We start from the raw sequence: 55,253 nt of genomic DNA, 5'->3' as shown, positions 1-55,253 counted from the left end.
TGCATCCGCGCACGCTATTCGAGCGGCGTCATGCACGATCTGGAATTCGAGAGAGCCGGGCAGGTGGTGAAGGTCGATCCGCCGGCGAAGCTGATCTCGACCAATATGAATCTTGCAATGCGCGCCGCGCTCGACGGCGTCGGCATCTGGGCCACGCTCGACGGCTATGTTGGCGATGCCGTGAAGTCGGGCGATCTGATCAGCCTGATGGAAGAATGGTGCGAGCCGTTTCCAGGCCCGTTCCTGTATTATCCGAGCCGGCGCCAGACGCCGCCAGCGCTGCGCGCGTTCATCGATTTCGTTGCGGATTGGCGCAAGCGCGAAGGGCGTGGGAAGTAAACCTCAAAGCATGCTCGGCAGCACGCGGTCCGGCGGCTTGTGGGCATCGAGGAAGGTGCGGATGTTGATGATCACCTTCTCGCCCATCTCGACCCGGCCCTCGATCGTGGCCGAGCCCATATGCGGCAGCAGCGTCACCTTGCCGGCCCTGGCGAGCCGCACCAGTTTCGGATTGACCGCGGGCTCGTGCTCGTAGACGTCGAGGCCGGCGCCGCCGATCTCGCCGCCTTCGATCAGCTTGATCAGCGTGTCCTCGTCGGTGACCTCGCCGCGCGCGGTGTTGACGATATAGGCGTCTTTCCGGATCAGCTTCAGCCGCCGCGCCGAGAGCAGGTGATAGGTCGCCGGCGTGTGCGGACAGTTCACCGAGATGATGTCCATCCGCGCCAGCATCTGGTCGAGGCTTTCCCAATAGGTCGCCCCCAGCTCCTCGGCGATCACGGGGGCGACGGGACGGCGGTTGTGATAATGGATCTGCAGGCCGAAGGCGCGGGCGCGGCGTGCCACCGCCTGGCCGATGCGGCCCATGCCGATGATGCCGAGGCGTTTGCCCCCGATGCGGTGGCCGAGCATCCAGGTCGGCGACCAGCCGGCCCAGGGCTTGCCTTCGGTCAGGATCGAGGCGCCTTCGATCATTCGCCGCGGCACCGCGAGGATCAGCGCCATGGTCATGTCGGCGGTGTCTTCGGTCAGCACCTTCGGCGTGTTGGTGACGGTGATGCCGCGGGCATGGGCGGCTGCGACCTCGATATTGTCGACGCCATTGCCGAAATTGGCGATCAGGCGGAGCTTGCAGTCGGGCTGGTTCACGACCTCGGCGCTGATGTGATCGGTCACGGTCGGAACCAGCACGTCGGCGGTGCGGGCGGCTTCCGCGATCTGCTCGGGCGACATCGGCGTGTCGTCGAGATTGATCCGCGCGTCGAACAGCTCGCGCATCCGCGTCTCGATCGAATCCGGCAGCTTGCGCGTCACCACGACGAGGGGCTTTTTCTTCACCGACATGTCCTGCTCTCATGAGGCATCGCAGGCCGCCTCTGTCGCCAAAGGCCGGTCGTTGAGGCCTCATTAACCCGGTTGTTCGACACTGCCCTTGCCGTGTCCGTCCCCGGCGTTTCCTCCAAGCTCACCCGACATTTCCGGCCGGAAAATCGGGGCCAATTGGTTGCTCAAGTGCCCGTTCTCTCTAGCAGAAGGCCGGGCCAAGACAAGAACCACGGCTCAAGGCTTGGAACCCGCGTGGGGCGGGGAGAAGGGGCAGGCGCGGCAGGGTTTTGGAATTTGGGGTGAGGGCCCGGTGTGCCGGGTCTTCGAAGGAGACGGGTTGATGGCGTTGGGGCGTTTTTGTTGGGTGATGGCGCTCGTTTGCACTTGGTTGAGCGCCTCGGTCGGGCCCTCGCATGCGGCGAAGGACAATACCCCGCAGACCACCAGCGGCTTGCCGGTGCCGCGCTATGTCAGCCTCAAATCGGATCACGTGAACGTCCGCGCCGGCCCGACCAAGGACAATGACGTCGCCTGGGTCTACACCCGTGCCGGCCTGCCGGTCGAAATTACCGCCGAGTTCGAGAACTGGCGCCGGGTGCGCGATTCCGAAGGCGCCGAGGGCTGGGTCTATCATTCGCTGCTGTCGGGCCGCCGCACCGCGGTCGTCACCATGAAGCACAAGGACGATCTGGCTCCGATCTATGACCGGCCCGATCCCGACAGCGCGGTTGCGGCCAAGCTCCAGGCCGGCGTCGTCACCCAGGTCAAGAAATGCGCCGCAGGCTGGTGCCGCGTCATCGGCAATGGCTTCGACGGCTGGATCCAGCAGGAGCGCCTCTGGGGCGTCTATTCGGACGAGCAGGTCAACTGACGCCGTCGGGCGGCGGAGCAATCTGCCGCCCCAACGTCATGCCCGGGCTTGTCCCGGGCATCCACGCTCTTCTGACTAGTCCCAAAACGTGGATGGCCGGGACATAGGCGAGCGCAAGCGACGCCGTCCCTTTGGACGGCTATGCCCGGCCATGACGACCAAATCAGTGATGCAGGATTAGCTCAGCGCTTCTTGCGCAGGCGCACGACCATGTCGATGCGGGAGATCTCGTAGCCCTCGGGCACCTCCGGCATCTTGGACAGCGCCAGATGCGGATCCTCGATGTCGACCAGCTCGTGGCTGTTCTCGAGATAATAGTGGTGGTGGGTGGTGACGTTGGTGTCGAAATAGGTCTTGGTGCCGTCGACGCTGACCTGGCGCAGCAGGCCGGCATCGGTGAGCTGGTTCAGCGTGTTGTAGACGGTCGCCAGCGACACCGGGACCTTGGCGAGGGTGGCTTCCTCGTAGAGCATTTCAGCCGTGAGGTGGCGTGCGCCCTTGCCGAACAGCAGCCAGCCCAGCGCCATGCGCTGGCGCGTCGGCCGCAACCCCGCGGACTGCAGCATTTCGTTGACGTCGTGCCAGGGACACCCGGTCAGGGCCGGCTGGCGGCCGGACAGGAGGGCCGCGGCATGGTCGTCGTCGTGTTGGGACGCGGTATTCTCGTTCATTTCCAAGATTTCGGGCACGCGTGAACAATATCTACTTGTAACATAAGAAGAGAAAGATGCAGATGCAAGTTTCTCGCAACTAGAGACGTTCTAATTAGGCTCGGAACCGGTTGGGGGAGCCCGTCATTTTACCTTCATCTCTGCGCTTTGCTACCCGAAATGGCCTGTGTTAGAGAGCGCGCGGTTCCGCTTAGCCGATTTTGGCGCAGCCGGGCATGGAGGCCCGGTTGGCAATCCATGCGAAGCTTGCGCAAGTCGCGGCCGGCGGTGGCGATTGGCGGTCCGATCGAGACGGGCCCATTTTCGCCAGGAACGCCGCTCAATCGGGATTTGAACAGAGGCTCGTGAATGCTGAACAGGCGCAACGGTTACGACTATGAAGATCTGCTGGCCTGTGCCCGCGGCGAGATGTTCGGCCCAGGCAACGCCCAGCTGCCGCTGCCGCCGATGCTGATGTTCGACCGCATCACCGACATCAACGACAATGGCGGTGAGTTCGGCAAGGGTCTGGTGCGCGCCGAGCTCGACGTGAAGCCCGACCTCTGGTTCTTCGGCTGCCATTTCAAGAACGATCCGGTCATGCCCGGCTGCCTCGGACTCGATGCGCTGTGGCAGATGGTCGGCTTCTACCTCGGCTGGAGCGGGGGGGAAGGCCGCGGCCGGGCGCTTGGCCTGAGCGAGCTGAAGTTCGGCGGCCAGGTGCTGACCGACGCCCGCAAGGTTGTGTACAACGTCGATATCAAGCGCGTGATGCGTTCGAAGCTCGTGCTCGGCATCGCCGACGGGTGGCTTTCGGTCGATGACCAGATTATCTATCGCGCCAAGGATCTGAAGGTCGGCCTGTTCAAGCAGGGCACGAGCCTGGGCTGAGCGCATCACTAAGAAGACAACGATTGAGGCGAGGCTGTCATGAGGCGGGTTGTGGTCACCGGGATGGGCATCGTCTCGTCGATCGGAAACAACACCCAGGAAGTGCTTGCGAGCCTTCACGAGGCGAAGTCGGGCATTTCGCGGGCTGAGAAATATGCCGAGCTGGGCTTCCGTTCGCAGGTGCAAGGCGAGCCGTCGCTCGATCCGTCGACGGTGGTCGACCGCCGCGCGATGCGCTTCCTCGGCCAGGGCGCGGCGTGGAATCACATCGCCATGGAGCAGGCGATCCAGGATTCCGGCCTGTCGCCCGACGAAGTCTCCAACATCCGCACCGGCATCATCATGGGCTCCGGCGGCCCCTCGGCGCGCACCATCGTCGAAGCCGCCGACATCACCCGCTCCAAGGGACCGAAGCGCGTCGGCCCGTTTGCGGTGCCGAAGGCGATGTCCTCCACGGCATCCGCGACGCTCGCGACCTGGTTCAAGATCAAGGGCGTGAACTATTCGATCTCATCGGCCTGCGCGACCTCGAACCATTGCGTCGGCAATGCCTATGAGACCATCCAGATCGGCAAGCAGGACGTCATCTTCGCCGGCGGCTGCGAGGAGCTGGACTGGTCACTGTCGGTGCTGTTCGACGCCATGGGCGCGATGTCCTCGAAGTACAACGACACGCCGGCCACGGCCTCGCGTCCCTACGATCTCAATCGCGACGGCTTCGTCATCGCCGGCGGCGCCGGCGTGTTGGTGCTGGAAGAGCTCGAGCATGCCAAGGCGCGCGGCGCACGCATCTATGGCGAGGTGGTCGGCTATGGCGCGACCTCTGATGGCCACGACATGGTGGCGCCGTCGGGCGAAGGCGCCGAGCGCTGCATGCGCATGGCGATGTCGACGGTGAAGACCAAGGTCGACTACATCAACCCGCACGCGACCTCGACGCCGGCCGGCGACCCGCCGGAGATAGAGGCGATCCGCAACGTATTCGGCGTCGGCGAGAAGTGCCCGCCGATCTCGGCGACCAAGGCGCTGACCGGCCATTCGCTCGGCGCCACCGGCGTGCAGGAAGCGATCTATTCGCTGCTGATGATGAACAACGGCTTCATCTGCGAGAGCGCGCACATCCAGGAGCTCGACCCCGTGTTCGCCGACATGCCGATCGTGCGCAAGCGCATCGACAACGCCAAGATCGGCACCGTGCTGTCGAACTCCTTCGGCTTCGGCGGCACCAACGCCACGCTGGTGTTCAGCCGGCTGGATGCGTGATCTCTGACTTTGTCATGCCCCGCGAAGGCGGGGCATCCAGTACGCCGCGGCTTCTCTATTTATCACGACGGTCTCTGGAATACTGGATCGCCCGCCTGCGCGGGCGATGACGTCGAAAATAGGAGCGATGGCGGCAATGGAAGGTTTGATGAAAGGCAAGCGCGGTCTGATCATGGGCATCGCCAATGATCATTCCATCGCCTGGGGCATGGCGCGGACGCTTCATGCCCATGGCGCCGAGCTTGCCTTCACCTTCCAGGGCGAGGCGCTCGGCAAGCGCGTCAAGCCGCTGGCGGAGCAGCTCGGCGTCGATCTGGTGCTGCCTTGCGACGTCGAGGACATCGCAAGCGTCGATGCCACCTTCGCGGTGCTCCGCGAAAAGTGGGGCAAGCTCGACTTCGTGATCCACGCGATCGGCTTTGCCGACAAGAACGAGCTGAAGGGCCGCTATGCCGACACCAGCCGCGAGAATTTCTCGCGCACCATGGTGATCTCCTGCTTCTCGTTCACGGAGGTCGCAAAGCGCGCCGCCGAGCTGATGACGGAGGGGGGCAGCATGATCACGCTGACCTTCGGCGCCTCAGAGCGCGCGATGCCGAACTACAACGTGATGGGCGTGGCCAAGGCGGCGCTGGAGGCCTCCGTGCGCTATCTCGCCGCCGATTTCGGACCGCGCGGCATCCGCGTCAACGCGATCTCCGCCGGCCCCATCCGCACGCTCGCCGGCTCCGGCATCGGCGAGGCGCGGGCGATGTTCGCCTTCATGCAGAAGCATTCGCCGCTGCGCCGCGGCGTCACGCTCGACGACCTCGGCGGCTCGGCGCTATATCTGTTGTCGGATCTCTCCGGCGGGGTGACCGGCGAAGTCCATTATGTGGATTCCGGCTACAACGTCATCCTGATGCCGCGGCCGGATGATCTGAAGTCATCGGAATAGCTTCGTAGCCTGGATGGAGCGCAGCGAAATCCGGGACAGGCTCATCCGCGGATGCGATTGCCCCGGATTGCGCTGCGCTCATCCGGGCTACTGCAGCTACTTCGCTTTGCCTACCCTACGAGAGCTTGCTTAACCCGCCGCGATCTTCTCCGCGCGCTGGAAGGCCGGCCGCGCCGTGCAGCGCGCGAGATAGGCGTCGAACGCCGGGCGTGACGGCACCATCTTGAACAGGCGCACCGCGAAATTCAGGCCGGAGCCGATGACGACGTCGGCCGCGGAAAATTCCTCGCCGAGAATCCACGGGCCCTTCTCGAGCGCGGCCTCCAGCACGTCGAACACCTGCGTCGCGCTGCCCCAGGCCGCGGTCGAGGTCGGGATCTCGATCTTGGTGAAGATCTGGATAATGGCGGGCTCGATGCAGCCCGGCGAGAAGAACAGCCATTGCAGGTAGCGCGCCCGGCGCGGATCGGTCACGGCTGGCGCGAGCCTGGTTTCGGGATAGCGGTCGGCGATGTAGGCGCAGATCGCGGCGGCTTCGGCGAGCGCGGCATCGCCGTCGGTCAGCGCCGGCACCTTGCCCATCGGATTGATCTTCAGATAGTCCGGCGCCTTCTGCGCGCCGGTCGAGATGTCGGTCAGCACGCGCTCATAGGGCAGGCCGCTCTCCTCCATCAGCCAGAGCGTCGTGAACGAGCGCGAGCGGGGCGACCAATAAAGCTTGATCATGGCGGGAACCTTTATTGCTGGAGCAGCTGAGGTAGCGTTTTGTCGAGACTCGTCGTCAGCAGCGTGCGGACACCATCGCGCAGCGCTTGGTTGCCCGCCACCTCGTTGGCAGACGCCGGAAAGGCCGTCTCATCCAATTCCTTGTTGGGGCCGCTGATCGGGTTGATCCCGATCAAGCGTGACATCATGGGTTCGGCATCCGTTGACGCCGCGCCCTTCTTGACGACCTCGAACGACTGTCCGTCGTACACGGTGATATAGGTCAGCGCGAACAGGAACGTGCGTCGCTTGATGGGATTGCCCCACTTCACGATGCCAAATCCTTCGACGGATTGATTCGTGTTGCTGAAGCCGTTCTGAAATCTCTCGACCAGGACATAGAGCTGACATTTGGTGCCTGCCGCGCTCTGCTGAACGAATTCCTGCCGCTCCTGGTTTCGTCTCAGCATCGGCGATCCGGATCCGCCAGCCTGCGCCCAGGCGCTCGGTGAATAAGCGAGGCGCTTGACAGATTTGCCGGCTGCGGCCGCGCGAACCCGCGACATGACGATGTCATCAAGTCCCCAGCCATCGATCGCGACGGGCACGTACTCGTTGCCAAACATGGTGAAGCCAACCTGCTGAACACCGAACCGGTTGCCGACGACGGAAATGAGACCAATCCCGCACGGTCCTGCATCCGCAGCGACAGCCTGTTTGGAGCTCGGGGCGGCTTTCGGCGTGGTGCTCTTGGCTGGCCGAGCCGGCGATGGAGCGGATTGGGCCGCCGCGCGTGCGATGAGCCCTAACAGAAAGATCGTAGTCAAGCAGATGCGAAACATAGGACGGCTGATGCAGGTTGCGGTTTCCAGGATATTCTCATCGACGAGAGACATCTACTAGTGCGCGCCGATGACAACCGCAAGGTGAAGACCCGCTCGTCCTACCCGCCGCCTGGCCGTTGCCGCTTCCACCGGTAACACTTCATCACGAACCCGTTCGACGGCTCGATCTCTTCCTTCTCGAACACAAAACCTTCGCGCTCGTACCAGCGCCAGGCCTTCTCGTTCTCGCGGACGCAGCGAAGATAGATCTCGTCGGGCATTTGCGTGCGCGTGAAAGCGAGCAATTGCCGGCCGAGCGATCGGCCCTGATGGGCAGGCGCGACGAACAGCATGTCGAGATAGAGCTTCGGCAGGTGCAGCGCGAGCATCGCTCCGATCGTGCCGCGATCGTCGGCGACGAACAGGCTCCAGCCGTTCTCGATCTCGCGCTTGATGCGCGCACGCAAATTGGCCAGCAGGAAGTCGCTGGCTTCGCCGAGCCCGGTCGAGACCCAGCTCTCCATCCAGACGCGGCCGATCTCATCGTATTCGTCGGAGCGGGCGAGGCGGATGACCGGATGCGACATGAGCCAGTCAAGCCTTCTGGCCGCGCAGGGATTGCCGCGCGCGCACCTTGCCCGCGGACAGGCACACCACCTCGGAGATCTGCAGCAGCTGCCGCGACAGCGGGCTGGTCTTGCGCCAGACCATGCCGATGGTTCGCGACGGCTCGGGGTCGCGGAAGCGCGCCAGCGAGACCGAGGCGGAGCGCGTCTCCACCGGCACCGCCATCTCCGGGATCAACGTGACGCCGATGCCGGCGCTGACCATCTGCACCAGCGTCGATAGCGAGTTCGCATCGAGCATCTCGCGCGGCGGCGCGGCCTGCATGTTGCAGAAGGAGAGCGCCTGGTCGCGGAAACAGTGCCCTTCCTCGAGCAGCAGAAGCCGCATCTCGCGCATCATCTCGCGCGACGGCACCGGCGTGCCTTCATCGGCGCCCGGCCGCACCAGCAGAAACTTCTCCTCGAACAGCGCGACCTCGGTGAGCGAGGGCTCCGACACCGGCAGCGCCACGATGGCGGTGTCGAGCCGGCCCTCCACCAGCTCCTGGATCAGCCGCGGCGTCATGGTCTCGCGCACGCGGATGTCGAGCTCCGGGTGCATGCGCGTGAGGTTCTTGGTGATCTTGGGCAGCAAATAGGGCGCGATGGTCGGGATCATGCCGATGCGCAGGCGGCCGGCGAAGCGGTCCTGCGAAGCGCGCGCGAAATCGCCGAGCTCGTCGACCGAGCGCAGGATGTCGCGGACCCGTTGCGCCAGCTCCTCGCCGAACCGGGTCAGCGCGACCTGGCGCGCGCTGCGCTCCAGCAACAGGCCGCCGAGCGTCTCCTCCAGTTCCTTGATCTGCATCGACAGCGCCGGCTGCGAGATCGAGCAGGCCTCGGCGGCACGGCCGAAATGGCCGTGGCGCGCCAGCGCATCGAAATACCGGAGCTGGCGCAGCGTCAGATTGATCATCAGAAAATCCTATCGCAGCGATCACTAAAGTCAACTTCCCCTGATAGGACGCGACGCTTAGAGTGGTTCTACCTGGCCAAGGGCGCGAGTTCGACGCCGCCAGAGGAGGTATTCATGGACGACACTTCGAAGTGCCCGTTTTCGGGCGGAAAACCCACGCGCTCAAACCGCGATTGGTGGCCGACGCAGCTCAACATCGAGGTGCTGCACAAGAATTCCGACAAGTCCGATCCGATGGACAAGGACTTCGATTACGCCAAGGAGTTCAAGTCGCTCGACCTGAACGCGGTCATCAAGGACCTGACCGCGTTGATGACGGATTCTCAGGAATGGTGGCCGGCCGACTTCGGCCACTATGGCGGCCTCATGATCCGCATGGCCTGGCACAGCGCCGGCACCTATCGCACCACCGACGGCCGCGGCGGCGCCGGCGCCGGTCAGCAGCGTTTCGCCCCGCTCAACAGCTGGCCCGACAACGCCAATCTCGACAAGGCGCGCCGTCTGCTCTGGCCGATCAAGCAGAAATACGGCCAGAAGATTTCCTGGGCCGACCTGATGGTGCTCGCCGGCAACGTCGCGCTCGAATCGATGGGCTTCAAGACCTTTGGTTTCGCCGGCGGTCGCGTCGACGTCTGGGAGCCGGAAGAGCTCTATTGGGGGCCGGAAGGCACCTGGCTCGGTGATGAGCGCTACAGCGGCGAGCGCCAGCTCGCCGAGCCGCTCGGCGCGGTGCAGATGGGCCTCATCTACGTCAATCCGGAAGGCCCGAACGGCAAGCCGGATCCGGTCGCCGCGGCCAAGGACATCCGCGAGACCTTCGCCCGCATGGCGATGAACGACGAGGAGACCGTCGCGCTGATCGCTGGCGGCCACAGCTTCGGCAAGACCCATGGCGCCGGCGATCCCTCGCTGGTCGGTCCAGAACCGGAAGCCGGTGCGCTTGAAGACCAGGGCCTCGGCTGGAAGAGCAAGCATGGGGCGGGCCACTCCGCCGACTCCATCACCAGCGGTCTGGAAGTGACCTGGACGAAGACGCCGACGAAGTGGAGCAACAACTTCTTCGAAAATCTCTTCAACTTCGAATGGGAGCTGACGAAGAGCCCGGCCGGCGCTCAGCAATGGACCGCCAAGAACGCCGAAGCGATCATTCCGGACGCGTTCGATCCGTCGAAGAAGCATCGGCCGACCATGCTGACGACCGACCTCTCGCTGCGCTTCGATCCCGCATATGAGAAGATCTCGCGTCGCTTCCTGGAGAACCCGGATCAGTTCGCGGACGCCTTCGCCCGTGCCTGGTTCAAGCTCACCCATCGCGACATGGGTCCGATCCAGCGCTATCTCGGCCCGCTGGTGCCGAAGGAGACGCTGATCTGGCAGGATCCGATCCCGGCCGTGAACCACGAGCTGGTCAGTGAGCAGGACATCGCGGCCCTCAAGTCGAAGATCCTGGCCTCGGGCCTGACGGTGCCGGAGTTGGTCTCGACGGCCTGGGCCTCGGCCTCGACGTTCCGCGGCTCGGACAAGCGCGGCGGCGCCAACGGTGCGCGCATCCGCCTTGCTCCGCAGAAGGCCTGGGAGGTCAACGAGCCGGCTCAGCTCGCCAAGGTGCTCGGCAAGCTCGAAGCGATCCAGAAGGACTTCAACGCCTCATCCGGCGCCAAGAAGGTCTCGCTCGCCGACCTGATCGTGCTCGGCGGCACCGCCGCCGTCGAGAAGGCTGCCAAGGATGCCGGCGTCGACGTCAAGGTCGGCTTCACGCCGGGCCGCATGGATGCTTCGCAGGAGCAGACCGATGCGGCCTCCTTCGCCCCGCTGGAGCCGCGAGCCGATGGCTTCCGCAACTACATCGGCAAGCGGCATCAGTTCATGCAGCCCGAAGAGGCCCTCGTCGACCGCGCCCAGCTGCTGCGGCTGACCGGTCCGGAGATGACGGTGCTGGTCGGTGGCCTGCGTGTGCTCGGCGCCAATGCCGGCGGGTTGAAGCACGGCGTCTTCACCTCGAAGGTGGGAACGCTAAGCAACGACTATTTCGTCAACCTGCTCGACATGAGCACGCAGTGGGCACCGCCCGGTGCGGACGGCGTCTACGAAGGCCGCGACCGCAAGACCAACACCGTCAAGTGGACCGCAACGCGCGTCGATCTGATCTTCGGCTCGCACTCGCAGCTTCGCGCCTTCGCCGAGGTCTATGCCACCTCGGACTCCAAGGAGAAGTTCGTGAAGGACTTTGCGAAAGCCTGGACCAAGGTGATGAACCTCGACCGCTACGACATCGCGGCGCGATCCTGATCGGGGGCCCGCAAACAAAAGGGCGGCCGAGAGGCCGCCCTTTTTTCATCATCCCGGATCGGCGTTACACGTCGAGTGTGCCGGCCTTCGCGGCAGCGTAGCGCTCGCCCACCGCCTTCCAGTTCACTGTGTTCCACCATGCCTTGAGATAATCGGCGCGCCGGTTCTGGTAGTTCAGATAGTAGGCGTGCTCCCAGACGTCATTGCCGAGCAGCGCCCGCTTGCCGTCCATCATCGGATTGTCCTGGTTGGGTCGCGTTTCGATGGCGAGCTTGCCATCCTTGCTGACAGTCACGAACACCCAGCCCGAGCCGAAGACCCGTCCGCCGGCAGCGTTGAAGTCCGTTTGCAATTTCTCCATGCCACCGAGATCGCTGTCGATCGCGGCGAGCAGGGCACCTTCCGGCTTGCCGCCGTTCGGTCCCATGATCTGCCAGAACATCGTGTGGTTGGCGTGGCCGCCCATGTTGTTGCGGACGCCAGTGCGGATCGCGTCGGGAACGGCGCCGAGATTGCCGAGCACTTCGCTGACCGGCTTTCCCGCGATCTGCGGATTGTCCTTGGCGAAATTGTTCAGGTTGGTGATGAACGCCTGATGATGGCGGCCGTGATGAATCTCCATCGTCTTGGCATCGATATGCGGTTCCAGCGCATTCGCCGGATAGGCCAAAGGATCGAGCTTGAACGGCCCTGCGGCGGCTTGCGCAAACGCCATGCGCGGGGCAGCGGCAGCCGCGACGAGGCCGGTTGCAGTGAACATGAGGCGGCGCCGGGATATGGACGTCATTTGGTTCTCCTGTCTTGGGACGATCCGCTGATGAAGCGTACGGCGGTACGATAGTTACGCAACACCAACCATTCCGGGTTTCGAACGCGGTCACTCCGACGCTGCGGCGGAAGCGCGCATGGCCTGCGATGATGCAGGCGGCACGGCAAAGAAAAAGGGCGGCCTCTCGGCCGCCCTTCGCGTTTCCGGACTGTCGCGAGGCCTTACTCGCCGGCGGCTTCGCGCGGGGCCTTCTCGCCCTCGCCGCCCTTGTCCTTGCCTTCGAGGTCTTCGCCCGTGGTCTGGTCGACCACCTTCATCGACAGGCGGGTCTTGCCGCGATCGTCGAAGCCGAGCAGCTTGACCTTGACCTTGTCGCCTTCCTTGACGACGTCGGAGGTCTTCTGCACGCGGTTGGCCGCGAGCTGGCTGATGTGGACGAGACCATCCTTGGAACCGAAGAAGTTCACGAAGGCGCCGAACTCCATCACCTTGACGACAGTGCCGTCATAGATCTGGCCGACTTCCGGATCGGACGCGATCGACTTGATCCACTTGATCGCCGCCTTCATCGCCTCGCCGTCGCTGGAGGCGACCTTCACGGTGCCGTCATCCTCGATGTTGACCTTGGCGCCGGTCTTCTCGACGATCTCGCGGATCACCTTGCCGCCGGTGCCGATCACTTCGCGAATCTTGTCGGTGGCGATCTTGAAGGTCTCGATGCGCGGCGCGTATTCGCCGAGCTCGGCGCGGGCCGCGGTGAGGGCCTTGGCCATCTCGCCGAGGATATGGATGCGGCCGTCCTTGGCCTGAGCCAGCGCGACCTTCATGATCTCTTCGGTGATGCCCTCGATCTTGATGTCCATCTGGAGCGAGGTGATGCCCGCTTCCGTGCCGGCGACCTTGAAGTCCATGTCGCCGAGATGGTCCTCGTCGCCGAGGATGTCCGAGAGAACCGCAAAGCGCTTGTCTTCGAGGATCAGGCCCATCGCGATGCCCGCGGTCGGCCGCTTCAGCGGCACGCCCGCATCCATCAGCGCCAGCGAGGCGCCGCAGACCGAAGCCATCGAGGACGAGCCGTTGGACTCGGTGATCTCCGACACCACACGCGTGGTGTAGGGGAATTCATGGTGCGGCGGCAGCACCGGACGAATCGCGCGCCAGGCCAGCTTGCCGTGGCCGATCTCGCGGCGCTTGGTGCCGCCGAGGCGGCCGGTCTCGCCGACCGAATAGGGCGGGAAGTTGTAGTGCAGCAGGAACGTTTCCTTGTACGTCCCGGACAGCGCGTCGATGTACTGCTCGTCCTCGCCGGTGCCGAGCGTGGTCACGACCATCGCCTGGGTCTCGCCGCGGGTGAACAGCGCCGAGCCGTGGGCGCGGGGCAGCACGCCGACCTCGGCGACGATGTTGCGCACCGTCTTGCTGTCGCGGCCGTCGATGCGCTTGCCGGTGTCGAGAATATTCCAGCGAACGATCTTGGCCTCGAGCTCCTTGAACACGCCGGCGACACGGAGCTTGTCGTATTTCGGCTCCTGGCCCTCCGGGAAGTAGTGGGCCATCACCTTTTCCTTGACGACGCCGACGGCGGCATAACGCTGCTGCTTGATCGGAATCGCATAGGCGGCGCGCAGCTCCTGCTCGACCAGGCCGAGCATCTCCTTCTCGAGCGCGGCGTTGTCGATGACGGTGACTTCGCGCGGCTCCTTGGCGGCCTTCTCGGCGAGCTCGATGATCGCGTTGATGACAGGCTGGAAGTGGCGGTGACCAAACATCACCGCGCCGAGCATGATGTCTTCGTTCAGTTCCTTGGCTTCCGATTCCACCATCAGCACGGCGTCGGCAGTGCCGGCGACGACGAGGTCGAGCTGGGTGTCGACCATCTCGTCGAGCGTCGGATTGAGAATGAACTCGTCGTTGGCGAAGCCGACGCGGGCCGCGCCGATCGGGCCCTTGAACGGCACGCCGGACAGCGTCAGCGCCGCGGAGGCCGCGACCATCGCCACGACGTCGGGATCGTTCTCCATGTCGTGCGACAGCACGGTGACGATCACCTGGGTCTCGTTACGCCAGCCGTCGACGAACAGCGGGCGGATCGGTCGGTCGATCAGGCGGGAGACCAGCGTCTCCTTCTCGGTCGGACGGCCCTCGCGCTTGAAATAGCCGCCGGGAATGCGGCCCGCAGCGTAGGCCTTTTCCTGGTAATCGACGGTCAGCGGCAGGAAGTCGACGCCCTCGCGCGGCGCCTTCGCCGCGACGACGGTGGCGAGCACCACGGTCTCGCCATAGGTGGCGACGACGGCGCCGTCGGCCTGGCGGGCGATCTTGCCGGTTTCGAGCTTGAGTGGGCGTCCGCCCCAGTCGATCTCGACTGAATGCTTATTGAACATAGAGGTCTTCTTTCATGGGTTCTCGAAAGAAGGGACGCTTCCAAAAACAAAAACCATGCGCAAGATTGCGGGACGCTGATCGGAGCGGATGATCAGCGTCCTGCGATCCTGCCATGGTTTTTGGATGTCGGATGGCGTCCATCCTTTCGGGTCATACGGGCGCCTTGCCCGTTGTGCCCAGCCGCCGGATTGCTGCTGGACTGTCAGTCGGCACGAATGCAAACACCGAAACTTCGATCTTCGCTCATCATGCCCGGACGCGAATCAACAATCCGCATCCGACGCGCACGCAACCTCGATCAAAAAGCTTAAAACAAGCGCTTTCGTTCGAAACCACGCGCGAAAACGCGCGCCGGTGGCGCGCGCAGGAACTCTTAACGACGAATATTGTGCTTCTCGAGCAGCGCCTTGTACCGCGCCTCGTCCTTCTTCTTGAGATAGTCGAGGAGCGAGCGGCGGGTCGAGACCAGCTTCAAGAGGCCGCGACGCGAATGGTTGTCCTTCACGTGGGTCTTGAAATGGTTGGTGAGGTTGTTGATGCGTTCCGACAGGATCGCGACCTGAACCTCGGGCGAGCCGGTGTCGCCGGCCTTGGTGGCATTCGTCTTGATGACTTCCGCTTTGCGTTCTGCGGCAATCGACATCGTCAATTTCTCTCGTTGCGACCGGGGCTGGCAGTCAGGCCGGTCAGGTTGAACACACGCTTGGGGATGATTTCGCCATTGCCAACTTCGGCAAGCGCCAAAAGACGGCCTGCCACCGTGACATAGACTGTGCCGCTACAAGTGGGCGCATCCCGTCCGCGCAACAAAACGGCCTGGCCCCGATGGAGCCTTGCCGCATCAGCCCGAGTGACGGCCAGTGCCGGGATGTCGTCCAGCGCGGTCTCAACGGGCAAAAGCGCGTCGGCGAGGCTGCCCTCGCCGGACGCGGCTCTATCGCACAAAGCCTCCAACTGATCCAGCGGAATCATGTCGTTTTCGCCAAATGGGCCGACCAGGGTCCGCCTCAGCGCGCAGATATGGCCGTAAGTGCCGAGAATCCGGCCCATATCGCGGGCGAGCGCCCGCACATAGGTGCCCTTGCCGCATTCGGCCTCGAACACGGCCCGGTCGTTATCTGGTTGATCGACAAGGGTTAAATGGTGAATCTCGACCGGGCGGGGCGCCAGTTCCACAACCTCGCCGTCGCGGGCGAGGTCATAGGCGCGCTCGCCCTGGACCTTGATCGCCGAATAGCGCGGCGGGATCTGCTCGATCACCCCGGTGAAGCGGGGCAGCAGCGCCAGGATGGCCTCCCGGCTCGGACGCTGCTCCGAGGTCGCGGTCACCCGGCCCTCGATGTCGTCGGTATCGCGCTCCTGGCCCCAGCAGACCGTGAAGCGGTAGCGCTTGCGGCCGTCCATCACGAAGGGGACGGTCTTGGTGGCTTCCCCGAGCGCGATTGGCAAGCCCCCCGAGGCGAGCGGATCGAGCGTGCCGGCGTGTCCGGCGCGCTTGGCGTTGAACAGGCGCTTGAGCACGGCGACGGCCTGCGTCGAGGTCATGCCGATCGGCTTGTCGAGCACGACCCAGCCATGGACGTCGCGGCGGTCGCGGCGGGCCTGGTTGCCCTTCTGCTGCTTGGCCCGCGGATCGTTGTTGACGCGGCGCGGCTCCTGATGCGGCTGCGAATTGCCGCCCATCTCCGCGAAATCGTTGGTCTGCGCGTCGCGCTGATCGGTGTCGTTGCCGCCGATCGTGCCGTGAGCGGGGTCCATGGTCATTGCTCTTCTTCCCGATCCGAATGCGGATCCTGTTCCAAATCCTTCTGCACCGCAGGCGTTCGCAAAAGCTTCTCGATCCGTTCCGCTTCGTCGAATCGTTCGTCGACGCGGAAGCGAATGTCAGGTGCAAATTTCAGGTTAACGCGCCGCGCGACCTCGCCGCGCAAGAACTTCTTGTTGCGCTCGAGCGCAGCGATGACGATCTCGGTGTCGCGGCCACCGAGCGGCATCACGTAGACCGTCGCGAGCTTCAGGTCGGGCGACATCCGTACCTCCGGCACGGTGATGATGTGACCTTCGAGGTCGGCATCATGCACATTGCCTTGCGCCAGAATATCGGCCATCGCGTGGCGAACCTGCTCGCCGACGCGCAACTGACGCTGCGAGCCGCCGGGCGCGGAACCCTTCTTCTGATGATGCCGTGGCATTTTTCGAAAATCACCTCGTCATGCCCGCATCTGGGACACGGGCATTGTCATTTGTCCTGTTGAAACGAAGAGGGGTGGATGGCCGGAAAAATCCGGCCATCGCACTCCCGCAATCTCAGTTCAAAAAGATCCGAACGCTTCGGTAAGACTTGGACTTACAGGGAGCGCTGGATCGTCTCCACGCGATAACATTCGATCACGTCACCGGCACGCATGTCGTGGTAGTTCTCGAAGGCCATGCCGCATTCCTGGCCGGACTGGACTTCCTTCACTTCGTCCTTGAAGCGCTTCAGCGTCGACAGCTTGCCTTCGTGCACGACGACGTTGTCGCGGATGAGGCGCACATTGGCGCCGCGTTCCACCGTGCCGTCGGTGACGCGGCAGCCGGCTACCTTGCCGACCTTGGAGATGTTGAAGATCTCCAGGATCTCGGCATTGCCCAGCATGGTTTCGCGCAAGGTCGGCGCGAGCAGACCGCTCATCGCCTTCTTCACGTCGTCCACGAGGTCGTAGATGATGTTGTAGTAGCGGATCTCGATGCCGTTGCGCTTGGCGGCCGCAGCGGCCTCCTTGTTGGCTCGAACCGAGAAGCCGATGATCGCGGCGTTGAAGCCTTCGGCCAGCGTCACGTCGGATTCCGAGATGCCGCCGACGCCGGCATGCAGGATGCGGGCGGCGACCTCGTCGGTGCCGAGCTTCTCCAGCGAGCCGAGGATGGCTTCCAGCGAGCCCTGCACGTCGGCCTTGACGATCAGCGGGAATTCCTTGCGGCCCGCCGTCTTCAATTGCGACATCATCTGCTCGAGCGAGCCGCGCATGCCGGAGATCGAGGCTGCCGCGTTCTCGCGCTTCTGGTGCGCGCGGTAGCTGGTGACCTGGCGGGCGCGGGCTTCGTTCTCGACCACCGCGAGACGATCGCCGGCCTCGGGCGGGCCGTTGAAGCCGAGCACCTCGACCGGCACCGAGGGGCCGGCCTCCTGCACGGTCTCGCCCTGATCGGAGATCAGCGCGCGGACGCGGCCCATTTCGGCACCGGCGACGATGATGTCGCCGACGCGAAGCGTTCCGCGCTGCACCAGCACGGTCGCGACCGGACCGCGGCCGCGATCGAGCTTGGCCTCGATCACGGTGCCTTCGGCCGGACGCTCCGAATTGGTCTTGAGGTCGAGGATTTCGGCCTGCAGCGCGATCATCTCGAGCAGCTTGTCGAGATTGGTCTTGTTCTTGGCGGACACCTCGACGTCGACGACTTCGCCGCCGAAAGATTCCACCTGCACCTCGTGCTGGAGCAGCTCGGTGCGCACGCGCTCGGGCTTGGCGTCGGGCTTGTCGATCTTGTTGATGGCAACGATGATCGGCACGCCGGCCGCCTTGGCGTGATTGATGGCTTCGACCGTCTGCGGCATCACGCCGTCATCGGCCGCGACCACCAGCACGACGATGTCGGTCACCTTGGCGCCGCGGGCGCGCATCGCGGTGAACGCGGCGTGGCCGGGCGTGTCGATGAAGGTGATCTTCTTGCCGGTTTCAGGCGATGTCACCTGATAGGCGCCGATGTGCTGGGTGATGCCGCCGGCTTCGCCGGAGACCACGTTGGCGTGACGGAGCGCGTCGAGCAGCGAGGTCTTGCCGTGGTCGACGTGACCCATGACGGTCACCACGGGCGAACGGGTCTCGGTGTCGGTCGAATCGTCGGTCGCGTCGAACAGACCTTCTTCAACGTCGGAGGCGGCAACGCGCTTGACGGTGTGGCCGAGCTCTTCGGCAATCAGCTGCGCGGTGTCGGCGTCGATCACGTCGGTGATCTTGTGCATCGCGCCCTGCTTCATCAGCATGCGGATGACGTCGACCGCGCGCTCGGACATGCGGTTGGCGAGTTCCTGGATGGTGATCGCTTCCGGAATGACCACTTCGCGGATGAGCTTTTCCTTGGGCTCGTTCGAGGCGTGGCCCTTCAGGCGCTGGGTGCGGCGGCGGAACGAGGCGATCGAGCGCTCGCGCACCTCGTCGGCATTGAGCGCGGTGACGACGGTCAGGCGGCCGCGCTCCTTCTGCGGGCCGGGCTTGTGGGTGGGCTTGGGGGCTACCACGGGACGCGCGGCGCCGCCGGGGCCGCGGCGGATCTGGCGCGGCGCCTCGTCGTCGTCAGCTTCGGCCGCAACGGCCGGGCCGCGGCCGGCCGGTCCACCCGGACGCTGCGCGGTCGTGGTTGCAGGGCGCGCCGTCGTGGTTCCCGGACGTGCTGTGGTGCTGGTTCCAGGCCGGGACGCAGGCGCACCGGGGCGCGGTGCGGAAGCGGCGGGTGTTGCGGTCGCGGGGCGCGCGGCGGATGTCGGCTGCTCACCTTCGCCGAAACGCTTCTTGGCCTCGGTCTCGGCCTTCCGCTTGGCTTCGTCCTCGTGACGGTGGCGCTCTTCCTCGGCCTTGCGGCGGGATTCGGCGGCTTCGCGCTCGGCGCGCTCGGCAGCCTCACGGGCGGCGCGGCGCTGGGCCTCTTCCTCGGCCTGGCGGCGTTCCTCGACCTCGCGCAGCTTGGCGTCGGCGAGCGCGCTGGCACGGGCCGAACGCTCATCCTCGGTGAGGGTGCGAAGCACCACGCCGGAACCGGCGTTGCGCGGCGGGGGCGGAGCCGGACGCGGCGGCGCGGCGGGTGCGGCCGGCGCCGGCTTTGCCGTCACCTCGGGCGCGTGCGGCTCGGGTCCATCGCCAATGCGGCGCTTGCCGCGCTTCTCGACCACGACCTGCTTGCTGCGGCCATGGCTGAAGCTCTGGCGCACGGTGCCCGTTTCGACGCGCGGCTTGAGCGATAGCGTCTTGCTCGGAACGCTCAGCTTCTTGTCGCCAGGGGTCTTGGTATCAACCATTCAGCAGTCCTAATCCTGATTTATCAGTGTTGTGCGTTGCCGCACCATCCAATCGGGTCGTCGTTGTCTCTCAGAAATCCTGGCCGGGTTTTTCGGCAGTCTTGTCGTCGTCCGCCATCCGGTATCGGACCAGGATCTGGCTACGTGACAGGAATGACTTGCTCGCCGGGCCCGCGAGCAGGGCAGCATGTATCACATTTGACCGGGTCAGTGCCAAATCCAATTCTACCGATTTCAGAGCGGTGACGACGGGAATCTGCGCCTTAGCACCGCGATTCCCGGCATTCTGACGCGCCAGCATGTCCAATTTGCGGATTCCGTCCGCGGCCCCGTCGCCGGCATGGATCAGGACCTCGACCGTTCCTTCCCGGAGGGCGCTCTCGACCTTGCCGAAGCCGGCCACGACCTGGCCCGCCTTGGCGGCGATCCCAAGGGCTTCGGTCACGCTCCGGACCAGGAGCGCCTCGATGTCGGTGGGAAGCGTCTGAGGGATGCGCAGCTCGCGCTTGAAGGCCTTGCTAAATTGGTGACGCCGCACCGCTTCCGCAACCGTCTTGCGGGAGGCGGTGAGCCACATCCCGCGTCCGGGCAGCTTGCGCTTGAGATCGGGAACTATTTGTCCGTCAGGCGATGCAACGAAGCGGATCAGCTCGTCGATCGGCCGGACCTCGCGGCTGACCGCGCACATGCGCATGGTCGCGGACCTTTCGGTCCGCGGGCCATGGTCAAGTTCGAGGTCGGAATCTGCAAGCATCCGGGCGACATTCTCCTTTGCCCTTAAGCCGGTTGATCTTCGGTCGCCTCGGCCTCCTCGGTGGGCTTGGCGAGATCGGCTTCGGTGATCCAGCCGGCCTTGACGCGGGCCTGCATGATCATCGCTTCGGCGTCGTCACGGGAGATGTCGATGCCATCCAGCGCACCGGCGTGCTTGGTCGGCTCGCTGCCTTCCTTGCGCTCGGTCCAGCCGACCAGATCGTCGGTGGCGCAGCCGGCGAGGTCCTCGACGCTCTTGATGTCGTTCTCGCCAAACTTCACCAGCATCTTCGAGGTCACGCCGGGCACGTCCTTGAGCGCGTCATCGACGCCGAGCTCCTTGCGCCTCGCCTCGAGCTCGGCTTCCTGCTGCTCCAGATATTCGCGGGCGCGGTTCTGCAGCTCCTGCGCGGTCTCCTCGTCGAAGCCCTCGATGCCGGCGAGCTCCTTGACGTCCACCATCGCGAGCTCCTCGACCGAGGTGAAGCCCTCGGACGCCAGCAGCTGGCCAACCACTTCGTCGACGTTGAGCGATTCCATGAAGACCCGGGTCGAGTTCTCGAAGTCGGCCTGGCGGCGCTCCGATTCCTCCTGCTCGGTCAGGATGTCGATATCCCAGCCGGTGAGCTGCGAGGCCAGGCGCACGTTCTGGCCGCGGCGGCCGATCGCGAGCGAGAGCTGGTTGTTGGTGTCGGGCACCACGACCTCGATGCGCTCGCGGTCCTCGTCGATCACGACCTTGGAGACTTCCGCCGGCGCCAGCGCGTTGACCACGAAGGTCGCGATGTCGGGCGACCATGGAATGATGTCGATCTTCTCGCCCTGCAGCTCGTTGACCACGGCCTGCACGCGCGAGCCGCGCATGCCGACGCAGGCGCCGACCGGATCGACCGAGGAATCGCGGGAAATCACGCCGATTTTCGCGCGCGAGCCCGGATCGCGGGCCACCGCCTTGATCTCGACGATGCCGTCATAGATCTCCGGCACTTCCTGCGCGAACAGCTTCGCCATGAACTGGGGATGGGTGCGGGAGAGGAAGATCTGCGGGCCTCTCGTCTCGCGGCGGACGTCGAAGATGTAGGCGCGAACGCGGTCGCCGTTGCGGAATACTTCGCGCGGCAGCATCTCGTCGCGGCGGATGATGGCTTCGCCGCGGCCGAGATCGACGATCACGCTGCCATATTCGACGCGCTTGACGACGCCATTGACGATGTCGCCGATGCGGTCCTTGAATTCCTGGTACTGCCGGTCGCGCTCGGCCTCGCGCACCTTCTGCACGATGACCTGCTTGGCCGATTGCGCGGCGATGCGGCCATATTCCAGCGGCGGCAGGGTGTCGGCGATGGTGTCGCCGACCTGGGCGCCGGGATTGGCGCGCTGCGCGTCCACCAGCGAGATCTGGTTGGAGTGATTCTCGACCTTGTCGACCACCAGCATGTGGCGCGACAGCCGCAGCTCGCCCTTCTTCGGGTCGATCTCGGCATGAACGTCAGTCTCGCTGCCGTAACGTGCGCGCGCCGCCTTGGCGATGGCGTCCTCCATCGCCGCGATGACGATGCCGCGGTCGATCGACTTCTCGCGTGCGACGGCGTCGGCGATCTGAAGCAATTCGAGTCGGTTGGCGCTGACTGCCATGGCTAGTCTCCTTGGTCAGGCTCGATCTCGCCGCGCCGCGCGCGTTCGGCGGCAAGGCGATGTTTCTTCGTGTTGGTCGGGGCCGGCTTCTTCTTCGGCTTGGTGTTCTTGGTAGTCTTCTCGCTGATCCTGGCGTGCGGCGCCTGCGGCGGCTCGAGACCGAGATTGCGCCGCATCTCGCGCGCCTCGGCCTTGCCGCGGCGCATGGATTCGGCGATCAACTCGTCGGTCAGCACCAGCCGGGCCTCGCCGATATCCTCCATCGTCAGGAGAACGTCGGCATCGTCGCCAGCCTTGGCATCGTCGCGATGCAGATGCACGCGGTCGCCCTCGACCGCGCCGAGCGTGCCGCGGAAGCGCTTGCGCCCCTCATGCGCGACCGCCATCTCGATCTTCACCAGGTGCCCGGAATAGCGCTCGAAATCGGAGCGGCGCACCAGCGGGCGGTCGATTCCCGGCGAAGAGATCTCGAGGCGATAGGCGCGGTCGATGGGATCGGCGACGTCGAGCACGGGCGACAGAGCCCGCGAGATCGCCTCGCAATCCTCGATCTGCATCGAGCCGTCCGGCCGCTCGGCCATGATCTGCACGGTGCAGCCGGCCTCGCCGGAAATACGGATCCGGACCAGGCGGTAGCCCATGCCCTGCAGCACGGGACCTGCCACCGCGGACACCCGTGCCGCGACGCCGGGCTCGACCACGAGCCGCGGCTCGGCCAGCAATTCGGCATCCGTGGAACCAGGGTTCGGCTCGGTCATGTCCAGGGTCAGAGCGCTCGTTGGTTAAGGCTTGGGTTAAGGCTTGGTTACGATTTCAAAGCCCGCTTCGGAACTTTCCCGACGATGCGTCGGGCACATCTCCCGCCGAGCCGCGTTCAGGTAATAAAAAAGAGCGGGTCCTTGCGGGCCCACTCTCACTACGCGGATCGTATGAGAAGATGAATTGGCGCTGATATAGCGCTTTCTCAACCCCCGGACAAGGCCCATTGCAGCGGGAACGGGGCCTTTTTGCGCCCGTCGGACTCTGCGCAACGCTTCCTTCATCAAGCAGGCCTAGATTCCCCGATTGTGGGGCGGCTTGGACCAAGGGCGCACCCGCGGCGTGCCCCGTTCGAGTTGCGTTTTCATGACCGTTGCCACGTCGCTCATTCCTGGACTGGACGATATCGTCAAGCGCGGCGATCCGCGCCGCCGCGGCGAGATCGCGCGCGCCATCTCCCAATTGTTCTTCCGGGATGCGGACAAGCTCCGCCCCGAGTTGATCGATCTGTTCGACAATCTCCTGATCGATCTCGTGCCCCATGCCGAGCTGGCATCGCGCGTCGATCTGTCCGAGCGCTTCTCGCGTCTGAACAACGCGCCGCCGCACCTCGTCAATCAGTTCGCGCGCGAAAACGAGATCGCGGTCGCCGGCCCCGTGCTGCGCCGCTCGCCAGTGCTCGACGACGCGGCACTGGTCGAGATCGCGCGCTTGAAGGGCCAGGGTCATCTGCTGGCGATGACCGAGCGTCCCGCTTTGTCGCCCGTCGTCACCGACGTGCTGGTCGAGCGCGGCGATCGCGACGTCGTGCGCCGTGCCGCAGCCAATGCCGGTGCAGTGTTCTCGCCGGGCAGCTATTCCGAGCTGATCAAGCGCGCGGCGCAGGACGGCGTGCTGACGCTGAAGATCGGCCAGCGCAACGACCTTTCCGGCGAGCACCTGAAGCAGCTGCTCGACGGCACGCTCGACGTCATCCGCCGCCGCCTCTCCACCGTGGTCAATCCCGCGCGCCAGGTCGAGATCAAGCGCGCGATGGCGGCGATCGAGGAGGCCGCGCTGCCGCCGGGTCCGCGCCGCGATTTCTCCGCGGCACAGCGCACGGTGCTGACCTTGAATCGCGAAGGCCATCTCGGCGAGAGCGCGCTGCTCGGTTTCGCCAAGGCGCACAAATACGAGGAATCGGTCGCCGCGCTGTCGGCGATGTCGGGCGTTCGCCTCCAGGTCCTCGACCGCCTGATCGCAGGCGACCGCTACGATCCGCTGCTGATCCTCGGTCGGGTGCTGAACCTCGGCTGGCCCACGGTACGCGCGCTTATCCTGCTCTGGTACGGCTCGAACCGCACGCCGGCCGACGCCGACATCGAGGCCGCCCGCATCAACTTCACGCGCCTGATGCCGACGACCGCCGAACGCGTCGTGAATTTCTGGCGCAACCGGCAGACGATTTGAAGAACAGGCTTTGTCGTCATGGCCGGGCATAGCCGTCCGAAGGACGGCGTCGCTCGCGCTCGCCTATGTCCCGGCCATCCACGTTCTTCGTCACACGGAGAGGAAGTGCGTGGATGCCCGGGGCAAGCCCGGGCATGACGACTGCAGATGGAGTGCACGCGAAATCTACACCCGCCTGAACCGCAGATAAGCCGCCTTGCGTCCCTCGCGCGCGGCCTTTCGGCCGTAGCGCGTCATGGTGTAGCCCGGCCATGGAAGCCGGAAATCGTCGGCGCATTCGGCGAGCCAGACGAAGTCCTGCGAGCGCGCAAGATGCGACAGTGTCCAGGCGCAGTAATCGTCGATGTCGCAGACGAAGCGGAATTCGCCGCCTCGCTTGAGCACGCGCGCCATCGCGGCAATGGTGCGGTCCTGGACGAAGCGCCGCTTCCAGTGTCGCCGCTTCGGCCAGGGATCGGGATGGATCAGGTCGATCCGCGACAGCGACTCCTTGGGAAGCCAAGCCAAGAGCTCGGCGGCATCGCCCGCGAACAGGCGGATGTTGCCGATGTTGGCCGCCTCGATCTGCGCGAGGATCTTGGCCATGCCGTTGACATAGGGCTCGCAGCCGATGAAGCCGGTGGCAGGAAAGTTTTGTGCCTCGGCCGCGAGATGCTCGCCGCCGCCGAAGCCGATCTCGAGCCTGACGTCGTCGGCTGCGGGATCGAAGATGTCGCGGGCGTCCGCCGGCGCCTCACCGTCGATATCGAGGGCAAGATGCGGCAGCAGCTGCTCGATCAAGACGGCCTGGTGTTGCCTCAGCTTGTGGCCCTTGCGGCGCCCGAAGAAGGCGCGCTCGCTGTCGTCGCGGTCGGGGCTTGATTTACGCTCGCTCATCGCAGCGTCTGATACAGGCGATGGAGCAGCCGCGCACGCGGTGCGAGCGAGGAGATATAGAGCTGCTCATAATGGGTGTGTGCACCCTTGCCGTCGACGCCGAGCCCGTCGAGCGTTGCGGTGAAGGGAGCGGTGAAATTGCCGTCCGAGCCGCCGCCGGTGTGGGTGTCGATCAGCTCGAAGCCGATCTCGCCCGCGAGCGTCCTGGCATGCTCGTACAGCGAGGCGCCTGCATTGCTCTTCTCGTAAGGCGGCCGGTTGAGTTCGCCGGTGACCGTGACGGTGACGCCCTCGGTCTTCGAGGTCAAAGAGAGAATCTTGCCGACGAACTCGTCCGCGTCCTTGAGGCTCACGACGCGCAGATCGACTTCCGCATAGGCCTCCTCGGGCGTGACGTTGGGGCGCGTGCCGCCGCGCACCACGCCGACATTGACGGTCACGCCGCGCGCAACATCGTTCATTCCTTCCAGCGCCAGGATGACGTTGCCGAGTTCGCGGACGGCGCTGCGGCCGTCTTCGGGCCGCGAGCCGGCATGCGCGGGCACGCCCTTGATGAATACCCGGAAGCGTCCGACGCCCTTGCGCCCGGTGACGATCTTGCCGCCGTCGCGCGCCGGCTCGGTCACCAGCACGTATTTGGCCTTGCGCCCTTCCTGCTCGATCAGCGCACGCGAGGTCGGGCTGCCGATCTCCTCGTCGGAGGTGAACAGATGCGTGATGCCGAGCGGCGAGCGATCGCCCGTCGCGCAAAGCGCGCGGAAGGCGTGGTGGGCGATGTAGGCGCCGCCTTTCATGTCGTAGATGCCCGGACCGAACGCGACGTCGCCTTCGACCTTGAACGGCAGGCGCTCGATGAAGCCGATGGGATGGACGGTATCGAGATGGCTCAGCACCAGGATGCCCGGCTGATCCTGCCCCCAATTCGTGCGCGCCACGAGATGATCGCCGCAGCCGTCCGCGCCCGCGATGCGCTCGAGCGTGACGGGCAGGTCGCCGTATTGCTCCGCGACCACGGAGACCAGCTTGTTGACCTGTTCAGGTGCTTCCGTCGGCGTCTCGATCTCCACCCAGCGGCGGATGCCATCGAGAATAGTTTGTGAATCGAACCAATTGGAGCCGGTCATGGACGCATCTGTGCCTTTGAATCGCATCATCGAAGCGGACGCGCATCAAAGCGCGGTCGTAAATGACGACATAGGCCAGATTTGATGCAGTCTCAAATCGCGGGGGACATGAGCTTCAACGCTTGTCCGGACCTTCGCGGGCCGCAATCTGCTCGACGAGATCGACGATCGAGCGGCGCATCTTCGAATCAGTGATTCGCGTGAACGCCTTGGTCAAAGCGAGCCCTTCGGAGGTGGCGAGAAAGTCCGAGACGTAAGAGGGCGAGGCGCCTTCGCTGAAGCCATCCGGACCCGGCACGCCGCTCGGGCCGCCCTCGAACAGGAAGGACACCGGCACCTGCAGAATCTCCGCGATCTGCTGGATGCGGCTTGCGCCGACCCGGTTGGTGCCCTTCTCGTACTTCTGAATCTGCTGGAAAGTCAGGCCCAAAGCTTCACCGAGCTTCTCCTGGCTCATGCCCAACATGATGCGGCGCATGCGCACGCGACTGCCGACATATTTGTCAACAGGGTTGGGCGCTTTCGACATTTCCTCAGCCCTCCAAACACCACCTTCGGCGCAATGATCAAGCATGCCTCGGGTGCAGCACCGTCAAAATCAAACCCTGTTATTGGGAAACATTGCGGAGAAATTTAGCAATGCACCGCCATCTTTCGCAGCCGGTGCAGAATGGGGAGCCCGCGTGCAGTCTGTCAACCGTGGGACTACGGTTGTCAAAGGATTCCGGCCGCTGCGGCGGCGGTGCGATCAGGGCTGGCGTTTGCCTATTCGTCGGCGGACCGCCAACAGCACGGCCACCGCGACGAGCATGATTGCGGGCACATCACCCACCCGTGCATAAACCGTCGGTGGGATCGCGGCCGGCAGGTTTGCATCCAAAATGCCTTCGAGGCCGAGACCGAGGCTCGCGACGGTGCGGCCGACCGGATCGATCACTGCGGAGATGCCGGTATTGGCCGAGCGGACCAGCGGCAATCCGAGCTCGATCGCGCGCATCCGCGACTGTTCCAGGTGCTGGTAGGGACCGGTCGAGATGCCGAACCAGCCGTCATTGGTCAGGTTCACGATCCAGCCCGGACGTTCGTTGCGTACAGCCACTTCGTCGGGAAAGATCGCCTCGTAGCAGATCAACGGCAACACGGGCGGCGCGCCGGCAACGGGGAGCGCATGCCGCACGGTGCCTGGAATGAAGCCGCCGCGCACACGCGTCAGTTGCTCGAAACCGAGCTTCTCCATCAACGACTGGTACGGAAGAAATTCTCCGAACGGTACCAGATGCAGCTTGTCGTACACGGCGAGCACGCTGCCGTCGTGATCGATCACGTAGATCGAGTTGTAAGCGCGCGTGATCGGCGTGCCCCGCGGCACATCGGGCGCGCGGACCGATCCCGTGATCAGCACCGTGCCCTTCGGCAACAGATCGGCTATTTGCGCCATCGCGTCGGCTTCGCGGGTCAGGAAGAACGGAAAGGCGGATTCCGGCCAGATCAGGATGGTGGCATCCCGCACGCCGGTCGATTGCGGGCCGGAGGCGCGGTCCGACAGCGCAAGGTACTTCTTCATCACCTCCGGCTTGGCGGCATAGTTGAATTTCTCGTCCTGCTGCAGGTTGGGCTGCATCAGGCGCAGCTTGGCGCCGGATACGATCGTGGTCGGATGCAGCGACAGGCGGATTGCGCCAAAGATGCTCATGACGAGCAGGAGCGCGACGGCCGCGGCCGGCACCCGCCATTGCAGGCGCCGATCCGGCGTGCGGTCGATCAGCGTCGCCGGGCTCGCGAAGATCGCAATCGTCAGGAACGTCACGCCCCACAGGCCGATCAGCGAGGCCGTCTGCGCCAGCGGCAATGGCTCGGACAACGCATAGCCGAACGTGTTCCAGGGAAAGCCGGTCAGCGCATGGCCGCGCAGCCATTCGCTGATGGTGAGGCTCGCTGCGAGCGCCAGCACGCGCGTGGCGTTCTTGCTCCAGAGCAGGCGCGCCAGCGCAAAGCCGATCGCCGTGAAGATCGAAAGATAGGCCGGCAGGCCCAGCACCGCGAACGGCGTCAGCCAGGCGAATGTGTCGGCTTCGACGAAGAAGGCGTAGCCGATCCAGTAGAGGCCGGGCACGAAATAGCCGAGCCCGAACCAGTAGCCGGTCAGGGCGGCGGCGGGCACGCCGCCATAGCGGCCGGCCCCGGCGCCGTCGATCAGCCAGATCAGCACCGGGAAGGTGACGAACAGCACCGGAAAGAGGTTGAACGGTGCCAGCGCCAGCACCGACAGCGCTCCGGCCGCCATGGCGACGACTGCGCGCTGCCATCCCCAGGTGAGGATGATGGCGAGCGCAATTTGCCGAAGGCGCTGCGATGGGCTCACTGCGAGGCGGCCCCGTCGCGCGGCGGCGATGTCGGCGTGTCGCTGGCCGGCGCTTGTCCGCTCTCCGGCGTGGCTTCACGCCGCCGGCTCTCGCGCTGGGTGCGGGGCGCCGGGCGTTCCTTCCGCGTCGCGATGCGCAGCCGCTTGACGCGGCGCGGATCGGCATCGAGCACCTCGACCTCGTAATTGCCGGGGCCCGAGATCACCTCGCCGCGCACCGGCAGGCGCCCGACGAAGCTGACGAGATAGCCGCCCAGCGTCTCCACCTCCTCGCCGGCCTCGCCGGTGACGAAATCCTCGCCGATCACAGAGCGGACGTCGTCGAGGCTGGCGCGGGCGTCGGCAATGAAGGCGTTGTCGGGCAGGCGCACGATCGAGGGCGGCTCGTCGCTATCGTGCTCGTCGTCGATCTCACCGACGATCTGCTCGACGATGTCCTCGATCGAGACCAGCCCGTCGCTGCCGCCATATTCGTCGACCACCAGCGCCAGATGGATGCGCGAGGCCTGCATCTGCGCGAGCAGGTCGATCGCCCGCATCGACGGCGGCACGTAGAGTAGCTTGCGGATGATGTGCGCCTCGTGAAGCGGGAGCGCGAGATCGACCGCGCGCAAATCGAGCCCGGCCGGCAGCGGCTTCTTGCGCTTGGTCTTGGTGGCTTCCGACACGCGGGCGCGCGCGGTCATGAAGGCGAGCAAATCGCGGATGTGGACGATGCCGACGGGATCGTCGAGCGTCTCGTTGAAGACGACGAGGCGCGAATGGCCGGCGCTCTCGAAGCGGTCCATCAATTCCCCGAGCGGGATGTCGCGCTTCACCGCGACGATGTCGGCGCGATGCACCATGACGTCGGCGATGCGGCGCTCGTGCAGGCCGAGGATGTTGCGCAGCATGGTGCGCTCGACCGCGGAGAAGCCGGTGTCGTCGGGCGTCGAGGCGTCGAGCACGACCTGGAGGTCGTCGCGCACCGACCCCGCCTTCCAGCCGAACAGTGTGCGGATGGCGCGCAGCAGCCAGCTTTCGGCACTCGGGCGCAGCACCTCGCCCGGCGTCACCACAACCGGCAAATTGGCCGTGGTGCGGGGATTGTCGTGGGTAGGCTCGGAATCCGGCATCTCAGTGCGTCCCCGGGCGGTCGGCATAGGGATCGGGAATGCCGAGATGGGCGAGGATTTCGGTTTCGAGCGCTTCCATCTCCTCGGCGTCGTCGTCGTTCTCGTGGTCGTAGCCGATCAGGTGCAGGAAGCCGTGCACGGCGAGGTGGCTCAGATGATGGTCGAACGGCTTGTGCTCCTCGTCCGCCTCGCGCCGCATGGTCTCATAGGCGATCGCGATATCGCCGAGCATGCGCGGGGCATCGCCCGGCTTCCACGCGCCCTCCGGCTGCAGCGCCGGGAACGACAGCACGTTGGTCGGCTTGTCGATGCCGCGCCAGTTGCTGTTGAGCGTGCGGATGCCGGCATCATCGGTCAGCATCACGGCCACTTCGGCGTCGGCAACATCCTCGTCGACGCTCTCGGCGGCCGCCGCCAGTGCGCGCTGGATCACGGCTTCGGAATCGGGCTCGCGCTGCCAGCAATCGGCGACGACGAGGACCTCGGTCATGGGAAGGTTGGAATGGGACATTGTGTTGTCTCGGACGAAGGCGCGGTGCTCGCGCCCTCTTTGGTCCGGTGTTGCCTCGTCAGGATTGACCGGTGGCCGGCCGCTGCGGCGGCCCTTCATAGGCGGCGACGATCCGCGCCACGAGCTCGTGGCGGATCACGTCCTCCGCCTTGAAATGAACCTGGGCGATGCCCTCGACGCCGCTCAGGAGGCGGGTCGCCTCGGCCAGGCCCGAGGTCTGGCCGTTCGGCAGGTCGATCTGCGAGGGATCGCCCGTCACGATCATGCGGCTGTTCTCGCCGAGACGCGTCAGGAACATCTTCATCTGCATCGACGTGGTGTTCTGGGCCTCGTCCAGGATGATGGCGGCGTTGGTCAGGGTGCGGCCGCGCATGAAGGCGAGCGGCGCGATCTCGATCTCGCCGGTCTGCAGCGCGCGCTCGACGATGCGCGCATCCATGAGGTCGTAGAGCGCATCGTAGATCGGCCGCAGATAAGGGTCGACCTTCTCGCGGAGATCGCCGGGCAGAAAGCCGAGCCGCTCGCCGGCTTCCACCGCCGGGCGCGACAGGATGATCTTGTCGACCTCCTTGCGCTCGAACAGCTGCGCGGCATGCGCGACGGCGAGCCAGGTCTTGCCGGTGCCGGCGGGGCCGATGCCGAACACCAGCTCGTGCCGCTTCAGCGCGCGGATGTAGGAATCCTGCGCCGCCGTGCGTGCCCGCACCGGACGCTTGCGCAAGTTGATGCTGTCGAAGGTCGATTTGGCCGATTTGGCGTCGAACTCGAACAGCGAGCCCTGCGCGATCACGGCGCGGATCGCGCCCTCTACCTCGCCCTGGTCGAGATCGTGCCCCTTCGCGGCCTGCGCGTAGAGCATCTCCAGCACGCGGCGCGCAGCGTCGCAGCCGTCGCGGGTGCCGCCGATTGTGATGTGGTTGCCCTTGGAATCGACGATGACGCCGAGCCGCCGCTCGATCTGCGCCAGGTGCTGGCCGTAGGGGCCGACCAGCGCGGAAGCGGCGCGGTTGTCGTCGAAGTCGATGACGACCTGGGTCTCGGGCGGAACTTGCATGTCGCGGTCAAATTTGCGGCTGGGAGCGAACGAAGACGAATCCGATGCGCTTTTGGGCAAGGGTTCAGGCTCCACTGGCTTGCGATAAAGCGGGCTCGCGCGCCTTGCGCGGCATCACGAGCTCGCCGAGAAAACTGTAGCGCTCAAGGCTGTCGATTCTGACAGGCAGGATCTGTCCAATGATGTCGGGCGCGGCCATTACGTGGGCGGGCTGGAGGTAGGCGGTGCGGCCCACGATCTGGCCCTCCTTGCGCGCCGGACGCTCGAACAGCACGTCGACCGTTGAGCCAATCGCGGCCTTGTTGAAGGCCGATTGCTGGCTGTCGATCAGTTCCTGGAGCCGCTCCAATCGCTGGTCCATCTCGGCGGGGGACACCGTCTCCTGCATGTCCGCGGCCGGCGTTCCCGGCCGGGCGGAGTATTTGAACGAATAGGCCGCAGCGTAGCCGATTTGCGTGACAAGCGCGAGGGTGGCGAGAAAATCTTGCTCGTTCTCGCCGGGGAAGCCGACGATGAAATCCGATGAAAAAGCAATGTCTTGGCGTGCGGTACGAAAACGGTCGATGACCCGCCGGTAATCATCGGCGGTATGTTTGCGGTTCATGGCCGCCAAAATGCGGTCCGAGCCCGACTGCACCGGCAGGTGCACGAACGGCATCAGGGCACCGAGATCGCGATGGGCCGCGATCAGGCTGTCATCGACGTCGCGGGGGTGGCTGGTCGAATAGCGCAGCCGCGCGATGCCGGGAATCGCCGCCAGATGTTCGAGCAGCCGGCCGAGCGGCCAGGTTTGTCCGTCCGGCCCCTCGCCGTGATAGGCGTTGACGTTCTGCCCGATCAGCGTGAGCTCGCGCACGCCGTTGTCAGCGAGCCGCTTCACGTCCTCGACGATCTTCGCCACGGGGCGCGAGACTTCGGCGCCGCGCGTGTAAGGCACGACGCAGAAGGTGCAGAACTTGTCGCAGCCTTCCTGCACCGTGACGAAGGCGGAAATGCCGCGCGCGCGGATCGCGTCCGGCTTCGGCTGGGCCAGGAAGCCGAACTTGTCGGCGGCGGGAAATTCGGTCTCGATCGCGCGGCCTTCGCCCTCGGCGCGCTTCAACAGCTCCGGCAGATGATGATAGCTCTGCGGTCCCACCACGACGTCGACGACAGGCGCGCGCCGCACGATCTCCTCGCCCTCGGCCTGCGCCACGCAGCCCGCCACCGCGATCTGCATCGCGCGGCCTGCACGCGCGGCCTCGTCCTTGGCGACGCGTAGCCGGCCGAGCTCGGAATAGACCTTCTCCGAGGCCTTCTCGCGGATATGGCAGGTGTTGAGGATGACGAGGTCGGCATCCTCCGCGCTCGCCGTCTCCACGAATCCTTCCGGGGCCAGCGTGTCCACCATGCGCTGGGCATCGTAGACGTTCATCTGGCAGCCATATGATTTGATGTGCAGCTTGCGCGGCGGCGTCATGGAACCCGAAATGGAGCTGGAGGACGGCCCTCAGATATAGGCTGGAGGGCCGAAAATCCAGCGAATGGAGCCATTTCCGCCTGTCATTCCGGGGCGCGACGCAGTTGCGAACCCGGAATCCAGAGTTTTGCTGCGAGATTCCGGGTTCACGCGCCCACGCGTGCCCCGGAATAACGGTCTGGGCGAAAATCAGCCCGCCAGAGCGTCCGCCTCAACCCGCCGGACCAGTTCCGGCAATTGCCGCATATCGTCGAATGTCAGGTTGGCGCCTGCGGCGCGCAACCGTTCGGCGTGGCCCGGCGGGCAGTGGCCGCCGCCATGAAAGCCGAGCACGGTCATCCCGGCGGCGTGCGCGCCTGTGACCCCGGGGACGCTGTCCTCGATCACGAGACACCGCTCGGGTGGGACCTTCATCTGCGCCGCGGCGAAGAGGAACAAATCGGGCGCGGGCTTGCCGCGCGCGACTTGGTTGGCGGAAAAGATGTTCGGGGCGAGCAGGTCGTAGAGCCCGGCGCAGGTCAAGCCGTGGTGGATCTTGTCCGGCGTGCCGCTCGACGCAACGCATTTGGGCAGGTCGATCGCGGCGATTGCTGCCGCGACATGGATGATCGGCTGCAGATCGCTGGCGTAGGATTGCAGCGTGGCCGCATTGATCTGCTGCTCCAGATCGTCGGGAAGACTGCGGCCGATCTCCTGTTCGACCATCCGCCGCGCGTCTTTCTCGGACACGCCGAGAAATCGGACCAGCACCTGCTCCGACGTGATCGGATAGCCGTGCTTCGTCAGCACGTCTGCATGCGCGCGACAGGAGATCACCTCGCTGTCCACTAGCACGCCGTCGCAATCGAAGATGATGAGATCGATGGGCATTAAGGCATGACCCGGAAAAGTGTGAAGCGGTTTTCCGACCAGGTCATGCCCAATCAAGACGTCGGCTTGTCGTCGTCGAGCGGGACGCAATAGAGCTCGAGCCGGTGATCGACCAGGCGATAGCCGAGCTTGCGGGCGATCTCGGCCTGCAGCTTCTCGATCTCCTCGGAGGTGAACTCGATCACCTTGCCGTCGCGCAGATTGATGAGGTGGTCGTGATGGCTGTCGCGCATCTGCTCGTAACGCGCGCGGCCCTCGCGGAAATCGTGGCGTTCGATGATGCCGGCGTCCTCGAACAGTTTCACGGTGCGATAGACCGTCGAGATCGAGATCTTGTCGTCGACCGCAACGCAGCGCCGGTACAGTTCCTCGACATCGGGATGATCGATCGCTTCGGCCAGCACGCGGGCGATGACGCGGCGCTGCTCGGTCATGCGCATGCCCGTTGCGGCGCAGCGCGCCTCGATCTCGGATGTCTTGGACGCAGAAGAATGTTTCAGTGTGGTCATAGCGTTGTCTGCCTGGGCGGGCGCTTTCTGCCACCGATGTTACGACAAGTCACGCCGCATCAGAAGGGCGTTCAATTGTTCCCCGTTGGGCTGCTTATAGTAGCGATCGCGGCGTCCGACCACCACGAATCCGGCTCGATCGTAAAGCCGCCGCGCCGGCTGGTTGTTCTCCTCCACTTCCAGAAATATGGTGCGTACGCCGCGCCCGGCGAGGTGGCCGAGATGGGTCATCAGCAGCGTGCGGGAGAGGCCGCGGCCGCGATAAGCCCCGTCCACCGCGATCGAGAGAATCTCCGCTTCGTCCGCGCCGATCCGCGACACCGCAAAGCCGATCGTCTTGCGGCCGAGCCGCAAGCGATGCACCAGCGTGTTGCGCTCGCTCATCATGCTCTCGAACTCGCCTTCGCCCCAGCCGTGCGCGAAGGAGGCGCCGTGCAGCTGCGCGAGGCGCGCGGCATCGCGCATGGTCGCGGGCTCGACGGCGGCGGTGCCGCCGCGCCACCACTCCGACAGCCATCCCATCATGAGGTCGCGGCTTGTGCTGCGAGCAGCGTCCGTGCTGCCGGCTTGGCGTCGGGCGCTTTCAGATAGAACGGCCGCGCCGGATTGGTGTCGGGATTGGCCGCCGCGCCGAGCCAGGCGACCCAGCTGATGTCGGGCGCGGGCTGCGCGTCGACCGCGACGGGTTGCGGTCCGTCCTTCGGCCAGCGACCTGCGAGGATCCCGGCGGCATTGCCGACCAGATGCGGCGCGCCGAATTGCGAGGCCGCGATCGCCGCGTCGATGGAGGCGACACAGGGGCGCACCAGCTGGCTGCCGTCGCCGGCGACGATCTGGAAATAGACGTGATCGTGCCGCGCATCGATCGCAGAGATCACCGGCACCGTTCCGCTCTTGGCGACGACCCCAGCGGCATAGGCCGACAGCGTCGTCAGCCCGACCGCCGGCCGTTTCGCCGCAAGCGCAAGGCCCCGCGCCGCCGAGATGCCGACGCGCAGGCCGGTGAAGCTGCCGGGCCCGACCGTGACGGCGATGCGGTCGAGCGAGGTGAAGGAAAGGCGGGCCGATTGCATCACGCGCGCGATCATCGGCATCAGCGCCTCGGCATGGCCGCGCTTCATCAGCTGCGATTCCCGTGCGAGGAGCTCGCCGGCGTCGGTGTCGAGAACGGCGGCCGCGCAGGCTTCGAGCGCAGTATCGATGGCAAGGATCAGCATGATGGAGCAAATGGCGAGTGGCGAATGGAGAACACTCTAGCGAACCAGGCGCCTGTCCGCCATTCGTCAGGCAGGATTTGCACTTCCGATATGCCCTATTGCGCAAGGAGGGCTATCGCATTTGAGAGTTTTTCCCTGCGGCCATCCTTCGAGACGCCCGCTTGGGCGGGCTCCTCAGGATGAGGGCGGAGTGCGCGGCAACAGTTTCAAGGAGCACTGACGCTGACTAGCCTCATCCTGAGGAGGCGCGTAAGCGCCGTCTCGAAGGACGAGGCGTGCGCACGCCCGCTGCCACAAATCATATGCGATAGCCCCGCATTTCGCAGGGTGGGCAGGATTATCCCTCGCGTGCGTTCCTGAATTCCTTAGTCGCCTTGTCCAGCACGAACAGCGACCCCTCCGCCACGCCGAAATAGGCGCCGTGGGTCTGCATCCGGCCGCTCTCAACGGCCTTGCGGACGAACGGGAAGGTCATCAGGTTTTCCAGGCTGCGGAACACGGCGGCCTTCTCGATGCGCTCGACGAATTGCGCCATGGTCTCGTGCTCGCGCTGCTCGACCACCTCGCCCGGCTTGATGAACATCTGCATCCAGCGGCCGATGAAGTCGCCGGGCGTGAGCGGCTCGATCTTGTCGATGAAGGCGCGGATGCCGCCGCATTGGGCGTGGCCGAGCACCACGATGTGCTTCACCTTCAGCACCGTCACCGCAAACTCCAGCGCTGCCGAGACGCCGTGCGCGCCTTCGTCAGGCTGATAGGTCGGCACCAGATTGGCGATGTTGCGGACAACGAAGAGCTCGCCCGGTCCAGCGTCGAAGATCACCTCGGGGGAGACCCGGGAGTCGCAGCAGCCGATCACCATGGTCTCAGGCGACTGCCCTTTGACCGAGAGCTCGCGGTAGCGGTTCTGCTCGGTCGGCAGCCGCTGGGTGGCGAAGGCCTTGTAGCCTTCCAGCAAGTGCGTCGGGAATGTCGTCATGGGCCATGCCTAATCACATACCGCCAAGGCCGACAAGCCTTTCGAATGGGCAGGCCAAATGCTATCGGCTGGGGGACGACAGACCAGGAAGGAACGCCAGCATGACCCGCCCGCGCCGCAGCCATCTGTTCATGCCCGGCTCCAACCCGCGCGCGCTGGAAAAGGCGCGCAATCTCGCCGCCGACGGCCTGATCCTCGATCTCGAGGATTCCGTCGCCCCGGAGGCCAAGGCGGCGGCGCGCGACGGCATTGCGGCGGCGATCGCCGCCAAGGGTTTTGGCAGGCGCGAGGTCCTGATCCGGACCAACGGCCTCGATACGCCCTGGTGGCCAGATGACGCCGCCATGGCCGCCAAGGCCTCGCCGGACGGCATCCTGGTTCCAAAAGTTTCAAGCGTCGAGGATCTCGACGCCATCGGCCGCAAGCTGGCCGAGCTCGGCGCCGGGCCGACCGTCAAAGTCTGGGCCATGATCGAGACCGCGCGCGCCGTGCTGCATGCCGAGGAACTGGCCGCCGCCGGCCGCGATCCTTCGCGCCGTCTCTCGGGCTTCGTGTTCGGCCCGAACGACATCTCGCGCGAGACGCGGATCAGGATGCTGCCGGGCCGCGCCGCGATGATCCCGATGATCACCCATTGCATCCTGGCGAGCCGCGCGCACGGCCTCGAGATCCTCGACGGCCCCTACAGCGACATCGCAAATTCCGACGGTTTCGCCACCGAATGCGCGCAAGGCCGCGATCTCGGCTTCGACGGCAAGACGCTGATCCACCCCTCCCAGATCGACGCTTGCAACGCCATCTTCACCCCGCCGGAGGAGGAAGTCGCCCGCGCGCGAAAAATCATCGCGGCGTTCGAACTGCCGGAGAACGCCTCGCGCGGCGCGATCCGCCTCGATGGTGCGATGGTGGAGCGCCTGCACGCCGACATGGCCCGGCGCACGATCGCGATTGCGGACGCGATCGCTGCGATGGGGAAGGGCTGAGGCGCGAGATCCACTTCTCCACGCGCCGCAGGTTTTGCACTCTATCGTCCCGCCCGCGAAACGGCTTTGAATTCACCGCCTGCTCCGTGGGAGGCGGCGATGGCGCTTTGCCGGAATCGCGCATCGGCAGGCTGGGGCGCCGCCAATTCCTGGCAATACATTCGATCGATCGTGCGCTGCATGAGCGCATAGCAATCGCATGCGATCCTCTCGAGCCGCGACCGATGGATCTCGACAAACCCGCGCCGCTCGGACGGGATGGCGCCGGCCTCGCGTAGCTTGCTCATCGTCAAAGTCACCGTCGTCCGCCGGACCCCAACCAGTTGCGCCAGCGCCTCCTGCGTCACCGGAAGCAGGTCCTCGGGAACGCGGTCGTGAAGCTGCAGGAGCCACCGCGCCATGCGGCCATCCACCCGGTGCAGCGCGTTGCAAGCGGCGACATGCTGGAGCTGCAGCAACACGGCGCGGGCGTGGACCTGCACGACATTCCTGATCGCTGCGCTTTGCGCATGGGCAGCGCGAAATTTGGCGGCGGAAATCACCGATGCAGTGCCGGCTGTGCGGGCAATCGCGGTCACGGATGAAGGCGAGGGGCCGAGCACGGAGAACGAGGCCAAAGCGCCTTCGCGTCCCATCAAGCTGGTCGCGACCGTTTGCCCGTCCGGCATATCGAGCATGAAGGCGATCGCGCCGCTATGGGGAAAATAGACAGGGTCGAGTTCGTCGCCCGATCGCACCAGGACGGCATCGGGTTCGAACGAGACCTTCTGGAAGTGGGGCGTCAGCAAAGCGAGATCCGCGGGCGGCAGCGCCGCCAATAGCCGATTCCCGATGCCCTTGCGGTGGGCAGTCACGGTGTCCTCTGTTGAACGAGCACCCAACGAACGACGGGAATCATCTGTTTCATTCGCCATGATTATCCGAAATGCGAATTGCGGAACGGCAGCGATCCAAACAGAGCTAATAATCGAGATCAAGCACGGATATTTGCGGTGAGCTTTCCCCGCATCCTCGCCGCGCAAACAGTCATACTATTTACGCCCGTTGCCATCCGACGATGCGCACAAGCGAAAGCTCTGCTGTACGCTGCCATCAGCGGTCCGGCAGATGGTCGGGTCTTTCTCGGTGACGGTAGCGGTGACGAAATCGCGGATGCGATCGCGGTGATGCGGAAGGGCTGAGGGCTCGCACACTCCGTCGCCTCGCGACGGAGTGCGCCAATGCCGCCGCACTCAGATCGTCTGGCCGCCGGACACCTCGATGCGCTGGGCCGTAACCCAGCGATTCTCCGGACCGAGCAGGCTCGCGACCATCGGCCCGATGTCGTCGGGCACACCGACGCGGCCAAGCGCGGTCATTTGCGCGAACTGCTTGTTCAAATCCGGCACGTCGCGGACGGCGCCGCCGAGGAAGTCGGTCTCGATCGCGCCCGGCGCTACGACGTTGGCGGTGATGCCGCGTTCGCCGAATTCTTTTGCCATGTAGACGGTCAGAACCTCGATGGCGCCCTTGGCGGCGGCATAGGCCGAGAAGCCGGGGAAAGACACGCGCGTCAGCCCGCTCGAGAAGTTGACGATCCGGCCATTGTCGCCAAGCAGCGGCAGCAAGGCCTGCGTCAGAAAGAACGGCCCTTTGACATGGGTGTCGAAGAGTGCGTCGAACTGCTGCTCCGTCGTCTCGGCTATGGCGGCCATTTCGCCCTGGCCGGCATTGTTGACGAGATGATCGAACTTGTCGGCGTGCCAATGCTCCGCCAGCGCCGACGCGACTTTTGCGGCGAACGCCGGAAAGGTCGATACGGAGGTGACGTCGAGCTGGAGCGCGACCGCTTTTCGGCCGAGCGCCTCGATCTCGGTGACGACCTCGCGGGCGGCGGCGGCGCCGCTGCGATAGGTCACGATGACGTCGCCGCCGTGACGCGCGATGGCGATTGCGGTATTGCGGCCAAGGCCCCGGCTGGCGCCGGTGACGAGCGAAATGGTGGGCATTTGAGGCTTCCTCGTGAAGTTTCGGTGGGGCCTTTCTGCCTGTGATCGAGCATCCGGTGTTGCCGGATGCTCCGATCGTCTTGCCCAATCCTCCAGGAATGCGGCCGGCGGCAGCCTTGCCTGAAACTCCCGTCTTCTTGCCCGATCGCCCCTCGGCAATTGCCGGCATGCTTGGCGCGGCCTAGATTGGGCCCGTGACCGAAACGCTGCTCCAGATCGCCAGCCGTTACGCCGCAGCTCACGCCGACGGCAAAGGCCTTGCGTGCACGCCTTTCGCCGGCATCTCGATCATTCGTGAGACCGCGCCGAGCGCGCTCCAATTTGCGATCTCCAAGCCGCTGGTCGCTTTGGTGCTGCAAGGTGCCAAGCGTGTTGCGGTCGGCGCCACGTCGTTCGACCTGGGTGCGGGCGATTCGCTGGTGATCTCGAGCGACGTGCCGACGGTCAGCCAGATCACGCGCGCCACAGCCGCGGTGCCCTATTTGTCGCTCGTCGTCGAGCTCGATCCCATCGTCATCGAGGGGCTGGTCGTCGAGATGGGGGCCGCGCCTTATGTTCCGTCGCAGCCGCTTCGGGTCGAGCCAGCGGAGCGGGATGTGAGCGATGCGGCGCTGCGGTTGTTGCGCCTGATCGATCGGCCCTCGTCCGCCTCAATTCTCCAGAGCCAAGTGCTGCGGGAGCTGCATTATTGGCTATTGGCCGGTCGGCACGGTGGTGCCATCAGGGCGCTCGGTATGGCCGACAGCCATGCGCAGCGGATCGGCCGTGCGGTTGCGATCATTCGCGCCGACTATGCCAAACCTTTGCGTGTCGACCGGCTCGCCAAGGCCGCGGGGATGAGCCACTCGGCCTTTCACCTGCACTTTCGCAGCATCACGTCGCTGACCCCGCTTCAGTTCCAGAAGCAGTTGCGTCTGATCGAGGCGCGCCGCACCATGCTGGCCGATGGCGCGAGCATCGCGACCGCCTCTCATCGGGTCGGCTACGAAAGCGTTACGCAGTTCACGCGGGAATATTGCCGATTGTTCGGCATGCCGCCTGGGCGCGACATGCGCGAGGCGAAGCGGCGCGTCGAATCGGCGGCTTGAAGAGCTCTCACATGGCGACCATCGACCGGATCTACATCCTCGACGGAGGCATTGCTGAGGTCGAAGACGGTTCGATCTACTCTCCCGGTATCAATGTCGGCATTCCCATGACGTTGAGCTGCAATGCCTATCTCATCCGTCACCGCGGTGAGTGGCTGATCTGGGATACGGGAATAGCGGATGAGCTGGCGAAGCATCCGGAAGGACGGATCATCGCACACGGCATACGCGGCATCGTGCGCCGCCCTCTCGCGGATCAATTGGATGAAATCGGGGTGCGGCCCCGCGATATCGGCACGATCCTCCTCTCTCACGCGCATTTCGATCATATCGGAAATGTCGACCTGTTCGAAAACGCAAGATGGATCGCTCAACGGGCCGAGTTCGAAGCCATGTTCGGACCTGACCTCGACGAGTTCGGCTACTCACTGCCGCACTACGAGGCGTTGCAGGAGCGGCCTTTCGAGATTGTCGATGGCGACCACGACATATTTGGCGACGGCGCGGTGCGCATGATCTTCACGCCCGGCCATACCCCCGGGCATTGCTCGCTGCTGGTGAAGCTGCCGCGGCGCGGCGCCGTGCTGCTGAGCGGTGACGTCGCGCACAACCGGGAGAACCTCCGGCACATGCGCGTGCCGTCGTTCAATGCCGACCCGCAGGCGACGGTTGCGTCGATGGCCAAGGTGGTCGAGCTGCTACGCGTCGAGAACGCCGAAATCTGGATCAATCACGATACGGCGCAAAGCCAGGGGATGGCTTACGCGCCGAAATGGATCGAGTAGCGCAATGCCTCACCGCGGCACGAGGTCGGCACGCTCGAGCGTCTCCAGGGTCGAGGCGTTGGCGCAATAGCCGTGGTAATTCTCCGCGGCGGTGCCCTCAGTGAGATCGCGGTCGCACTGTCCCTTGTGATTGCAGAGCGAGCAGACCCGCTCGAGGTCGCGGAGCAGCAGCGGCTGCGCGCGGCCGAGCGCCTCACTGCTGATGCCGAGCTGTTCGAGCATCTTCGGCAGCTCGTCGGCGGCGTGCCGGCCATGACGGACCAGTTCCTCCAGATCGTCCGGCGCGATCCTGAGATCATTGGCGATCCGGTCGAAATCGGCGCGGTCGAGCTGCCGCATTTCGTTGATCTCGCGGCGGTGCTTCACCCAGTTCGCGAAGGACTCGATGAGATCCTGGACGATGGGGTAGGGCCTGGTTGCGGTGCTCATGGAAAGCTCCATTCGGACGGTCGGAATTGGAGCGAGATAAGCACAATGATGCAGAAGCGCGTTGCGCTGGATCAAACAGGAAAGAGCGGGGTTGCCAACCTCTCCCGCTTGCGGGAGAGGTCGCGCCGAAGGCGCGGGTGAGGGCTCTTTCCTCTGGGGGATTGTCCCATTGCGGAGATACCCTCTCCCCGACCCTCTCCCGCAAGCGGGAGAGGGAGCGCACCTCCTGCGCAGCAGCTACCTGAACCGCTCCGCCGCCCAGGCATACAGGCTGCCGGGAATCGGCTTCTCGCCGCCGCGTCCCTTCGGCGAGATGTGCAGGCCGATGATGGCGGGGTCGGTGACCAGGCCAAGATAGCTCGAGGGATCGAAGAACAGCTTTGGCTCGGCATGCACGGCATAGAACGATTGCTTCGGCAATGCGTTCTGCAGCTCGCCGGTGCGGCGCGCGAGCGCGGTGAGTGCCGCGGGCCCGTAGATCGCGACGCGAACATCCGAGAGCCGGTTCGAGCCGCCGCGCAAACGGCGCATCATGAAGGTGATGCGATGGCGCAGCGACAGCCAGTTCGGCGTCAGCTCCTCCTGCTCCATCAGCTCCGCGAAGGCGGCAACGATGCCGTGCGCGGGCGGCAGATAGAGCACGGAATTGCCGAGCTGGCGCGGCCGCTCCCAGGCGAAGTACGGCTTGGCCGGATCGATCTCGACCGGCCTCAACAGCAGCACGTCGGCATCCAGCCAGAGGCCGAGGCCCTTCGCCATCAGCTTCATGCGGAAGAAGTCGCTGAACTGCAGAATGGTCCAGTCGCGCCAGCTGCCGTCCGGCTGCGGCGGGCGCAGGCGTTCGGAGAACGCATGCGGCAGGATCGCCTCGGCCTCGGCATTCGCGACGCCGGCCGGCAATCCGGGAATAGTGTCGAAGCTGTAGACCGTGACCTTGTGGCCGGCAGCCAATTGCGAGCGCAGACAGGTCTGGCGCAGCGCGTCCATCGGGCCATGCCAGAAGGTGACGATCTCGGGCAGCATGGGCAAATCTATACGGGACAATCCAGGCAACGAAAAAGCCCCGGCGCTTGCGGCACCGGGGCTCAACAAAAACTTGCGATCAGGCCCAGGCGCGCTCGCGCTTGAGCTTGTCCTCGTAGGAGTCGATCGAGGCCTTCTTCTCCATGGTGAGGCCGATGTCGTCGAGGCCGTTGATCAGGCAGTGCTTGCGGAACGGGTCGATCTCGAACTTGACCTTGCCGCCGTCGGGGCCGCGGATCTCCTGATTCGGCAGGTCGATCGTCAGCGTCGCATTGGCGCCGCGCTCGGCGTCGTCGAACAGCTTGTCGAGGTCCTCTTGGGTGACGCGGATGGGCAGAATGCCGTTCTTGAAGCAATTGTTGTAGAAGATGTCGCCGAACGAGGTCGAGATCACGCAGCGGATGCCGAAGTCGAGCAGCGCCCAGGGCGCGTGCTCGCGGCTCGAGCCGCAGCCGAAATTGTCGCCGGCGACCAGCACCTTCGCGTTGCGATAGGCCGGCTGGTTGAGCACGAAGTCCGGATTCTCGCTGCCGTCGTCCTTGTAGCGCTGCTCGGAGAAGAGCCCCTTGCCAAGGCCGGTGCGCTTGATGGTCTTGAGGTACTGCTTCGGAATGATCATGTCGGTGTCGACATTGATGATCTTCAGCGGCGCCGCGACGCCTTCCAGCGTGGTGAACTTGTCCATGGTTGCGCTTTCCCGCACGTGGTTCAGGGAACCGGCTATTTATCGCGATCGGGCCGGAAATCCTAGGCCGAATTCGGCAGGGCTAGTCTGCCGTAGGGGGTTTGAAGCCGAACTGGCGCGGCATCGGGATTTCACCTCTCCCCGGTGGGGAGAGGTGGACCGAGAGCGTCCTACTCCGCCTTAGCCTCAATCGCGGCCATATCGTCGTCCGACAGACCAAAATGGTGGCCGATCTCGTGGATCAGGACATGGCGGACGATGTGGCCGAGACTTTCGTCGTGCTCGGCCCAATAATCCAGGATCGGGCGGCGGTAGAGCCAGACCATGTTGGGCAGCCGTGCCACGTCGCCAGAGCTCTGCTGGGGCAGGCCGACGCCCTGGAACAGGCCGAGCAGGTCGAACTCGCTCTCGCATTCCATCTCGTCCAGGACCTCCTCGGTCGGGAAGTCCTCGACGCGGACGATCACGCCCTCGCAAAGCTTGCGAAATTCCGCCGGCAGGCGCTCGAACACGTCGTGAGCCATCGCTTCCATTTCGGCCAGCGAAGGGGCTTTCAATTCCGTCCACATGAGCACCTCTTAGCGCGGGTTTCCCGCTGATGCATCTGGCTTTATAAGCGCGGCGAGGTTGACGGGCGCCGCCAAAACGGGGAGCGTGGGGCGATCGATGGGACGGTTCAGGGTGGGCGGAAAAATGCGAGCGAAAACAGCGCTGACTCTACTGTGCATGGGGTTGTTTTCGCAGTCTTGCGTCGGCGCCGAGGCGCAGGCCGCCAGTTCCGAAATCCGGATGGCCCAACTGGTCTCGCCGGACGATGTCCCCCCGCCGCGCAAGCGGCCGCGCCTGCGCATCACGCCCTATTACAGCCCGGACGGCGTCTATCCCCGCTACAATCCCGGCCCCGACGCGGTCCGGGTCTGCAATGCCACCTATGTGCAGGAGTACCGGCCAAGCGGCACGGTGATCGTGCCGCGCGTGAGCTGCTACTGGCGCCGGGGCTGACTTCGCGGCGACCTCGTGAGGGTGTGATGGCGAGATGGATCGCATGGGCCTTTGCCGTCGCGCTGGCCACTGGGCTGCCTCGCGCGTCCGCCGCGCCAAGGGCGACGGTCCCGGAGGCGTCTGCGGGGATTGCGGTTTTTGATGTACGACGACACGCGCGGACCTATGACATGGCGCGGCCTGCCGTACGCCGCGATCCGCGCTACTACGCGCGCCCTGTCTACTATCGTCCCTATCCCTACGGCGTGCCGGCACCGTTTGTGTTCACCTACGGCCCCTTCTGGTAAGGCGCCGCTTTGGCGGCCGGCTTTGCGATCGCGCGAGGCACGGCGTCGCATCGCGGCGCCGCGGGTCGTTCATTCATGGCGCGTTCACATCGCTGTCCGCAACTTGATCCCGGCAGCGACCGCAATTGAACGGCCATGGCGCGGCCGAGACGTCGCAGCTCTGCTGTCCGGATTCAGGGAGGATTCCATGCTGAGGATGTTTGGCCGCCGGGCTGTCCCGATGCGCCTGCTCGGGCTTGCGGCCGCCGCGACGCTGATGCTGTCGGCCGGCAGCACGCGTCGTGCTGAAGCGCTCACCTTGATCAATCCGGCGACGTCGCCGATGACGAAGGCCGCGACCGACGATCTCGTCACGCAGGTTCGCCGTGGCGGGCACGGTGGACATGGCGGCGGGCATTTTCACGGCGGCGGTTTTCGCGGCGGCGGCGGGCATATCGGCCGCGGTTTCCACAGCGGTGGCGTCCGCGCCGCGCCGGCCTTTCACCACAGACATGTCGGCATCCATCGCCATGGCGGCTTTCGCCACGGCGGATATGGCGGGGTCCACCGGCACTGGGGCCATCACCGCCCCCATTTCCGGCATCGTCACTTCTACCGGCCCTATTATGTCGGCGGCTACTATCCTTCCTACTCTTATCCGCGCCGCTGCCGGATCATCTGGACCTATTACGGCCCGCGCCGCGTCTGCCACTGGCCGCGGTGGCACTATCCGTACCGCTATTGGTGACGTGAGTGGATTGCTGGCTCTGCATTCGTCATGGCCGGGCATAGCCGTCCGAAGGACGGCGTCGCTTCCGCTCGCCTATGTCCCGGCCATCCACGTTCTTGGGGCTTGTGCAGAGAGTTCGTGGATGCCCGGGACGAGCCCGGGCATGACGGAGAGACTGGTTAGAGCCAATCCTTCAGCTTCCACGACGAAGCTTTCCACCGCATCAGATTGCAGGGACCAGCTTAGCGCCAGTCCCTGACGTCGACGAAGTGGCCCGCGATCGCCGCCGCTGCCGCCATCGCCGGCGACACCAGATGGGTGCGGCCCTTAAAACCCTGGCGGCCTTCGAAATTGCGGTTCGAGGTCGAGGCGCAGCGCTCTTCCGGCTTCAGCTTGTCCGGGTTCATGGCAAGGCACATCGAGCAGCCCGGCTCGCGCCATTCGAAGCCGGCCTTGATGAAGATCTTGTCCAGACCCTCGGCTTCGGCTTGCTCCTTCACGATGCCGGAGCCCGGCACGACCATGGCATTGACGTTCGCCGACACGGTCTTGCCTTCGGCGATCTTCGCCGCGGCCCGCAGGTCCTCGATGCGGCCGTTGGTGCAGGAGCCGATGAAGACGCGGTCGAGCTTGATGTCGGTGATCTTCGTGCCCGCCGTCAGGCCCATATATTTCAGCGCGCGATGCTTGGAGATGCGCTTGGCCTCGTCCGCGATCTTATCAGGATCGGGCACGATACCGGTGACAGAAATCACGTCTTCAGGCGAGGTGCCCCAAGTCACGATCGGCGGCAGCTTTGCGGCATCGAGGCGCAGCTCGTGGTCGAAATGCGCGCCGTCATCGGAGCGCAACTTCTCCCAGTAGCGCATCGCCGCGTCCCAGGCCGCGCCCTTCGGAGCCTTCGGACGATCACGCAGGAAGTCGAACGCCTTCTGGTCGGGCGCGACCAGGCCAGCGCGCGCGCCGCCTTCGATCGACATGTTGCAGACCGTCATGCGGCCTTCCATCGAGAGCGCGCGGATCGCTTCGCCGGCATATTCCAGCACGTAGCCGGTGCCGCCGGCGGTGCCGATCTCGCCGATGATGGCCAGGATGATGTCCTTGCCCGTCACGCCATCCGGCAATTTGCCGTCGACAGTGACGCGCATGTTCTTGGCCTTCTTCTGGATCAGCGTCTGCGTCGCCAGCACGTGCTCGACCTCGGACGTGCCGATGCCGTGGGCGAGCGCGCCGAACGCGCCATGCGTCGAGGTGTGGCTGTCACCGCAGACGATGGTGGTGCCGGGCAGCGTAAAGCCCTGCTCGGGGCCGATGACGTGGACGATGCCCTGGCGCTTGTCGAACTCGTTGTAATATTCGATGCCGAACTCCTTGGCGTTTTCGGCCAGCGCCTTGATCTGCTCGATGCTTTCGGGGTCGGGATTCGGCTTGGTGCGGTCGGTGGTCGGCACGTTGTGGTCGACGACCGCGAGCGTCTTCTCGGGCGCATGGACCTTGCGCCCCGTGGCGCGCAGGCCTTCGAACGCCTGCGGCGAGGTCACCTCGTGCACCAGATGGCGGTCGATGTAGAGCAGGCAGGTGCCGTCCTCGGCTTCGTGCACCAGATGGTCGTTCCAGATCTTGTCGTACAGGGTGGTCGGCTTGGACATGAGCTCGAGCTCCAAAGAATGTGTGTCAGCGATGAGCGCGGCAGAGCGCGCGGGCAACAAAATCGTCAGCGCAGCCTTCAGGCTGCGCGGCTAAGCTCTGACGTTGCCGAGGTCGCGAAGCGTCCGAAGAACCGGCCAGGCAGCCGCGAGCGATCGTCGATGACGATGCGCTGGATGGGGGCGAAGCTGGTCAGATCTGGAAACATTCTAGAAGTTATATAGCACGCGGAAGCTAAAGCGCGAGAGCTTCAGCTCGTCATTGCGAGCGGAGCGAAGCAATCCAGAAATGCATCCGCGGAGACAGTCTAGATTACTCGTCGCAAGAGCTCCTCGCAATGACAGCAGAGCCAACAAAAAAGCGCGGAGCCGAGCCCCGCGCTTTCGAAAGACCTGCCTGGTGGCGAAAGCTTACTCGCCGACGGCAGCAGCGCGGTCCTGCTTCTCGACGATGCGGGCCGACTTGCCGCGAAGATTGCGGAGATAATAGAGCTTGGCGCGACGCACCTTGCCGCGGCGCACCACCTTGATCGAGTCGATCATCGGGGAGAGCAGCGGGAACACGCGCTCGACGCCCTCGCCATAGGAGATCTTGCGCACGGTGAAGCTCTCGTTGAGGCCACCGCCGGAACGGCCGATGCAGACGCCCTCATAGGCCTGCACGCGGGTGCGGTCGCCTTCGACGACCTTCACGTTGACGATCACGGTGTCGCCGGGGGCGAATTCCGGGATGTCCTTGCCGGCCGACAGCTTGTCGAATTGCTCCTGCTCGAGCTGCTTGATCAGGTTCATGGGTAAATCTCCATCGGCGCGCCCAGCCCTGGAAACGGGGGGCTGCGCAAAATTCGTCTATCCAGCCATTGCGGATTTGGCCGCTCCTATAAGGCAAGCCGGAGCGTTTGTCACCCGTCTGTCTTGTTTTTTGGCGTTTTTTGGCCGATCCCCCGATTCGCGGCTTTTTCCCACAAATCCGGGCGCCGGGCGGCCGTCAGGGCCTCGGATTCGGCCCGCCGCCAGGCCGCCACCTTGGCGTGGTCGCCGGAGGTGAGGACAGCAGGGATCGGAATTCCCTCGAACAGCTGCGGGCGGGTGTATTGGGGGTACTCCAGCAGGCCGTCCGAAAAGCTTTCCTCGGTTCCGGAGGCTTCCTTGCCCATCACCCCCGGCAGCAGCCGGACGCAGGCGTCGATGAGGGCTAAAGCTGCGATTTCGCCCCCGGACAGCACGTAATCGCCGATCGAGACCTCCTCCAGGCCGCGCGCGTCGATCACCCGCTGGTCCACCCCCTCGAACCGCCCGCAGACGATCAGGGGGCCGGGGCCTCGGGCGAGCTCGACCACCCGTGCCTGGGTCAATGGCCGACCCCGCGGGCTCATGAGCAGGCGTGGCCGCGCTTTTGACGGGTCTTGCCCGATCTCGGCAGCATCGATCGCCGCGGCGAGAACATCCGCCCGCAGCACCATGCCCGGCCCACCGCCGGCCGGCGTGTCGTCGACGCTGCGGTGGCGGTCGGTGGCGGAGGCCCGGATGTCCCGCGCCTCGATCTGCCAGAGCCCAGACGCGAGCGCCCGGCCGGCGAGGCTCACGCCGAGCGGCCCCGGAAACATCTCCGGAAACAGCGTCAGCACCGTCGCGCGCCAGGGTGAGGGATTGGTCATGTTCGCTGGTTAGGACATCGTGCGCGCCAGGTCGAGACCCGGCATGGGGCGCACTCAAGTGGCAATCTTTAGGGCCGCGGCGTCCCGTTACGTCTGCTTCGATTCCGTTGCTCTACACAACTCCTCCAGTTCCGGACGAAGAGCGGACGCATTTGCCAAACTCGCCAGCGCGATCCGGGCGAAGGCGTTGGCGTCAGCCAGATTGCCAATCGATTGCCTCATGAGCGCCAATGAGCGCGCCATTCGAACCTTCGTGGAGCCGAAGCCTGAAAAGCTATACTCGCCGGCCTCGAATTGTGCAGGCGTGACCTTTTGCAACGGAGATTCTGGTCCGGACACCTCGGAGAATAGCCTCCAACCGATTGTCGCGTAGACCAATGCTGCCGCCCGAACGGCCGCGTCCATGCTCTCTTCTGACCCTTCGTGTTCCCACCATTGATCGCTCTTGTTTCAGACAGTCTTCGCCGAAATTCGCAGAGCTCTTCTCTGATTTTCATTGGATCAGGTGAGTTGCCAGCGACATCCGGGATCGACCGAGGCTGGATGCCGAGGTTTATCGCGAACTTGCCGCCGTACCGCGATCCTTGAACCTGAACAACGTGGATGAGATCTTCCGAGACACGACGAAATGTGCGGCCGAAGCCGACGAAGCCGTCGTTCTTGAGCGTTGGATTCAGGTGCTTCTTGATTGAAGATTCGAGGCGAGGCATCGGTCCATTCACATGTCTCTCCGAACCTTTGCTCTCAGTTCCGCTCGCCGGCGCACTCAGGAATCTCCTGCGCATTTCGCGCGCGGTCCCTGTGCATGAATTCAGACGAGAACTTATAGCGATGACTTCTCGTCCTCGCCCTCGATCTCCTGCGGCAACGCGATCACGACGCGGCCGCCTTTGAGGTCGACTTCCGGCACCACCGCGTTGGAGAACGGCAGCAGCATCGTCGGGCCCTTGAGCGGCGCGATCTCGATGATGTCGCCGGCGCCGAAATTATGGATCGCGAGCACGCGGCCGAGCGCATCGCCATCAGTTGTGACGGCGGCGAGCCCGATCAGATCGGTGTGGTAATATTCGTCCTCGTCCGTCGCGGGCAGTTTTTCGCGCGCGACGTAGAGCTCGATGCCGTTGAGGCGCTCGGCCTCATCGCGGGTCACGACACCCTTGAATGTCGCGACCAGATGATCTTTGGCCTCGCGCACCTGCGCGATTTCGAACTGGCGCCTGCCGTCCTTGGTCGACAGCGGACCGTAGCGGCGGACGGCAAAGGGATCCTCGGTGAAGGTCCACAGCTTGACCGCACCGCGCACACCATGCGCGGCGCCGATCCGCGCGACGCAGACCAGCGCCGACATGATCCGGCCTTACGCCTTGGCGGCGGCTTCGGCCTGCGCCTTGCGCTCCTTGCGCGGCACGGCCTTCTCAGGGTTGTTGCGCGCTTCGCGCTTCTTGACTCCGGCGGCATCGAGGAAACGCGCGACGCGGTCCGACGGCTGCGCGCCCTTGGCGAGCCAGGCCTTCACCTTGTCCATGTCGAGCTTGAGGCGGGTCTCGTTGTCCTTCGGCAGCAGCGGATTGAAATGGCCGAGACGCTCGATGAAGCGGCCATCGCGCGGAAAACGCGAATCGGCGACGACGACGTGATAGACGGGACGCTTCTTGGTGCCTGCACGGGCGAGGCGGATAACGACGGACATTCAGTTCTCCTTGAAAGTGTGGTTTGCAAAGTACGTTTTGTTCGGTCGATTGGTATTCCGCGTCGCCTGAGATGCTGATGATCCCCGTGCGACGAATTCCTCATTTCTTCTTGCCGGGGAAACCGCCGAGGCCCGGCAGCGTCGGCTTGCCGCTCAGCCCGGTTAGTCCCGGAAGGTTCGGTAGGCCTTGGCGAAGACCGGGCGGCAGATCCTTCGGCAGATTCGGCAGGCCTTGTCCGCCGCCCGCGCCTTGCATCTTCTCCTGCAGCGCCTTCATCTCTTCGGGCGAGGGCATCTTCATGCCGCCGCCGAAGCCCATCGCCTGCGCGATGCCGGCGAGCGGGCCGCGCTTGCCCGATCCCATGGCCTTCATCACGTCGGCCATGTTCCGGTGCATCTTCAGCAGCTTGTTGACGTGCTCGACGCTCTGGCCGCTGCCGGCCGCGATGCGCTTCTTGCGGCTGGCCTTCAAGAGGTCCGGATGACGCCGCTCCTCGCGCGTCATGGAATCGATGATTGCGACCTGACGCTTCAGGATCTTGTCGTCGATGCCGGCGGCCGCGATCTGGTTCTTCATCTTGGAGATGCCGGGCATCATGCCCATCAGCCCGCTGATGCCGCCCATATTGGCCATCTGCAGCAGCTGCTCGCGCATGTCGTTGAGGTCGAACTGACCCTTGCGCATGCGCTCGGCGGTGCGCGCGGCCTTCTCGGCGTCGATATTGGCGGCGGCGCGCTCCACCAGCGACACCACGTCGCCCATGCCGAGGATGCGGCCGGCGATACGATCCGGGTGGAAGTCTTCCAGCGCGTCGGTCTTTTCGCCGGTGCCGATCAGCTTGATCGGCTTGCCGGTGACGGCGCGCATCGACAGCGCGGCGCCGCCGCGGCCGTCGCCGTCCACGCGTGTGAGCACGATGCCGGTGAGGCCGACGCGCTGATCGAACGAGCGCGCGAGGTTCACGGCGTCCTGGCCGGTGAGCGAATCCGCAACCAGCAGCACTTCATGCGGATTGGCCGCGGCTTTGATCGCGGCCGCCTCTGCCATCATCTCTTCGTCGAGCGTGGTGCGGCCGGCGGTGTCGAGCAGCACGATGTCGTAGCCGCCGAGCTTGCCGGCTTCCAGCGCGCGTTTGGCGATCTGCGGCGGCTGCTGGCCGGCAACGATTGGCAAAGTGGGAATGTCGAGGTCGCGGCCGAGCACGGCCAGCTGCTCCATCGCCGCCGGGCGGTAGACGTCGAGCGAGGCCATCAGCACCTTGCGCTTGTCGCGCTGGACCAGGCGGCGGGCGAGCTTTGCGGTGGTGGTGGTCTTACCGGAGCCCTGCAGGCCGACCATCATGATCGGCACCGGCGGCACCGAATTGACGTCGATGGTCTGGCCTTCGGCGCCCAGCGTGTTGACCAGCTCGTCATGGACGATCTTGACCACCATCTGGCCGGGCGTGACCGACTTGACGACGGTGGCGCCGATCGCCTGCTCGCGGACGCGCTCGGTGAAGCTGCGGACCACTTCGAGCGCGACGTCGGCCTCCAGCAGCGCGCGGCGCACCTCGCGCATCGCGGCGTCGACGTCCTTCTCGGTCAGCGCACCGCGCCCCGTCAGACGATCGAGAATGCCACCAAGCCGTTCCGACAGATTGTCGAACAATGCCGTTGTCCTGTTGCTGTCTTCCCGATGGGAAGAGCGCTCCGTAACTCACCGCTGTCATGCCCCGCGAAGGCGGGGCATCCAGTACGCCGCAGCACCTCAGTTCAAGCCGAGCCGCCTCTGGGATACTGGATCGCCCGATCAAGTCGGGCGATGACACCTTCCTGGATAAGCATCTTCCAAACACCTTTGCGCCCGAGGGCGCACAGCGCTGTCGGGCGTTGACCTCCGGCCTCGAGGCCGGTCGGCGGGTCGAAAAGAAAGCCTTTCCGAGAAAGTGGCGGGGTTAAACGCCGCTCCCGCCCAAAAGTCAAGGAAAGTTAGGGTGTCGGCCCGCCCTTGGTAAGGCAAGGTTCTGAAAACGTGATCCTTTTGTCGCAGGTTCCTTTTCCGCCAGCCCCGCCCATATAGGCGGTGATGTCTTACCCCTCCAACCATCCCTAGAAGCCCGCCGTGCCGATCACCCGCCGCCGCCTTTTCGGACTATTCGCCGGAGCCGGTGCGCTGGTCGGCATCCCCTCCCTCTGGATGTCCAGCATGAAAACCTATGACGGCCCCGCCTCCGATCATTTCGACGGCCTGACCTTCTTCGATCCGGACGGGGCGCCGCCGAAATCGCTGCGCGAGGTGCTGCGCTGGCAGCTCGGCGGCAAGCGGCAGCGCGCGACCTGGCCGGATTGGGCGCCCAGCCCACACGCCGACACCCCGCCGGCGCGTGTCGACGGCGACAAGGTGCGGCTCTCCTTCGTCGGTCATGCCAGCTGGCTGATCCAGGCCGGCGGCCTCAACATCCTCATCGATCCGGTCTGGTCGGAGCGGGTCTCGCCGGTCGCCTTCGCCGGGCCGAAGCGGCACAACGACCCCGGCATCGCCTTCGAGAAGCTGCCGAAGATCGACGTCGTGCTGGTCTCGCACGGCCATTACGACCATCTCGACATCGCGACGCTGTCGCGGCTCACCAAGAATTTCGCCCCGCGCGTGGTCACCCCGCTCGGCAACGACGTCACCATGCGCAGCTGGGATCCCGGCATCAAGGTGGAGGCGTTCGACTGGCATGATCGCGTCGAACTCGGCGAAGGCGTCGCGGTGCATTTAGTGCCGACAAGGCACTGGACCGCGCGCGGCCTGTTCGACCGCAACAAGGCGCTGTGGGCGAGCTTTGTCCTGGAGACGCCGGCCGGGAAGATCTACGTGGTCTGCGATTCCGGCTATGGCGATGGCCGCCATTTCCGCCGCGTCGCCGAGAAGCACGGCAAGCTGCGCTTGGCGATCCTCCCGATCGGCGCCTACGAGCCGCGCTGGTTCATGCGCGACCAGCACATGAACCCCGAAGATGCGGTGAAGGCGCTGGCCGATTGCGGCGCCGAGCAAGCGCTCGGGCATCACCACGGCACGTTCCAACTGACGGACGAAGCGATCGACGCGCCGGCGACAGCGCTGGTCGAGGCGCTGGATGCCGCGAAGATTCCGCAGGAAAGATTCGTGGCGATGCTGCCGGGGCAGGTGGTGGAGATTTAGGTCGTGTATCCATAAACCCGGCGGCTTGATGCGACGAAAGCAATGTCCGCTTTGCTCCCATTGCGGCAGGTGCGTGCGGTTCTGCGCCGTTGAACCAGAAAGCCCATGACGCAACAAAGCACCATGGATTTCTTTTGGTCGGAAGACCTTTATTAATCGATGGATGGAGCCGGCCTGTGGGATTTTTGCTGAGAATTGTGCTTGCAACCGCTCTCGTGAACCTTGCTCCGGCCGCCGCCCAGGCGAGGAACGCCGTCGCTTCTCCTGCCTTGCAGAAGGAATTCGATGGCTACATCGAGAAGTTTCGCGCGGCGCTGAAGGCAAACGATTCCGCCGCCGTCGCCGGTATGACACGGTTGCCGTTCATGAACGACAACGCAATTCGCGACGCCGCGCAATTTGGCGCCAAGACCTATCGGACCTCGTTCACGGCGAAAAATCGCGCGTGTATCCAGCGCGGCAAAGCCGTCTACGATCGCGATGACTATAAGAACGACAGTTACTTCGTCTTCTGCGGCGAGCTCATCTTCGTCTTTACCAAGACGCCGACGGGGTTTCTTTTTACTGATATCAGCGTGAATGATTGATCGGGCAACAATGCCATCCCCTGCCGCCGGACGTATGATCGGGTCGCCGGCCCATTGGTGTTGCGGCGATGCGCCTCTTACGAAAGAGGCTACTGCCCCTGCTTGATCGCCCAGCTCACATTCACCGTCACCGTCAGCGTCTCCTCGCCGGGCGCGACGGCGGCCTGTGGGGCCGCGGCCATCCGTTCGGCCATGCGGCCCTTGAACAGCGGCACCGGGCCGCCGCCCTCGGTGACGCTGAGCGGCGCGCCCAGCGTGACGCCGGCAGCCTTCGCATAAATCTCCGCCTTGCGCCGCGCATCGGCAACGGCCTGCTCGCGCGCATCATCGAGCAGCTTTGACGCCTGCGTCACCTCGAACGAGATATTGCCGATGTCGTTGGCGCCGGCGCTGACCAGAGTGTCGATGATGCCGGCCACCTTGGTCACGTCGCGGATCTTGACGGTGACGCGGTTGCTGGCGCGGAAGCCGACCACCGGCGAGGCGCCGGTGGATTTGTTCTGGCCGTATTGCGGCTGCAGCGACAGCCGCGAGGTCTGGTAGTCCTTCTCGGCGATCCCGGCGCCCTTCAGCGCCAGCAGCACCTTGCCCATCGCGGCATTGTTGGCATCGGAGGCCTCTTTCGCCGTCTTGGCGTCGTTGGCGACGCCTGCATCGATTTGCGCGAGATCGGGCGCCGCGGATACGGAGGCTTCGCCGCTCACCGAGATCGCGGAGGGAAAATCCTCGGCGCGCGCGGGCGCGGCGAGCAGCGTGGTGGCGAGGACGGCGGCAAGTAGGGCAGGCTTTTTCATCAGTCTCACTTCAGTGGCACGAAAACATTGATCACGAGCTTGTCCTCGGACGTCTTTAGGGGATCGGTGAGGTACTCCTCGATGAAGGTGTCCTTGGCTTCCAGCCTCTTGTCGTCGAGATGATTGGTGATCGCCTCATACGTATTGTCCATGTTGTCGTAGGAGCCGCGATGGACGAATTTCAGCGCCTTGCCTTCAGGCGATTTGCCGATGCTCATGTCCTTGGACAGGTTCTTCGGGTCCTGATCGACCGGGATCTGGGCAAGAAAGGTGAAGCCGGTATCGTCCGTCGAGGTGTAGACGATCATCGAATTGCCCGATGGCTTGATGCCCTGCTTGTCGAGCAGCGTGTTCAGCGCCTTGAAGGCGTCGATCAGCGTGTCGAAGGCGGAGTCCCAATTGGCGGTGCCCTTGACCATCACGACCTTCTTCGGCTCGAGCGTGGTCTCGAGGCCAAAGGGATCGGCGGTCTGAACCGGGGCGGGGGACGCGGCGGCGGCCGGGGGCGGGCTGGGCGAGGCGCTGGCGCCGGGCGCTGGCGATGCTGCAGGAGCGGGTCTGTCTCTTATAC

General features: G+C 64.9%; 57 protein-coding genes and 1 pseudogene (1 of these 58 running past the window's edge). 14 read left to right on the top strand and 44 right to left on the bottom strand.

The window, feature by feature from the left end; genetic code table 11:
* Window positions 1-339, top strand: partial view of a LysR family transcriptional regulator gene (locus I6F28_RS29205; RefSeq protein ID WP_036009045.1) — the 3' portion only. It extends 573 nt beyond the left edge of the window; only the last 339 of its 912 coding nucleotides appear in the window; its start codon lies off the left edge, out of view; its stop codon occupies window positions 337-339.
* Window positions 340-342: 3 nt separating this feature from the next.
* Here I6F28_RS29205 and I6F28_RS29200 read toward each other — a convergent pair whose 3' ends face one another.
* Window positions 343-1,344 (bottom strand): 2-hydroxyacid dehydrogenase, encoded by a 1,002-nt coding sequence (locus tag I6F28_RS29200; RefSeq protein WP_225142409.1) that lies wholly within the window; start codon window positions 1,342-1,344, stop codon window positions 343-345.
* Window positions 1,345-1,666: 322 nt separating this feature from the next.
* Between I6F28_RS29200 and I6F28_RS29195 the strand changes: the two genes are divergently transcribed.
* The gene (locus I6F28_RS29195; protein ID WP_036009040.1) at window positions 1,667-2,197 is read left to right on the top strand and encodes an SH3 domain-containing protein; all 531 of its coding nucleotides are present in this window, start codon (window positions 1,667-1,669) and stop codon (window positions 2,195-2,197) included.
* Between the two features lie 182 nt (window positions 2,198-2,379).
* Here the strand turns inward: I6F28_RS29195 and irrA are convergent, their stop codons facing one another.
* Window positions 2,380-2,868: an iron response transcriptional regulator IrrA gene (gene irrA, locus I6F28_RS29190; protein WP_036009037.1), complete on the bottom strand. Its 489-nt coding sequence runs from the start codon at window positions 2,866-2,868 to the stop codon at window positions 2,380-2,382.
* 348 nt (window positions 2,869-3,216) lie between these two features.
* On the opposite strand from irrA, the gene fabA reads away from it, so the two are divergent.
* From fabA to fabI, 3 genes are all read left to right on the top strand, one after another.
* A complete protein-coding gene (fabA, locus tag I6F28_RS29185; RefSeq protein WP_036009034.1) occupies window positions 3,217-3,738 on the top strand; it encodes a bifunctional 3-hydroxydecanoyl-ACP dehydratase/trans-2-decenoyl-ACP isomerase in 522 nt (173 codons plus the stop codon).
* 39 nt (window positions 3,739-3,777) lie between these two features.
* Window positions 3,778-5,001 carry a beta-ketoacyl-ACP synthase I gene (fabB, locus tag I6F28_RS29180; RefSeq protein ID WP_036009031.1) on the top strand — a complete coding sequence of 408 codons (1,224 nt, stop codon included), beginning with the start codon at window positions 3,778-3,780 and terminating at the stop codon, window positions 4,999-5,001.
* A gap of 136 nt (window positions 5,002-5,137) precedes the next feature.
* Window positions 5,138-5,938, top strand: a complete 801-nt coding sequence (gene fabI / locus I6F28_RS29175; RefSeq protein ID WP_036024482.1) for an enoyl-ACP reductase FabI — start codon at window positions 5,138-5,140, stop codon at window positions 5,936-5,938.
* Between the two features lie 129 nt (window positions 5,939-6,067).
* Here the strand turns inward: fabI and I6F28_RS29170 are convergent, their stop codons facing one another.
* From I6F28_RS29170 to I6F28_RS29155, 4 genes are read right to left on the bottom strand one after another with little or no spacing between them, the layout of a single operon-like run.
* Window positions 6,068-6,664 carry a glutathione S-transferase family protein gene (locus I6F28_RS29170; protein ID WP_036024484.1) on the bottom strand — a complete coding sequence of 199 codons (597 nt, stop codon included), beginning with the start codon at window positions 6,662-6,664 and terminating at the stop codon, window positions 6,068-6,070.
* Window positions 6,665-6,675: 11 nt separating this feature from the next.
* Window positions 6,676-7,539 carry a hypothetical protein gene (locus I6F28_RS29165; protein WP_225142407.1) on the bottom strand — a complete coding sequence of 288 codons (864 nt, stop codon included), beginning with the start codon at window positions 7,537-7,539 and terminating at the stop codon, window positions 6,676-6,678.
* A gap of 47 nt (window positions 7,540-7,586) precedes the next feature.
* Entirely contained in the window at window positions 7,587-8,054 is a 468-nt protein-coding gene (locus I6F28_RS29160; protein WP_036009017.1) for a GNAT family N-acetyltransferase, read from the bottom strand.
* A gap of 7 nt (window positions 8,055-8,061) precedes the next feature.
* Window positions 8,062-8,988 (bottom strand): hydrogen peroxide-inducible genes activator, encoded by a 927-nt coding sequence (locus I6F28_RS29155; RefSeq protein WP_036009013.1) that lies wholly within the window; start codon window positions 8,986-8,988, stop codon window positions 8,062-8,064.
* A gap of 114 nt (window positions 8,989-9,102) precedes the next feature.
* On the opposite strand from I6F28_RS29155, the gene katG reads away from it, so the two are divergent.
* The gene (gene katG / locus I6F28_RS29150; RefSeq protein WP_225142405.1) at window positions 9,103-11,277 is read left to right on the top strand and encodes a catalase/peroxidase HPI; all 2,175 of its coding nucleotides are present in this window, start codon (window positions 9,103-9,105) and stop codon (window positions 11,275-11,277) included.
* A gap of 64 nt (window positions 11,278-11,341) precedes the next feature.
* On the opposite strand, the gene I6F28_RS29145 is transcribed toward katG, so the two are convergent.
* The 9 genes from I6F28_RS29145 to rimP form a co-directional block, all read right to left on the bottom strand.
* The gene (locus I6F28_RS29145) at window positions 11,342-12,064 is read right to left on the bottom strand and encodes a superoxide dismutase (RefSeq protein WP_276573221.1); all 723 of its coding nucleotides are present in this window, start codon (window positions 12,062-12,064) and stop codon (window positions 11,342-11,344) included.
* Window positions 12,065-12,267: 203 nt separating this feature from the next.
* Entirely contained in the window at window positions 12,268-14,430 is a 2,163-nt protein-coding gene (pnp, locus tag I6F28_RS29140) for a polyribonucleotide nucleotidyltransferase (RefSeq protein WP_036009004.1), read from the bottom strand.
* 374 nt (window positions 14,431-14,804) lie between these two features.
* Entirely contained in the window at window positions 14,805-15,074 is a 270-nt protein-coding gene (gene rpsO, locus I6F28_RS29135) for a 30S ribosomal protein S15 (protein ID WP_008540131.1), read from the bottom strand.
* A 2-nt stretch (window positions 15,075-15,076) separates the two neighbouring features.
* A complete protein-coding gene (gene truB, locus I6F28_RS29130) occupies window positions 15,077-16,195 on the bottom strand; it encodes a tRNA pseudouridine(55) synthase TruB (RefSeq protein WP_225142404.1) in 1,119 nt (372 codons plus the stop codon).
* On the bottom strand, window positions 16,192-16,623 hold the full coding sequence (gene rbfA / locus I6F28_RS29125) for a 30S ribosome-binding factor RbfA (protein WP_225142402.1): 432 nt from the start codon (window positions 16,621-16,623) through the stop codon (window positions 16,192-16,194). Before rbfA ends, truB begins: the two co-directional genes overlap by 4 nt.
* A 155-nt stretch (window positions 16,624-16,778) precedes the next feature.
* Entirely contained in the window at window positions 16,779-19,487 is a 2,709-nt protein-coding gene (gene infB / locus I6F28_RS29120) for a translation initiation factor IF-2 (RefSeq protein WP_225142400.1), read from the bottom strand.
* A 70-nt stretch (window positions 19,488-19,557) separates the two neighbouring features.
* Entirely contained in the window at window positions 19,558-20,241 is a 684-nt protein-coding gene (locus I6F28_RS29115) for an RNA-binding protein (RefSeq protein ID WP_225142398.1), read from the bottom strand.
* A gap of 23 nt (window positions 20,242-20,264) precedes the next feature.
* Window positions 20,265-21,875: a transcription termination factor NusA gene (gene nusA, locus I6F28_RS29110; RefSeq protein ID WP_225142396.1), complete on the bottom strand. Its 1,611-nt coding sequence runs from the start codon at window positions 21,873-21,875 to the stop codon at window positions 20,265-20,267.
* A gap of 2 nt (window positions 21,876-21,877) precedes the next feature.
* Complete coding sequence (gene rimP / locus I6F28_RS29105; protein WP_225142394.1) at window positions 21,878-22,633, bottom strand: ribosome maturation factor RimP; 756 nt, start codon at window positions 22,631-22,633, stop codon at window positions 21,878-21,880.
* 367 nt (window positions 22,634-23,000) lie between these two features.
* On the opposite strand from rimP, the gene I6F28_RS29100 reads away from it, so the two are divergent.
* Window positions 23,001-24,083, top strand: a complete 1,083-nt coding sequence (locus tag I6F28_RS29100; protein WP_225142392.1) for a DUF2336 domain-containing protein — start codon at window positions 23,001-23,003, stop codon at window positions 24,081-24,083.
* 165 nt (window positions 24,084-24,248) lie between these two features.
* Here the strand turns inward: I6F28_RS29100 and trmB are convergent, their stop codons facing one another.
* From trmB to I6F28_RS29035, 13 genes are all read right to left on the bottom strand, one after another.
* Window positions 24,249-24,959 carry a tRNA (guanosine(46)-N7)-methyltransferase TrmB gene (trmB, locus tag I6F28_RS29095; RefSeq protein ID WP_225142390.1) on the bottom strand — a complete coding sequence of 237 codons (711 nt, stop codon included), beginning with the start codon at window positions 24,957-24,959 and terminating at the stop codon, window positions 24,249-24,251.
* Window positions 24,956-26,113 (bottom strand): M20 family metallopeptidase, encoded by a 1,158-nt coding sequence (locus tag I6F28_RS29090; protein ID WP_225142388.1) that lies wholly within the window; start codon window positions 26,111-26,113, stop codon window positions 24,956-24,958. Before I6F28_RS29090 ends, trmB begins: the two co-directional genes overlap by 4 nt.
* An 85-nt stretch (window positions 26,114-26,198) precedes the next feature.
* On the bottom strand, window positions 26,199-26,612 hold the full coding sequence (locus I6F28_RS29085; protein WP_018319423.1) for a helix-turn-helix domain-containing protein: 414 nt from the start codon (window positions 26,610-26,612) through the stop codon (window positions 26,199-26,201).
* A 219-nt stretch (window positions 26,613-26,831) separates the two neighbouring features.
* Window positions 26,832-28,445, bottom strand: a complete 1,614-nt coding sequence (lnt, locus tag I6F28_RS29080) for an apolipoprotein N-acyltransferase (RefSeq protein ID WP_225142386.1) — start codon at window positions 28,443-28,445, stop codon at window positions 26,832-26,834.
* The gene (locus tag I6F28_RS29075) at window positions 28,442-29,560 is read right to left on the bottom strand and encodes a hemolysin family protein (RefSeq protein WP_225113784.1); all 1,119 of its coding nucleotides are present in this window, start codon (window positions 29,558-29,560) and stop codon (window positions 28,442-28,444) included. Before I6F28_RS29075 ends, lnt begins: the two co-directional genes overlap by 4 nt.
* A 1-nt stretch (window position 29,561) precedes the next feature.
* Window positions 29,562-30,071, bottom strand: coding sequence for an rRNA maturation RNase YbeY (gene ybeY / locus I6F28_RS29070; protein ID WP_225142384.1), 510 nt, complete (start codon window positions 30,069-30,071; stop codon window positions 29,562-29,564).
* Between the two features lie 58 nt (window positions 30,072-30,129).
* Window positions 30,130-31,125, bottom strand: coding sequence for a PhoH family protein (locus I6F28_RS29065; RefSeq protein WP_036008958.1), 996 nt, complete (start codon window positions 31,123-31,125; stop codon window positions 30,130-30,132).
* Between the two features lie 64 nt (window positions 31,126-31,189).
* Complete coding sequence (gene miaB / locus I6F28_RS29060; protein ID WP_036024522.1) at window positions 31,190-32,584, bottom strand: tRNA (N6-isopentenyl adenosine(37)-C2)-methylthiotransferase MiaB; 1,395 nt, start codon at window positions 32,582-32,584, stop codon at window positions 31,190-31,192.
* A gap of 189 nt (window positions 32,585-32,773) precedes the next feature.
* Window positions 32,774-33,454 carry an HAD family hydrolase gene (locus I6F28_RS29055; RefSeq protein WP_036024524.1) on the bottom strand — a complete coding sequence of 227 codons (681 nt, stop codon included), beginning with the start codon at window positions 33,452-33,454 and terminating at the stop codon, window positions 32,774-32,776.
* A 53-nt stretch (window positions 33,455-33,507) separates the two neighbouring features.
* Window positions 33,508-33,963 carry a Fur family transcriptional regulator gene (locus I6F28_RS29050; RefSeq protein WP_036024527.1) on the bottom strand — a complete coding sequence of 152 codons (456 nt, stop codon included), beginning with the start codon at window positions 33,961-33,963 and terminating at the stop codon, window positions 33,508-33,510.
* Between the two features lie 39 nt (window positions 33,964-34,002).
* Window positions 34,003-34,488, bottom strand: a complete 486-nt coding sequence (rimI, locus tag I6F28_RS29045) for a ribosomal protein S18-alanine N-acetyltransferase (RefSeq protein WP_036008947.1) — start codon at window positions 34,486-34,488, stop codon at window positions 34,003-34,005.
* Complete coding sequence (gene tsaB / locus I6F28_RS29040; protein WP_036024529.1) at window positions 34,485-35,180, bottom strand: tRNA (adenosine(37)-N6)-threonylcarbamoyltransferase complex dimerization subunit type 1 TsaB; 696 nt, start codon at window positions 35,178-35,180, stop codon at window positions 34,485-34,487. The genes rimI and tsaB overlap by 4 nt, the downstream gene beginning before the upstream one ends.
* A gap of 337 nt (window positions 35,181-35,517) precedes the next feature.
* Entirely contained in the window at window positions 35,518-36,159 is a 642-nt protein-coding gene (locus I6F28_RS29035) for a carbonic anhydrase (protein WP_036008941.1), read from the bottom strand.
* A gap of 101 nt (window positions 36,160-36,260) precedes the next feature.
* Here I6F28_RS29035 and I6F28_RS29030 point away from each other — a divergent pair, with 101 nt between their 5' ends.
* Complete coding sequence (locus tag I6F28_RS29030; protein ID WP_036024530.1) at window positions 36,261-37,142, top strand: HpcH/HpaI aldolase/citrate lyase family protein; 882 nt, start codon at window positions 36,261-36,263, stop codon at window positions 37,140-37,142.
* A gap of 41 nt (window positions 37,143-37,183) precedes the next feature.
* On the opposite strand, the gene I6F28_RS29025 is transcribed toward I6F28_RS29030, so the two are convergent.
* Both I6F28_RS29025 and I6F28_RS29020 read right to left on the bottom strand, forming a co-directional pair.
* Window positions 37,184-37,996 carry a Crp/Fnr family transcriptional regulator gene (locus I6F28_RS29025; RefSeq protein ID WP_036024531.1) on the bottom strand — a complete coding sequence of 271 codons (813 nt, stop codon included), beginning with the start codon at window positions 37,994-37,996 and terminating at the stop codon, window positions 37,184-37,186.
* Window positions 37,997-38,374: 378 nt separating this feature from the next.
* Window positions 38,375-39,130 carry an SDR family NAD(P)-dependent oxidoreductase gene (locus tag I6F28_RS29020; protein WP_036008930.1) on the bottom strand — a complete coding sequence of 252 codons (756 nt, stop codon included), beginning with the start codon at window positions 39,128-39,130 and terminating at the stop codon, window positions 38,375-38,377.
* Between the two features lie 194 nt (window positions 39,131-39,324).
* On the opposite strand from I6F28_RS29020, the gene I6F28_RS29015 reads away from it, so the two are divergent.
* Window positions 39,325-40,218 carry an AraC family transcriptional regulator gene (locus I6F28_RS29015; RefSeq protein WP_036024533.1) on the top strand — a complete coding sequence of 298 codons (894 nt, stop codon included), beginning with the start codon at window positions 39,325-39,327 and terminating at the stop codon, window positions 40,216-40,218.
* Window positions 40,219-40,229: 11 nt separating this feature from the next.
* Entirely contained in the window at window positions 40,230-41,003 is a 774-nt protein-coding gene (locus tag I6F28_RS29010; RefSeq protein WP_081492926.1) for an N-acyl homoserine lactonase family protein, read from the top strand.
* 9 nt (window positions 41,004-41,012) lie between these two features.
* Here I6F28_RS29010 and I6F28_RS29005 read toward each other — a convergent pair whose 3' ends face one another.
* The 4 genes from I6F28_RS29005 to I6F28_RS28990 form a co-directional block, all read right to left on the bottom strand.
* On the bottom strand, window positions 41,013-41,432 hold the full coding sequence (locus I6F28_RS29005) for a hypothetical protein (RefSeq protein ID WP_036008979.1): 420 nt from the start codon (window positions 41,430-41,432) through the stop codon (window positions 41,013-41,015).
* Between the two features lie 237 nt (window positions 41,433-41,669).
* Window positions 41,670-42,455 carry a glycosyltransferase family 32 protein gene (locus I6F28_RS29000; RefSeq protein ID WP_036024535.1) on the bottom strand — a complete coding sequence of 262 codons (786 nt, stop codon included), beginning with the start codon at window positions 42,453-42,455 and terminating at the stop codon, window positions 41,670-41,672.
* A 79-nt stretch (window positions 42,456-42,534) separates the two neighbouring features.
* The gene (leuD, locus tag I6F28_RS28995) at window positions 42,535-43,140 is read right to left on the bottom strand and encodes a 3-isopropylmalate dehydratase small subunit (protein WP_057026583.1); all 606 of its coding nucleotides are present in this window, start codon (window positions 43,138-43,140) and stop codon (window positions 42,535-42,537) included.
* 170 nt (window positions 43,141-43,310) lie between these two features.
* Window positions 43,311-43,709 (bottom strand): metallopeptidase family protein, encoded by a 399-nt coding sequence (locus tag I6F28_RS28990; protein ID WP_036024544.1) that lies wholly within the window; start codon window positions 43,707-43,709, stop codon window positions 43,311-43,313.
* Window positions 43,710-43,866: 157 nt separating this feature from the next.
* On the opposite strand from I6F28_RS28990, the gene I6F28_RS28985 reads away from it, so the two are divergent.
* Entirely contained in the window at window positions 43,867-44,142 is a 276-nt protein-coding gene (locus I6F28_RS28985) for a hypothetical protein (protein ID WP_036024546.1), read from the top strand.
* A gap of 474 nt (window positions 44,143-44,616) precedes the next feature.
* Window positions 44,617-45,156 carry a hypothetical protein gene (locus I6F28_RS28975; RefSeq protein ID WP_036024552.1) on the top strand — a complete coding sequence of 180 codons (540 nt, stop codon included), beginning with the start codon at window positions 44,617-44,619 and terminating at the stop codon, window positions 45,154-45,156.
* Window positions 45,157-45,380: 224 nt separating this feature from the next.
* On the opposite strand, the gene leuC is transcribed toward I6F28_RS28975, so the two are convergent.
* The 8 genes and pseudogenes from leuC to ffh all read right to left on the bottom strand — a co-directional run bounded on the left by leuC (window position 45,381) and on the right by ffh (window position 51,783).
* On the bottom strand, window positions 45,381-46,787 hold the full coding sequence (gene leuC / locus I6F28_RS28970) for a 3-isopropylmalate dehydratase large subunit (RefSeq protein ID WP_036024581.1): 1,407 nt from the start codon (window positions 46,785-46,787) through the stop codon (window positions 45,381-45,383).
* Between the two features lie 408 nt (window positions 46,788-47,195).
* Entirely contained in the window at window positions 47,196-47,576 is a 381-nt protein-coding gene (gene rplS / locus I6F28_RS28965) for a 50S ribosomal protein L19 (RefSeq protein WP_036008895.1), read from the bottom strand.
* Between the two features lie 110 nt (window positions 47,577-47,686).
* A complete protein-coding gene (gene trmD, locus I6F28_RS28960) occupies window positions 47,687-48,442 on the bottom strand; it encodes a tRNA (guanosine(37)-N1)-methyltransferase TrmD (protein WP_225142373.1) in 756 nt (251 codons plus the stop codon).
* Between the two features lie 87 nt (window positions 48,443-48,529).
* Window positions 48,530-48,847 carry a hypothetical protein gene (locus I6F28_RS28955; RefSeq protein ID WP_225142489.1) on the bottom strand — a complete coding sequence of 106 codons (318 nt, stop codon included), beginning with the start codon at window positions 48,845-48,847 and terminating at the stop codon, window positions 48,530-48,532.
* Window positions 48,848-48,873: 26 nt separating this feature from the next.
* Window positions 48,874-49,152 (bottom strand): annotated as a pseudogene (locus tag I6F28_RS37895) (DUF4304 domain-containing protein); the annotation flags it as partial.
* A 113-nt stretch (window positions 49,153-49,265) separates the two neighbouring features.
* Complete coding sequence (rimM, locus tag I6F28_RS28945; protein ID WP_225142371.1) at window positions 49,266-49,790, bottom strand: ribosome maturation factor RimM; 525 nt, start codon at window positions 49,788-49,790, stop codon at window positions 49,266-49,268.
* A gap of 9 nt (window positions 49,791-49,799) precedes the next feature.
* The gene (gene rpsP / locus I6F28_RS28940) at window positions 49,800-50,132 is read right to left on the bottom strand and encodes a 30S ribosomal protein S16 (RefSeq protein WP_025032875.1); all 333 of its coding nucleotides are present in this window, start codon (window positions 50,130-50,132) and stop codon (window positions 49,800-49,802) included.
* Between the two features lie 100 nt (window positions 50,133-50,232).
* Complete coding sequence (gene ffh, locus I6F28_RS28935) at window positions 50,233-51,783, bottom strand: signal recognition particle protein (protein ID WP_109141835.1); 1,551 nt, start codon at window positions 51,781-51,783, stop codon at window positions 50,233-50,235.
* Window positions 51,784-52,236: 453 nt separating this feature from the next.
* Here ffh and I6F28_RS28930 point away from each other — a divergent pair, with 453 nt between their 5' ends.
* Window positions 52,237-53,301: an MBL fold metallo-hydrolase gene (locus I6F28_RS28930; protein ID WP_225142369.1), complete on the top strand. Its 1,065-nt coding sequence runs from the start codon at window positions 52,237-52,239 to the stop codon at window positions 53,299-53,301.
* Window positions 53,302-53,477: 176 nt separating this feature from the next.
* Window positions 53,478-53,888, top strand: a complete 411-nt coding sequence (locus I6F28_RS28925; protein WP_225142367.1) for a hypothetical protein — start codon at window positions 53,478-53,480, stop codon at window positions 53,886-53,888.
* An 89-nt stretch (window positions 53,889-53,977) separates the two neighbouring features.
* Here the strand turns inward: I6F28_RS28925 and I6F28_RS28920 are convergent, their stop codons facing one another.
* Complete coding sequence (locus I6F28_RS28920; protein ID WP_225142365.1) at window positions 53,978-54,682, bottom strand: SIMPL domain-containing protein; 705 nt, start codon at window positions 54,680-54,682, stop codon at window positions 53,978-53,980.
* Between the two features lie 5 nt (window positions 54,683-54,687).
* Window positions 54,688-55,253 (bottom strand): GyrI-like domain-containing protein (locus tag I6F28_RS28915; RefSeq protein WP_225142363.1); only part of this gene is annotated, 566 nt, incomplete at its 5' end.

Source organism: Bradyrhizobium sp. NBAIM14, from assembly GCF_020193895.1.
Classification (GTDB): Bacteria; Pseudomonadota; Alphaproteobacteria; order Rhizobiales; family Xanthobacteraceae; genus Bradyrhizobium; species Bradyrhizobium yuanmingense.
The sequence above is the reverse complement of the archived record's forward strand: the minus strand, read 5'-3'. Positions and strand labels throughout refer to the sequence as shown.

Bases quoted from the DNA above. Each gene is read 5' to 3' on its own strand.
- I6F28_RS29010 (WP_081492926.1), top strand. From the start codon at position 40,230: ATGGCGACCATCGACCGGATCTACATCCTCGACGGAGGCATTGCTGAG.
- I6F28_RS29170 (WP_036024484.1), bottom strand. From the start codon at position 6,664: ATGATCAAGCTTTATTGGTCGCCCCGCTCGCGCTCGTTCACGACGCTC.
- pnp (WP_036009004.1), bottom strand. From the start codon at position 14,430: ATGTTCAATAAGCATTCAGTCGAGATCGACTGGGGCGGACGCCCACTC.
- I6F28_RS29050 (WP_036024527.1), bottom strand. From the start codon at position 33,963: ATGACCACACTGAAACATTCTTCTGCGTCCAAGACATCCGAGATCGAG.
- nusA (WP_225142396.1), bottom strand. From the start codon at position 21,875: ATGGCAGTCAGCGCCAACCGACTCGAATTGCTTCAGATCGCCGACGCC.
- irrA (WP_036009037.1), bottom strand. From the start codon at position 2,868: ATGAACGAGAATACCGCGTCCCAACACGACGACGACCATGCCGCGGCC.
- I6F28_RS28955 (WP_225142489.1), bottom strand. From the start codon at position 48,847: ATGGACGCGGCCGTTCGGGCGGCAGCATTGGTCTACGCGACAATCGGT.
- I6F28_RS29165 (WP_225142407.1), bottom strand. From the start codon at position 7,539: ATGTCTCTCGTCGATGAGAATATCCTGGAAACCGCAACCTGCATCAGC.
- truB (WP_225142404.1), bottom strand. From the start codon at position 16,195: ATGACCATGGACCCCGCTCACGGCACGATCGGCGGCAACGACACCGAT.
- I6F28_RS29100 (WP_225142392.1), top strand. From the start codon at position 23,001: ATGACCGTTGCCACGTCGCTCATTCCTGGACTGGACGATATCGTCAAG.
- rpsP (WP_025032875.1), bottom strand. From the start codon at position 50,132: ATGTCCGTCGTTATCCGCCTCGCCCGTGCAGGCACCAAGAAGCGTCCC.
- katG (WP_225142405.1), top strand. From the start codon at position 9,103: ATGGACGACACTTCGAAGTGCCCGTTTTCGGGCGGAAAACCCACGCGC.
- I6F28_RS29075 (WP_225113784.1), bottom strand. From the start codon at position 29,560: ATGCCGGATTCCGAGCCTACCCACGACAATCCCCGCACCACGGCCAAT.
- I6F28_RS29035 (WP_036008941.1), bottom strand. From the start codon at position 36,159: ATGACGACATTCCCGACGCACTTGCTGGAAGGCTACAAGGCCTTCGCC.
- I6F28_RS29195 (WP_036009040.1), top strand. From the start codon at position 1,667: ATGGCGTTGGGGCGTTTTTGTTGGGTGATGGCGCTCGTTTGCACTTGG.
- I6F28_RS29005 (WP_036008979.1), bottom strand. From the start codon at position 41,432: ATGAGCACCGCAACCAGGCCCTACCCCATCGTCCAGGATCTCATCGAG.
- miaB (WP_036024522.1), bottom strand. From the start codon at position 32,584: ATGACGCCGCCGCGCAAGCTGCACATCAAATCATATGGCTGCCAGATG.
- I6F28_RS29115 (WP_225142398.1), bottom strand. From the start codon at position 20,241: ATGCTTGCAGATTCCGACCTCGAACTTGACCATGGCCCGCGGACCGAA.
- fabA (WP_036009034.1), top strand. From the start codon at position 3,217: ATGCTGAACAGGCGCAACGGTTACGACTATGAAGATCTGCTGGCCTGT.
- infB (WP_225142400.1), bottom strand. From the start codon at position 19,487: ATGGTTGATACCAAGACCCCTGGCGACAAGAAGCTGAGCGTTCCGAGC.
- I6F28_RS28975 (WP_036024552.1), top strand. From the start codon at position 44,617: ATGCTGAGGATGTTTGGCCGCCGGGCTGTCCCGATGCGCCTGCTCGGG.
- tsaB (WP_036024529.1), bottom strand. From the start codon at position 35,180: ATGCTGATCCTTGCCATCGATACTGCGCTCGAAGCCTGCGCGGCCGCC.
- I6F28_RS28920 (WP_225142365.1), bottom strand. From the start codon at position 54,682: ATGAAAAAGCCTGCCCTACTTGCCGCCGTCCTCGCCACCACGCTGCTC.
- rbfA (WP_225142402.1), bottom strand. From the start codon at position 16,623: ATGCCACGGCATCATCAGAAGAAGGGTTCCGCGCCCGGCGGCTCGCAG.
- I6F28_RS29145 (WP_276573221.1), bottom strand. From the start codon at position 12,064: ATGACGTCCATATCCCGGCGCCGCCTCATGTTCACTGCAACCGGCCTC.
- rimP (WP_225142394.1), bottom strand. From the start codon at position 22,633: ATGACCGAGCCGAACCCTGGTTCCACGGATGCCGAATTGCTGGCCGAG.
- rimI (WP_036008947.1), bottom strand. From the start codon at position 34,488: ATGATGGGATGGCTGTCGGAGTGGTGGCGCGGCGGCACCGCCGCCGTC.
- rpsO (WP_008540131.1), bottom strand. From the start codon at position 15,074: ATGTCGATTGCCGCAGAACGCAAAGCGGAAGTCATCAAGACGAATGCC.
- trmD (WP_225142373.1), bottom strand. From the start codon at position 48,442: ATGACCAATCCCTCACCCTGGCGCGCGACGGTGCTGACGCTGTTTCCG.
- rplS (WP_036008895.1), bottom strand. From the start codon at position 47,576: ATGAACCTGATCAAGCAGCTCGAGCAGGAGCAATTCGACAAGCTGTCG.
- trmB (WP_225142390.1), bottom strand. From the start codon at position 24,959: ATGAGCGAGCGTAAATCAAGCCCCGACCGCGACGACAGCGAGCGCGCC.
- I6F28_RS28985 (WP_036024546.1), top strand. From the start codon at position 43,867: ATGGGGTTGTTTTCGCAGTCTTGCGTCGGCGCCGAGGCGCAGGCCGCC.
- I6F28_RS29200 (WP_225142409.1), bottom strand. From the start codon at position 1,344: ATGTCGGTGAAGAAAAAGCCCCTCGTCGTGGTGACGCGCAAGCTGCCG.
- I6F28_RS29090 (WP_225142388.1), bottom strand. From the start codon at position 26,113: ATGATGCGATTCAAAGGCACAGATGCGTCCATGACCGGCTCCAATTGG.
- leuD (WP_057026583.1), bottom strand. From the start codon at position 43,140: ATGGACAAGTTCACCACGCTGGAAGGCGTCGCGGCGCCGCTGAAGATC.
- I6F28_RS28990 (WP_036024544.1), bottom strand. From the start codon at position 43,709: ATGTGGACGGAATTGAAAGCCCCTTCGCTGGCCGAAATGGAAGCGATG.
- I6F28_RS29055 (WP_036024524.1), bottom strand. From the start codon at position 33,454: ATGCCCATCGATCTCATCATCTTCGATTGCGACGGCGTGCTAGTGGAC.
- I6F28_RS29155 (WP_036009013.1), bottom strand. From the start codon at position 8,988: ATGATCAATCTGACGCTGCGCCAGCTCCGGTATTTCGATGCGCTGGCG.
- I6F28_RS29000 (WP_036024535.1), bottom strand. From the start codon at position 42,455: ATGCTGCCCGAGATCGTCACCTTCTGGCATGGCCCGATGGACGCGCTG.
- leuC (WP_036024581.1), bottom strand. From the start codon at position 46,787: ATGTCCAAGCCGACCACCCTGTACGACAAGATCTGGAACGACCATCTG.
- I6F28_RS29065 (WP_036008958.1), bottom strand. From the start codon at position 31,125: ATGCAAGTTCCGCCCGAGACCCAGGTCGTCATCGACTTCGACGACAAC.
- I6F28_RS29085 (WP_018319423.1), bottom strand. From the start codon at position 26,612: ATGTCGAAAGCGCCCAACCCTGTTGACAAATATGTCGGCAGTCGCGTG.
- fabI (WP_036024482.1), top strand. From the start codon at position 5,138: ATGGAAGGTTTGATGAAAGGCAAGCGCGGTCTGATCATGGGCATCGCC.
- ybeY (WP_225142384.1), bottom strand. From the start codon at position 30,071: ATGTCCCATTCCAACCTTCCCATGACCGAGGTCCTCGTCGTCGCCGAT.
- I6F28_RS29160 (WP_036009017.1), bottom strand. From the start codon at position 8,054: ATGTCGCATCCGGTCATCCGCCTCGCCCGCTCCGACGAATACGATGAG.
- I6F28_RS29030 (WP_036024530.1), top strand. From the start codon at position 36,261: ATGACCCGCCCGCGCCGCAGCCATCTGTTCATGCCCGGCTCCAACCCG.
- I6F28_RS29020 (WP_036008930.1), bottom strand. From the start codon at position 39,130: ATGCCCACCATTTCGCTCGTCACCGGCGCCAGCCGGGGCCTTGGCCGC.
- fabB (WP_036009031.1), top strand. From the start codon at position 3,778: ATGAGGCGGGTTGTGGTCACCGGGATGGGCATCGTCTCGTCGATCGGA.
- rimM (WP_225142371.1), bottom strand. From the start codon at position 49,790: ATGTCGGCGCTGGTCTGCGTCGCGCGGATCGGCGCCGCGCATGGTGTG.